Annotated in this window: 55 protein-coding genes (1 of these 55 only partly in view); 33 read left to right on the top strand and 22 right to left on the bottom strand. The window is 68.7% G+C overall.

Annotated elements, in window-relative coordinates; all coding sequences use genetic code 11:
* The 3 genes in view from ABZU72_RS21440 to ABZU72_RS21430 are tightly spaced (each overlapping or abutting the next) and all read left to right on the top strand, a layout consistent with a single transcriptional unit that may run on beyond the window.
* Positions 1-978: the 3' portion of an extracellular solute-binding protein gene (locus tag ABZU72_RS21440; RefSeq protein ID WP_355020831.1), read on the top strand. Its footprint begins 279 nt before the window's first position; 978 of the gene's 1257 nt are visible here — the last part of the coding sequence; the start codon falls outside the window, past its left edge; the stop codon is at positions 976-978.
* Positions 975-1973 carry a sugar ABC transporter permease gene (locus tag ABZU72_RS21435; RefSeq protein ID WP_355020830.1) on the top strand — a complete coding sequence of 333 codons (999 nt, stop codon included), beginning with the start codon at positions 975-977 and terminating at the stop codon, positions 1971-1973. Before ABZU72_RS21440 ends, ABZU72_RS21435 begins: the two co-directional genes overlap by 4 nt.
* On the top strand, positions 1970-2809 hold the full coding sequence (locus tag ABZU72_RS21430; protein WP_355020829.1) for a carbohydrate ABC transporter permease: 840 nt from the start codon (positions 1970-1972) through the stop codon (positions 2807-2809). The genes ABZU72_RS21435 and ABZU72_RS21430 overlap by 4 nt, the downstream gene beginning before the upstream one ends.
* 70 nt (positions 2810-2879) lie before the next feature.
* On the opposite strand, the gene ABZU72_RS21425 is transcribed toward ABZU72_RS21430, so the two are convergent.
* Positions 2880-4529, bottom strand: a complete 1650-nt coding sequence (locus ABZU72_RS21425) for an acyl-CoA dehydrogenase family protein (protein ID WP_355020828.1) — start codon at positions 4527-4529, stop codon at positions 2880-2882.
* A gap of 38 nt (positions 4530-4567) precedes the next feature.
* Here ABZU72_RS21425 and ABZU72_RS21420 point away from each other — a divergent pair, with 38 nt between their 5' ends.
* Together ABZU72_RS21420 and ABZU72_RS21415 are read left to right on the top strand one after the other, a co-directional pair.
* Positions 4568-5662: a potassium channel family protein gene (locus ABZU72_RS21420; protein ID WP_355020827.1), complete on the top strand. Its 1095-nt coding sequence runs from the start codon at positions 4568-4570 to the stop codon at positions 5660-5662.
* 201 nt (positions 5663-5863) lie between these two features.
* A complete protein-coding gene (locus tag ABZU72_RS21415) occupies positions 5864-6148 on the top strand; it encodes a DUF3263 domain-containing protein (protein WP_355020826.1) in 285 nt (94 codons plus the stop codon).
* 255 nt (positions 6149-6403) lie between these two features.
* Here the strand turns inward: ABZU72_RS21415 and map are convergent, their stop codons facing one another.
* The 3 genes from map to ABZU72_RS21400 are packed head-to-tail and all read right to left on the bottom strand — an operon-like array spanning position 6404 to position 8955.
* Positions 6404-7171 carry a type I methionyl aminopeptidase gene (gene map / locus ABZU72_RS21410; protein WP_350659017.1) on the bottom strand — a complete coding sequence of 256 codons (768 nt, stop codon included), beginning with the start codon at positions 7169-7171 and terminating at the stop codon, positions 6404-6406.
* A 48-nt stretch (positions 7172-7219) separates the two neighbouring features.
* A complete protein-coding gene (locus ABZU72_RS21405; protein WP_355020825.1) occupies positions 7220-8470 on the bottom strand; it encodes a sigma-70 family RNA polymerase sigma factor in 1251 nt (416 codons plus the stop codon).
* A complete protein-coding gene (locus ABZU72_RS21400; RefSeq protein WP_355020824.1) occupies positions 8467-8955 on the bottom strand; it encodes a YciI family protein in 489 nt (162 codons plus the stop codon). The genes ABZU72_RS21405 and ABZU72_RS21400 overlap by 4 nt, the downstream gene beginning before the upstream one ends.
* Before the next feature lie 69 nt (positions 8956-9024).
* On the opposite strand from ABZU72_RS21400, the gene ABZU72_RS21395 reads away from it, so the two are divergent.
* On the top strand, positions 9025-9813 hold the full coding sequence (locus tag ABZU72_RS21395; protein ID WP_355020823.1) for a GNAT family N-acetyltransferase: 789 nt from the start codon (positions 9025-9027) through the stop codon (positions 9811-9813).
* On the opposite strand, the gene ABZU72_RS21390 is transcribed toward ABZU72_RS21395, so the two are convergent.
* Positions 9799-10509, bottom strand: a complete 711-nt coding sequence (locus ABZU72_RS21390; RefSeq protein ID WP_355020822.1) for a transporter substrate-binding domain-containing protein — start codon at positions 10507-10509, stop codon at positions 9799-9801. The genes ABZU72_RS21395 and ABZU72_RS21390 overlap by 15 nt on opposite strands.
* Positions 10502-11452: a D-2-hydroxyacid dehydrogenase family protein gene (locus tag ABZU72_RS21385; protein ID WP_355020821.1), complete on the bottom strand. Its 951-nt coding sequence runs from the start codon at positions 11450-11452 to the stop codon at positions 10502-10504. Before ABZU72_RS21385 ends, ABZU72_RS21390 begins: the two co-directional genes overlap by 8 nt.
* Before the next feature lie 98 nt (positions 11453-11550).
* Here ABZU72_RS21385 and ABZU72_RS21380 point away from each other — a divergent pair, with 98 nt between their 5' ends.
* Together ABZU72_RS21380 and ABZU72_RS21375 are read left to right on the top strand one after the other, a co-directional pair.
* Positions 11551-12183: an ATP-dependent Clp protease proteolytic subunit gene (locus ABZU72_RS21380; RefSeq protein ID WP_355020820.1), complete on the top strand. Its 633-nt coding sequence runs from the start codon at positions 11551-11553 to the stop codon at positions 12181-12183.
* Positions 12180-12785, top strand: a complete 606-nt coding sequence (locus tag ABZU72_RS21375) for an ATP-dependent Clp protease proteolytic subunit (protein ID WP_355020819.1) — start codon at positions 12180-12182, stop codon at positions 12783-12785. Before ABZU72_RS21380 ends, ABZU72_RS21375 begins: the two co-directional genes overlap by 4 nt.
* A gap of 24 nt (positions 12786-12809) precedes the next feature.
* Here ABZU72_RS21375 and ABZU72_RS21370 read toward each other — a convergent pair whose 3' ends face one another.
* The 3 genes from ABZU72_RS21370 to ABZU72_RS21360 form a co-directional block, all read right to left on the bottom strand.
* Positions 12810-13130, bottom strand: a complete 321-nt coding sequence (locus tag ABZU72_RS21370; protein WP_355020818.1) for a helix-turn-helix transcriptional regulator — start codon at positions 13128-13130, stop codon at positions 12810-12812.
* Between the two features lie 328 nt (positions 13131-13458).
* Entirely contained in the window at positions 13459-13674 is a 216-nt protein-coding gene (locus ABZU72_RS21365) for a hypothetical protein (protein ID WP_355020817.1), read from the bottom strand.
* The gene (locus ABZU72_RS21360; RefSeq protein ID WP_355020816.1) at positions 13675-13917 is read right to left on the bottom strand and encodes a hypothetical protein; all 243 of its coding nucleotides are present in this window, start codon (positions 13915-13917) and stop codon (positions 13675-13677) included. It abuts the gene before it with no gap.
* Between the two features lie 54 nt (positions 13918-13971).
* On the opposite strand from ABZU72_RS21360, the gene ABZU72_RS21355 reads away from it, so the two are divergent.
* Entirely contained in the window at positions 13972-14448 is a 477-nt protein-coding gene (locus ABZU72_RS21355) for a hypothetical protein (RefSeq protein WP_355020815.1), read from the top strand.
* On the opposite strand, the gene ABZU72_RS21350 is transcribed toward ABZU72_RS21355, so the two are convergent.
* Positions 14449-15132, bottom strand: a complete 684-nt coding sequence (locus tag ABZU72_RS21350; protein WP_355020814.1) for an MBL fold metallo-hydrolase — start codon at positions 15130-15132, stop codon at positions 14449-14451.
* Positions 15133-15282: 150 nt separating this feature from the next.
* Between ABZU72_RS21350 and uvrA the strand changes: the two genes are divergently transcribed.
* Together uvrA and ABZU72_RS21340 are read left to right on the top strand one after the other, a co-directional pair.
* Positions 15283-18249: an excinuclease ABC subunit UvrA gene (gene uvrA, locus ABZU72_RS21345; protein WP_355020813.1), complete on the top strand. Its 2967-nt coding sequence runs from the start codon at positions 15283-15285 to the stop codon at positions 18247-18249.
* Between the two features lie 75 nt (positions 18250-18324).
* Positions 18325-18741 (top strand): Rieske (2Fe-2S) protein, encoded by a 417-nt coding sequence (locus ABZU72_RS21340; protein WP_355020812.1) that lies wholly within the window; start codon positions 18325-18327, stop codon positions 18739-18741.
* 131 nt (positions 18742-18872) lie between these two features.
* Here ABZU72_RS21340 and ABZU72_RS21335 read toward each other — a convergent pair whose 3' ends face one another.
* Positions 18873-20156 carry a pyridine nucleotide-disulfide oxidoreductase gene (locus ABZU72_RS21335; protein WP_355020811.1) on the bottom strand — a complete coding sequence of 428 codons (1284 nt, stop codon included), beginning with the start codon at positions 20154-20156 and terminating at the stop codon, positions 18873-18875.
* 60 nt (positions 20157-20216) lie between these two features.
* Positions 20217-21251 carry a LacI family DNA-binding transcriptional regulator gene (locus tag ABZU72_RS21330; protein WP_355020810.1) on the bottom strand — a complete coding sequence of 345 codons (1035 nt, stop codon included), beginning with the start codon at positions 21249-21251 and terminating at the stop codon, positions 20217-20219.
* A 232-nt stretch (positions 21252-21483) separates the two neighbouring features.
* Here ABZU72_RS21330 and ABZU72_RS21325 point away from each other — a divergent pair, with 232 nt between their 5' ends.
* The 4 genes from ABZU72_RS21325 to yvcK all read left to right on the top strand — a co-directional run bounded on the left by ABZU72_RS21325 (position 21484) and on the right by yvcK (position 29302).
* On the top strand, positions 21484-25410 hold the full coding sequence (locus tag ABZU72_RS21325) for a GH92 family glycosyl hydrolase (RefSeq protein WP_355020809.1): 3927 nt from the start codon (positions 21484-21486) through the stop codon (positions 25408-25410).
* Positions 25411-25472: 62 nt separating this feature from the next.
* The gene (uvrC, locus tag ABZU72_RS21320; protein ID WP_355020808.1) at positions 25473-27449 is read left to right on the top strand and encodes an excinuclease ABC subunit UvrC; all 1977 of its coding nucleotides are present in this window, start codon (positions 25473-25475) and stop codon (positions 27447-27449) included.
* Positions 27450-27452: 3 nt separating this feature from the next.
* Positions 27453-28319 carry an RNase adapter RapZ gene (gene rapZ, locus ABZU72_RS21315; protein WP_355020807.1) on the top strand — a complete coding sequence of 289 codons (867 nt, stop codon included), beginning with the start codon at positions 27453-27455 and terminating at the stop codon, positions 28317-28319.
* A 2-nt stretch (positions 28320-28321) separates the two neighbouring features.
* On the top strand, positions 28322-29302 hold the full coding sequence (yvcK, locus tag ABZU72_RS21310) for a uridine diphosphate-N-acetylglucosamine-binding protein YvcK (RefSeq protein ID WP_355020806.1): 981 nt from the start codon (positions 28322-28324) through the stop codon (positions 29300-29302).
* On the opposite strand, the gene ABZU72_RS21305 is transcribed toward yvcK, so the two are convergent.
* The gene (locus ABZU72_RS21305) at positions 29299-29673 is read right to left on the bottom strand and encodes a hypothetical protein (RefSeq protein WP_355020805.1); all 375 of its coding nucleotides are present in this window, start codon (positions 29671-29673) and stop codon (positions 29299-29301) included. The genes yvcK and ABZU72_RS21305 overlap by 4 nt on opposite strands.
* A gap of 260 nt (positions 29674-29933) precedes the next feature.
* On the opposite strand from ABZU72_RS21305, the gene whiA reads away from it, so the two are divergent.
* The 6 genes from whiA (at position 29934) to ABZU72_RS21275 (ending at position 34954) form a co-directional block, all read left to right on the top strand.
* On the top strand, positions 29934-30920 hold the full coding sequence (gene whiA, locus ABZU72_RS21300; RefSeq protein ID WP_045547796.1) for a DNA-binding protein WhiA: 987 nt from the start codon (positions 29934-29936) through the stop codon (positions 30918-30920).
* Between the two features lie 185 nt (positions 30921-31105).
* Positions 31106-32104: a type I glyceraldehyde-3-phosphate dehydrogenase gene (gap, locus tag ABZU72_RS21295; protein WP_355020804.1), complete on the top strand. Its 999-nt coding sequence runs from the start codon at positions 31106-31108 to the stop codon at positions 32102-32104.
* 38 nt (positions 32105-32142) lie between these two features.
* Entirely contained in the window at positions 32143-33366 is a 1224-nt protein-coding gene (locus ABZU72_RS21290; protein WP_355020803.1) for a phosphoglycerate kinase, read from the top strand.
* Entirely contained in the window at positions 33366-34175 is an 810-nt protein-coding gene (gene tpiA / locus ABZU72_RS21285) for a triose-phosphate isomerase (protein ID WP_355020802.1), read from the top strand. Before ABZU72_RS21290 ends, tpiA begins: the two co-directional genes overlap by 1 nt.
* A gap of 56 nt (positions 34176-34231) precedes the next feature.
* Positions 34232-34462, top strand: coding sequence for a preprotein translocase subunit SecG (secG, locus tag ABZU72_RS21280; RefSeq protein WP_008357155.1), 231 nt, complete (start codon positions 34232-34234; stop codon positions 34460-34462).
* A gap of 132 nt (positions 34463-34594) precedes the next feature.
* Positions 34595-34954 carry an RNA polymerase-binding protein RbpA gene (locus ABZU72_RS21275; RefSeq protein WP_160022595.1) on the top strand — a complete coding sequence of 120 codons (360 nt, stop codon included), beginning with the start codon at positions 34595-34597 and terminating at the stop codon, positions 34952-34954.
* A 110-nt stretch (positions 34955-35064) separates the two neighbouring features.
* Here the strand turns inward: ABZU72_RS21275 and ABZU72_RS21270 are convergent, their stop codons facing one another.
* The 5 genes from ABZU72_RS21270 to tkt all read right to left on the bottom strand — a co-directional run bounded on the left by ABZU72_RS21270 (position 35065) and on the right by tkt (position 42000).
* Entirely contained in the window at positions 35065-36249 is a 1185-nt protein-coding gene (locus tag ABZU72_RS21270; protein WP_355020801.1) for an endonuclease, read from the bottom strand.
* 116 nt (positions 36250-36365) lie between these two features.
* Positions 36366-37106 (bottom strand): 6-phosphogluconolactonase, encoded by a 741-nt coding sequence (pgl, locus tag ABZU72_RS21265; RefSeq protein ID WP_355020800.1) that lies wholly within the window; start codon positions 37104-37106, stop codon positions 36366-36368.
* Positions 37103-38782: a glucose-6-phosphate isomerase gene (gene pgi / locus ABZU72_RS21260; RefSeq protein WP_355020799.1), complete on the bottom strand. Its 1680-nt coding sequence runs from the start codon at positions 38780-38782 to the stop codon at positions 37103-37105. The genes pgl and pgi overlap by 4 nt, the downstream gene beginning before the upstream one ends.
* The gene (gene tal, locus ABZU72_RS21255; RefSeq protein ID WP_355020798.1) at positions 38779-39885 is read right to left on the bottom strand and encodes a transaldolase; all 1107 of its coding nucleotides are present in this window, start codon (positions 39883-39885) and stop codon (positions 38779-38781) included. Before tal ends, pgi begins: the two co-directional genes overlap by 4 nt.
* Before the next feature lie 3 nt (positions 39886-39888).
* Positions 39889-42000 (bottom strand): transketolase, encoded by a 2112-nt coding sequence (gene tkt / locus ABZU72_RS21250; protein ID WP_355020797.1) that lies wholly within the window; start codon positions 41998-42000, stop codon positions 39889-39891.
* 169 nt (positions 42001-42169) lie between these two features.
* Here tkt and ABZU72_RS21245 point away from each other — a divergent pair, with 169 nt between their 5' ends.
* On the top strand, positions 42170-43108 hold the full coding sequence (locus tag ABZU72_RS21245) for a heme o synthase (RefSeq protein ID WP_355020796.1): 939 nt from the start codon (positions 42170-42172) through the stop codon (positions 43106-43108).
* Positions 43109-43262: 154 nt separating this feature from the next.
* Here the strand turns inward: ABZU72_RS21245 and ABZU72_RS21240 are convergent, their stop codons facing one another.
* The 3 genes from ABZU72_RS21240 to ABZU72_RS21230 are packed head-to-tail and all read right to left on the bottom strand — an operon-like array spanning position 43263 to position 45860.
* A complete protein-coding gene (locus ABZU72_RS21240) occupies positions 43263-44165 on the bottom strand; it encodes a COX15/CtaA family protein (RefSeq protein ID WP_355020795.1) in 903 nt (300 codons plus the stop codon).
* Entirely contained in the window at positions 44162-44953 is a 792-nt protein-coding gene (locus ABZU72_RS21235) for an ABC transporter permease (protein ID WP_355020794.1), read from the bottom strand. The genes ABZU72_RS21240 and ABZU72_RS21235 overlap by 4 nt, the downstream gene beginning before the upstream one ends.
* Entirely contained in the window at positions 44946-45860 is a 915-nt protein-coding gene (locus ABZU72_RS21230; RefSeq protein ID WP_355020842.1) for an ABC transporter ATP-binding protein, read from the bottom strand. The genes ABZU72_RS21235 and ABZU72_RS21230 overlap by 8 nt, the downstream gene beginning before the upstream one ends.
* A gap of 295 nt (positions 45861-46155) precedes the next feature.
* Between ABZU72_RS21230 and ABZU72_RS21225 the strand changes: the two genes are divergently transcribed.
* The 3 genes from ABZU72_RS21225 to ABZU72_RS21215 all read left to right on the top strand — a co-directional run bounded on the left by ABZU72_RS21225 (position 46156) and on the right by ABZU72_RS21215 (position 48714).
* A complete protein-coding gene (locus ABZU72_RS21225; RefSeq protein ID WP_355020793.1) occupies positions 46156-46797 on the top strand; it encodes a glyoxalase in 642 nt (213 codons plus the stop codon).
* The gene (locus tag ABZU72_RS21220) at positions 46763-47233 is read left to right on the top strand and encodes a PPOX class F420-dependent oxidoreductase (RefSeq protein ID WP_355020792.1); all 471 of its coding nucleotides are present in this window, start codon (positions 46763-46765) and stop codon (positions 47231-47233) included. The genes ABZU72_RS21225 and ABZU72_RS21220 overlap by 35 nt, the downstream gene beginning before the upstream one ends.
* Positions 47234-47565: 332 nt before the next feature.
* Positions 47566-48714, top strand: a complete 1149-nt coding sequence (locus tag ABZU72_RS21215) for an RtcB family protein (RefSeq protein WP_355020841.1) — start codon at positions 47566-47568, stop codon at positions 48712-48714.
* Positions 48715-48754: 40 nt separating this feature from the next.
* On the opposite strand, the gene ABZU72_RS21210 is transcribed toward ABZU72_RS21215, so the two are convergent.
* On the bottom strand, positions 48755-49375 hold the full coding sequence (locus ABZU72_RS21210) for a methyltransferase domain-containing protein (RefSeq protein ID WP_355020791.1): 621 nt from the start codon (positions 49373-49375) through the stop codon (positions 48755-48757).
* Between the two features lie 81 nt (positions 49376-49456).
* Here ABZU72_RS21210 and ABZU72_RS21205 point away from each other — a divergent pair, with 81 nt between their 5' ends.
* From ABZU72_RS21205 to ABZU72_RS21170, 8 genes are all read left to right on the top strand, one after another.
* On the top strand, positions 49457-49840 hold the full coding sequence (locus tag ABZU72_RS21205; RefSeq protein ID WP_355020790.1) for a hypothetical protein: 384 nt from the start codon (positions 49457-49459) through the stop codon (positions 49838-49840).
* 119 nt (positions 49841-49959) lie between these two features.
* Positions 49960-50691 carry a metalloregulator ArsR/SmtB family transcription factor gene (locus ABZU72_RS21200; protein ID WP_355020789.1) on the top strand — a complete coding sequence of 244 codons (732 nt, stop codon included), beginning with the start codon at positions 49960-49962 and terminating at the stop codon, positions 50689-50691.
* On the top strand, positions 50688-52106 hold the full coding sequence (gene sufB, locus ABZU72_RS21195) for a Fe-S cluster assembly protein SufB (protein WP_091041037.1): 1419 nt from the start codon (positions 50688-50690) through the stop codon (positions 52104-52106). The genes ABZU72_RS21200 and sufB overlap by 4 nt, the downstream gene beginning before the upstream one ends.
* On the top strand, positions 52106-53287 hold the full coding sequence (sufD, locus tag ABZU72_RS21190) for a Fe-S cluster assembly protein SufD (protein WP_355020788.1): 1182 nt from the start codon (positions 52106-52108) through the stop codon (positions 53285-53287). Before sufB ends, sufD begins: the two co-directional genes overlap by 1 nt.
* Positions 53284-54042: a Fe-S cluster assembly ATPase SufC gene (gene sufC / locus ABZU72_RS21185; RefSeq protein ID WP_355020787.1), complete on the top strand. Its 759-nt coding sequence runs from the start codon at positions 53284-53286 to the stop codon at positions 54040-54042. The genes sufD and sufC overlap by 4 nt, the downstream gene beginning before the upstream one ends.
* A gap of 1 nt (position 54043) precedes the next feature.
* Complete coding sequence (locus tag ABZU72_RS21180; protein WP_355020786.1) at positions 54044-55297, top strand: cysteine desulfurase; 1254 nt, start codon at positions 54044-54046, stop codon at positions 55295-55297.
* A complete protein-coding gene (gene sufU / locus ABZU72_RS21175; RefSeq protein ID WP_160022635.1) occupies positions 55297-55749 on the top strand; it encodes a Fe-S cluster assembly sulfur transfer protein SufU in 453 nt (150 codons plus the stop codon). Before ABZU72_RS21180 ends, sufU begins: the two co-directional genes overlap by 1 nt.
* 125 nt (positions 55750-55874) lie before the next feature.
* Positions 55875-56210 carry a metal-sulfur cluster assembly factor gene (locus tag ABZU72_RS21170; RefSeq protein ID WP_160028798.1) on the top strand — a complete coding sequence of 112 codons (336 nt, stop codon included), beginning with the start codon at positions 55875-55877 and terminating at the stop codon, positions 56208-56210.
* Positions 56211-56313: the final 103 nt, after the last annotated feature.

The following is a 56313-nucleotide window of genomic DNA, read 5'->3' as shown; positions in this document are numbered from 1 at the left end:
GGTGACACGCTCCCGCTCGATGACCTCATCGACGTCGGCTCGCTCGACGACACCATGATCCCGGGCCTGATGGACTCGGTCGAGATCGACGACAAGACCTATGGCGTCCCGATCCGCGTCTCGATGAAGTCGCTGGTCTGGACCCCGAAGAGCTTCGAGCAGTCCGGCTACACGACGCCCACCACGTGGGACGAGCTGCGGAGCCTCGAGGACCAGATGATCGCCAAGGGCGAGACCCCGTGGTGCCTCGGCGCCGAGGCCGGTGCCGACACCGGCTGGGTCTACACCGACTGGGTCGAGGAGATCGTCCTGCGCCAGGAGGGCCCGGAGTTCTACGACGACTGGGTCTCCCACGAGGTCCCCTTCAACGACCCGAAGATCGTCGATGCGATCGAGACCATGGGCGACATCATCAACAAGCCGAAGAACGTACGCGGCGGGGCCGACGGCACCCTGAGCGAGCCCTTCGGCGACTCGCCGCTGCCGCTCTTCGACGCCAAGCCGGGCTGCGAGATGCACCGCCAGGCCAACTTCATCACCACCTTCTTCCCGAAGGACGTCCAGGCGGACCTGGCCGGCAACGTCGGCGTCTTCGCGCTCCCGGGCAGCATGGAGGGCGGCTTCGAGGGCAACCCGGTCCTCGGCGGCGGTGACATGGCGACCGCCTTCACCAACGACACCGACGTGGTGGAGCTGATGGAGTTCTTCGCGTCCCCCGACTTCGGTGCCGAGTGGGCCCAGGCCGGCGGCTGGCTCTCGCCGAGCACGGAGTTCGACAACTCGCAGTACGCCGACCCGATGTTCGGTGAGATCGCGACCCTGCTGCAGGACGCCGACACGTTCCGCTTCGACGGTTCGGACCTGATGCCCGCGCAGGTCGGCGCCGGCACGTTCTGGAGCGAGATGAACGCCTACGTCGGAGGTGAGAAGAGCGCTCAGGAGGCTGCCGACGCGATCGAGGAGAGCTGGCGAGGATGACCGATGATCCATATCTGAAGATCCTCAACGGCCTGGTAGCGATCGTCCTGGGAGTCGGTGGCACCGCTGCTCTCTACTGGGTGCTCAACTTCCTCTCAGGCCTCCTGCCGGGCAAGTGGGAACGGCGGGTCAAGCCGTACGTCTTCATCGGCCCGGCCATCTTGGTGGTGACCGTCTTCCTGGTCTACCCGGCCGTGATGACCGTGATCTACAGCTTCGCCGACGAAAACAGCATCAACTGGGTCGGGTTCGGCAACTACACGTCGCTCTTCCGGGACGATGAGTTCATCGGCACGTTGGTCAACAACCTGCTCTGGATCCTCATCGTCCCGGCAGGGAGCGTCATCGTCGGCCTGCTCGTGGCGGTGCTGGCGGACCAGCTCAAGGCGTTCCCGGAGCGGGTCGCGAAGTCGGTCATCTTCATGCCGATGGCGATCAGCTTCGTCGGGGCGAGCACGATCTGGGGCTTCGTCTACGCGACCAGGTTCGCGCAGGGCGACAAGCAGATCGGGCTCCTCTCGGCGATCTCGACGAGTCTCGGGTTCGAGCCGGTCGCCTGGCTGCGGATCTCCGACTACAACCTCAACGACCTGCTCCTGATCGTCATCATGATCTGGTTGCAGGCGGGGTTCGCGATGGTGCTGCTCTCCTCGGCGATCAAGGGCGTCCCCGAGGACACCGTGGAGGCGGCGCGCATCGACGGGGCCAGCGAGATCCAGATCTTCTTCAAGGTCGTCGTACCGCAGATCTGGCCGACGGTGATCGTGGTCTTCGTGACCGTCCTCATCCTGGTCCTGAAGGTCTTCGACATCGTCTACGTGATGACTGGAGGCGGCTCGGGCACCTCGGTGCTGGCCAACACCTTCTTCGTGGAGCTCTTCGAGTTCGGTGACGCCGGACGCGCGGCCGCGGTGGTCGTGGTCCTGATGATCGCCGTGATCCCGGTGATGATCTACCAGATGCGCCAGTTCAAGAAGCAGGAGGCCGGTCGATGAGGAGCTTCACCCTCGGCAGCGTTGCTGTTCGTGTGGGCATCGTCCTGCTGTGCGTCCTCTGGTTCATCCCGACGCTGGGTCTGCTGATCTCGTCGTTCCGCGACGAGGCCGACGTGAAGTCGTCGGGCTGGTGGACGGTCATCACTGACCCGTTCTCCCAGTGGACCCTCGACAGCTACACGCAGGTCCTCGAGAGCGGGATGGCGAACGCCTTCGTGAACTCGATCGTCGTCTCCGTCCCCGCGACGGTGCTGCCGATCATGATCGCTGCGTTCGCTGCGTACGCGTTCACGTTCATGCGGTTCCCGGGGCGCAACGTGCTGTTCATGCTGATCGTCGGGTTGCTGGTCGTCCCGCTGCAGGTGGCGTTCGTGCCGCTGCTCAGCTTGTTCAGCGACTACGACCTCAACGGCACCTTCCTCGCGGTGTGGCTGGCCCACACGGCGTTCGGGATGCCGTTGGCGGTCTTCATCCTGCGCAGCTACATGTCGAGCCTGCCGCAGGAGATCATCGAGTCGGCCGAGATCGACGGGGCCTCGCACTTCCAGACCTTCTGGAGGTTGATCGTGCCGATGTCGGTGCCCGCGCTGGCAGCGTTCGCGATCTTCCAGTTCCTCTGGGTCTGGAACGACCTTCTCGTCGCGCTCATCTTCCTCGGGGCTGGTGACAACGAGGTCGTCACGATCACGTTGCGCGACCTGATCGGCGATCGTGGTCAGGAATGGCACCTGCTCACCGCTGGTGCGTTCATCACGATGACGGTGCCGCTGATCGTGTTCTTCTCGCTGCAGCGCTACTTCGTCCGTGGGCTCACGGCCGGGTCCGTAAAGGGCTGAGGACCGGTCCGCACGCGGCGGGCGCCATGTCTCCTTCGAGGCATGGCGCCCGTTTCGCGTCCAGGCGCCTCTACAGGGCCGGCGTCGCCCGCTGCACGACCGCCCTCTGGTCGCCGCCGGCGAGCATGCCGTACGTCCCGCCGTGGCCAGGCAGGCGGCTGGCGCAGAAGATGTCGGCCACCTCGTCGGGGCCGTGCTGGACCAGGAGGCTCCCTTGGAGGAGGGTGGCCATGCTTCCGGCCAGACGCCGGGCTGAGCGCTCCAGCTCCTCGGGACTGGTCATCGACTCGCCCAGCAGGGAGAGGGTGGCGTCGACGGCGCGGTCGTAGCGCCGGTCGGCGCCCTTGGCCCTGCCTACCTCGGTGATCCATGCGTCGAGCACCCCGGGTTCGCGCTGGATGGCACGCAGGACGTCGAGGGCGTTGACGTTGCCGGAGCCCTCCCAGACCGAGTTGAGCGGGGACTCGCGGAAGAGCAGCGGCATCACCGACTCCTCCACGTAGCCGTTGCCGCCCAGGCACTCCAGCGCCTCCGCGACCATCGCCGGGGTGCGCTTGCAGACCCAGAACTTCGCCAGCGGCAGGCCGATGCGGCGCAGAGCCCGCTCGTGCTCGTCGTCGGGTCGGTCGACGGCGGCGGCCAGGCGCATCGCCAGGGTCGTGGCCGCCTCGGACTCGACGGCCAGGTCGGCGACCACGTTCTGCATCAGCGGCTTGCCGGCCAGGGCGCCGCCGAACGCGGAGCGGTGGGCGACGTGCCAGCTCGCCTCGGCCACGGCCCGGCGCATCAGCGAGGCTGAGCCCAGCACGCAGTCGAGGCGGGTGGCGGCGACCATCTCGATGATGGTGCGTACGCCGCGGCCCTCCTCGCCCAGCCGGTAGGCCGTGGTGCCGCGGAACTCGAGTTCGGAGCTGGCGTTGGAGCGGTTGCCGAGCTTGTCCTTGAGCCGCACCACGTCGAGGCGGTTTCGCTCTCCCGAGGGAAGGACACGGGGGAGGAGGAAGCAGGTGAGGCCACTCGGCGCCTGGGCGAGCACGAGGAAGACGTCGTTCATCGGGGCCGAGGTGAACCACTTGTGCCCGTGCAGCTCGTAGACGCCGTCGCCGACGGGATGTGCTTCGGTGATGTTCTGGCGTACGTCCGAGCCGCCCTGCTTCTCGGTCATCCCCATGCCCGCCAGGGCGCCGAGCTTCTCGGCGGGGTCGCGGAGACCGAAGTCGTAGGTCGTCGAGGCGAGCCTCGGCACCCACTCCTCGGCGAGGGACTCGTCGGCGCGGAGCGCGGGGACCGCGGCGTACGTCATGGAGATCGGGCACAGGTGGCCGGGCTCGGTCTGGGACCAGGCCAGGAACCCGGCGGCGCGGCGTACGTGGGCGTGCTCCTCGCCGTTGTCGGCCAAGGCCCAGGGCGCGGCGGCCAGGCCGTGGCCGACGGCCCTGTCCATCAGCCAGTGCCAGGAGGGGTGGAAGGCGACCTCGTCGATCCGGTTGCCGTAGCGGTCGTAGGGGACCAGCTCGGGGTGGAAGCGGTTGGCGAGACGGCCGTGCTCCTGCGCCTCGGCGGTGCCGGCCTCGGCGCCCAACGGGACGAGCGAGTCGAGGGTCTGCTCGCCCGCGTGACGCAGGACTGCCGCCGACAGCGCGGCATCCCCGGTGAGCACGTTGTGACCCGCGAGCGCGGGCGCCTGGTTGGTGACACGGCGGATGTCGGAGGCACTCATGCAACAGACGATAGAGCGCGGCGGATAGGGTCACAGATGTGTCCGAGACATCTGCATTCGCCCCGAAGTGGGCCGGTGTCGAGCAGGTCGCTCTTCCCGAGACGGTGCGGTCGCCGTGGTGGCAGCTCGGGCGGCGGCTGCTGGCGGCGCTGGCGATCCTGGTCGGGACGGTCCTGCTGGTCTATCTCGACCGCGACGCGTACGCCGACAACAACGATCCCACCGGCCAGATCAGCCTGATCGACGCGATCTACTACACGACGGTGACGCTGAGCACGACCGGCTACGGCGACATCGCCCCGGTCGAGGCGCACGCGCGGATGATCAACGCGTTCATCATCACGCCGGCCCGCATCGCCTTCCTGGTGCTGCTGATCGGCACCACTCTCGAGGTCCTCACCAAGCAGGGCCGTGACCTCATCCGAGTCGCTCGCTGGAGGAAGAAGATGTCCCAGCACATCGTCGTCGTCGGTTACGGCACGAAGGGCCGTAGCGCCGTGGAGACGCTGCTCAGCAGCGGAGCGGATCCCGAGGAGTTCGTCGTGGTCGACCCGGACCCGGTGGCTCGCTCGGATGCCCACTCCGACGGGATCGCGGTGGTCACCGGCGATGCGACCCGGCGCGAGGTGCTGATGCGGGCGGGCGTCAAGGACGCCGAGCAGGTCATCATCACCACCAACCGTGACGACTCCAACGTGCTCACGATCCTGACGGTGCGGCAGATCAATCCCGAGGCGTGGATCGTCGCTGCCGCCCGCGAGCGCGAGAACGCGCCGTTGATGAAGCAGTCGGGAGCCGACTCGGTGATCACCTCCGCCGACGCGGTCGGCCGGCTGATGGGTCTGTCCACCATCTCGCCGACCCTGGGGTCGGTCATGGAGGACCTGCTCAACTCCGGCACCGGCCTGGAGGTCTCCGAGCGCGACCTGCTGGTCAACGAGGTCGGCAAGCAGCCGCAGCAGCTGGCCGACCAGGTGATCGCGGTCGTACGCGACGAGAAGGTCTTCCGCTACTTCGACCCGGTCGTCGGCACCCTGTCACGTGGGGACCGGCTGGTCGTCGTGCGGGCCGCGAGGGAGCTGCCCTGGGCGCCGCGTCCGGGGACGCACGGTGAGGACACCGCGGAGGCGTAACACCCGCCGAAATAGAAGTCAGCCGCTGGCGTCTCGGGTCACCAGCGGCTGACATGGAAGAGATTAGCGGATGGTCCGGCGAGCTTCAAAGAGTTGATCTGCACTTTTATGAAGATGGCCCAGATGGGCTATCCCGGGTAGTTCGAGACGGTGGTGCGTGGCGGTTTCGAGGGTGCCCTTCACGCCTGGGATGATGTACGCATGACCGAGGCGCCCCACAGCCCCGGGTCTGCCGACGGGCAGCCGGGTCTTTCCGAGAACGAGAAGCGACTGCTGGACTTCGAGCGCTCGTGGTGGTCGGCCGGCACCGGCCGCGACGACGCGGTCCGGGAGCAGCTCGGGATGAGCGCGGCCGAATACCACCGAGCCGTCAACGACCTGATCGACAAGCCCGAGGCGCTCGCCTATGACGGCGTCCTGGTGCGCCGGCTGCGGCGGCAGCGCGACGCGCGGCGTACGCAGCGCTCGAAGAACCCGCGCTCATAGCCCTCTTGGGTGGTCCGAGTAGCCCAGTCGGGTCATTTGCAGTCTTATGCATTGCAAGTGCTTGCACGTGTTCGGGTTCGTCGGCTAACGTTCATCTTGTCAGCCGCTGGTGACCCGAGACGCCAGCGGCTGACTTCTATTTTGCCGCCCTGCGCCGAGACGTCAGCCGCGCAGGCCGAGACGGCACGCCGCTGCCCAGTCGGCCGACGGCGGTGACGCTTCGGCCGACTTACCTGACGCCTCGGCAGGGGGTGGTCAGTCGCGAGCGGTGAGGATGAGCGGGCCGTCCTCGGTGATCGCGACGGTGTGCTCCATGTGGGCGCCGCGGGAGCCGTCGGCGCTGCGCAGGGTCCAGCCGTCGGGGTCGGTGAAGATCTCGTCGGTGGTGTGCAGGAACCACGGCTCGATCGCGATGACGAGACCGGGCTGCAGCTTGAAGCCGCGGCCGGGGCGACCGTCGTTGGCGATGTGCGGGTCGCCGTGCATGGTGCGGCCGACGCCGTGGCCGCCGAACTGGGTGTTGATCTTGAGGCCCTTCGCGCGGGCGACGCCGGCGATGGCGTGGGAGATGTCGCCGACCTTGTTGCCGACGCGTGCGGCGTCGATGCCGGCGGCGAGCGCCTGGGTGGTGGTCTCGATCAGGTCGAGGTCCTCCTGGCGGGGCGTACCGACGACGACGGAGAGGGCCGAGTCGGAGACCCAGCCGTCGACGCTGGCCGCGAAGTCGACGCTGAGCAGGTCACCGTCCTGCAGCTTGTAGTCGAAGGGCAGGCCGTGCAGCACACCGTCGTTGACCGAGGTGCAGAGCACCTTCCCGAACGGCATCGCACCGAAGCTCGGGTGGTAGTCGATGTAGCAGGACTCCGCGCCGCGGTCCTTGATCATCTTGTGCGCCAGCTCGTCGAGCTCGAGCAGGTTGACACCCACGGCAGCGTGCTCGCGGAGTGCGGTCAGGACATCGGCCACGAATCGGCCGGCGGGCTTCATCTGCTCGATCTGGGTCGGGGTGCGCAGTTCGATCACAGGCACAGCGTATCCTGAGAACGGTTCTCACTAGAATTCAGCGGTGCCTCAGCAGCGAGCATCGCGCAGCGCGGCCGCCTTCGAGGTCAGGAAACGGCGCTCGGCGAGGTTGGTGGCCCGCATCGAGGCCAGATCGTACGCAGCGGCAGCACCGTCCAGGTCGCCGGCGAGCTCGAGCAGATGAGCGCGCACCGCGGGCACCCGCGGATGGTCCGCGAAGCCGTCGGCACCGTTCTGAGCACAGTCGCGCAGGAGCTCGTCGAGCAGCGCGAGCGCGGGACCCGGGCCGTCGGCGTACCCGACCGCGACAGCCTTGTTGAGCGTCACGATCGGACCGGGCGCGACCTTCTCCAACAACCCGTAGAGAGCCGTGATCTGCAGCCAGTCGGTCGCCTCCGCGGTGGGCGCGCGATTGTGGAGCGCGGCGATGGCGGCCTGGATCTGGTAGGTCCCCGGCCGGCCGGTGCCGATGACGGCGTCGACCAGTGCGACCCCCTCGCGGGTGGCCTCGTGGCGCCACAGACTCCGGTCCTGGTCGGCCAGCGGCACGACGGCGCCGTGCGCGTCGATCCGGGCGGGGCGGCGAGCATCGAGCAGCAGCATCAGTGCGAGCAGACCGCCGAGCTCGCCGTGCGCGCTCCCGGTCATCCTGGCGAGCGCGGAGCGGGCGAGGCGGGTCAACCGGATCGCCTCGGCACACAGGTCGACCCGCTGCAGCTGGTCGCCCTCGGTCGCGACGTACCCCTCGTTGAAGAGCAGGTAGAGCACCTTCATCATCGCCGGGATCCGCGCGGCGAGGTCGGCGGCGCCGTCGATCCCGAGCGAGCGCCCCTTGATCGTCGCCTTCGCCCGGGATATCCGCTGCGCCATCGTCTTCTCCGGGACCAGGTAGGCGCTCGCGATCTCCCGGGTGGTGAGCCCGCCGACCGCGCGCAGGGTCAGCGCCACCGCCGAGGCTGGAGTCAGGCTGGGATGGCAGCAGAGCAGGAGTACGTCGAGGGAGTCGTCCCCTCCGTACGTCTCCTGCCCCTCGGGCTCGGCGAGATGGTCAGCCTGCTCGCGGTCGCGTCGGCGCGACTCGCTGCGCTTGGCGTCGATGAGGCGATGCATCGCGGTGGCGATCAGCCAGCCGCGAGCGTTCTCCGGGACGCCGCGCTCCGGCCAGGTGCGTACCGCCTCGACGAGCGCCTCCTGGACGGCATCCTCCGCGGCGTCGAAGTCCCCGCAGCGCCGGGTGACCACGGCGACGACCTGCGGAGTGAGGTCGCGCAAGAGGTCACCCGGCAACGCCTCGGTCACTCGATGCTCGCCTCGCCGAAGGCGATCGTGTCGTCGACCGAGGAGCCGTCGGTGCCGTGGTACATCCGGCGCACCTGGATCGGCTGCTCGATCGGCCGCCCGCCCGGGCCGGGGGCAGCGGAGTAGAGCCCGGCGATCTCCAGGGCGCGTTCCCGGGTCTCGGCGTCGATGATCATGTAGCCGGCGACCCACTCCTTGAACTCCTGGAACGGCCCGTCGGTGACGGTCTTGTCGGTGCCGTCGGAGGTCACCACGAACGCCTGGTCGGGCGGCGTCAGGGCCTCGACGTGCACGAGTTCGCCGGACTCGGTCAGGGCCTTGTTGAGCGCTTCGTAGTAGCTCATGTGGCCTTGCACCTCCTCCGGCTTCCACCCGGCCATCCCGCCGGGAGTCTCGTCGGTGCCGCCTTGGTAGTCGAGGATCATCAGGTAGCGAGGCATGTCCTCACCCTTCCACTTCGGGCGCTCCTTGTAAGCGCCATTCACGAGGGGAACGGAGCCGGCGGCCCGATAACTACATGCTTCGGCGTACGACTTCGGCGTAGTTTTCTCGCCGTGCTGAAGGCCTATGACGAACAGCTGCGAACCGATGCCGAGACCTCCGGGGCGGTGTCGGTGACCCGGCACGGACCGCTGCGCCTGGCGACCTTCGGTGGTGGGCGCGGATTCATCTCCTACCAAGATCTCGGCGGGGCCGACGCAGCCGGCGTCGAGGAGCTGGTCGCCGCGGCGGTCGCGCACTTCGACGCCGACCCGGCGATCGAGGAGGTCGAGTGGAAGACCCGCGGCCACGACCACGCCCCGGGGCTGCACGACACGCTGCTGCGGCACGGCTTCGTGCCGGACGAGCCGGAGTCGATCATGGTCGGCGAGGCTGCGCTGCTGGCCGTCGAGGTGCCTCTGCCGGACGGGATCGGCCTGCGTGCCATCACCAGCGAGCAGGACGTACGCGCCGCCAGCATCGTGCAGGACGGCGTCTTCGGGTCGCCGCCCTCGGAGGCTCGGGTCGAGAGCCAGCTGCGTGGGATCGCGGCGGGGGAGAGCGAGATGTGGGTCGCCGAGGCGGACGGCGAGATCGTCAGTGCCGGCCGTATCGACATGGTGCCGGGAACGGAGTTCGCCGGCATCTGGGGTGGAGCGACGCTGGAGAAGTGGCGCGGCCGCGGCATCTACCGCGCCCTCACCGCCGCTCGAGCCCGGACCGCCATCGCGCGGGGCAAGCGCTACATCCACAGCGACTCCACCGAGTTCTCCCGGCCGATCCTGGAGCGCTCGGGGCTGGCGAAGGTCGGCACCACGACGCCCTACGTCAGGCGCAGCCCCCGGCGATCAGGGAGCGACTGACGCGTCCTGCCCCGAGCGGACCAGCGACTCGGCGATCCGTCCGCTCGACTTCAGGTCCTCGACCAGCTCGTGCACGAAGCTCAAGGTGGCAGGACGATGGTCGCGCGCGACCGCCACGGCCTGGCGGATCTCCATGAACCGCGGCTCGACCAGCCGCAGACCGGGGTCGGCGTCGACGTGCCGGGTGAGGGGCTGCCGGATCCCGGCGGCGACGTCGAGACCGTGCTCGCGGAAGGCGTCGATCCCGTCGGCGCCGCGTACGACCTCGGCGTTCTCCAGCGTGCGGGTCAGGAAGAGGTCGTAGGCCGAGCCCTCCTTCACGCCGACCCGGACGCCCGGGCGGTCGACGTCGTCCGCGGTCCGGATCGGGGAGTCGGCCGCGACGGCGTAGATCCCCTCGATGAGGACGTACGGCGCGGTGAACTCGACCTCGGCGGCCCGGGCGGGCTCGACCGCGAGGAAGGCGACGTCGGCAGCCCCGGTCCGCAGCGCCTTGAAGGACTTGCGGGCGGCGTCGAAGCACTGGAAGGAGACCGGTACGCCGAGCCGGCTCGCCAGCTCCCGGGCGATGTCCACGGTGACCCCGCTCGGCGCCTCGGGCGTGCCCTGGGCGAGGACCGGGTTGCCGAGGTTGATCGAGGCGCGCAGGGTTCCGGTCGGTGCCAGATCGGCGGCGAGCTGGATCGGGTCAGGCATCAGGGTCCTTCGGCAGGAGAGTACGGATCGGGTCACCGGCCAGCCAGGCGGCGATGTCCTCGACGGCGCCACCGTAGAACCGGCGGTAGTTGTCCTCGGTGACGTAGCCGAGGTGCGGCGTCGCGACCACGTTCGGGAGATGGCGCAGCACGTCGTCGGCGGGCAGCGGCTCGACGTCGAAGACGTCCAGACCCGCTCCGGCGATCGTGCCCGAGCCGAGGTGGGCGATGAGCGCCTCGGTGTCGACCAGCCCGGCGCGCGAGGTGTTGACCAGGTGGGCGGTCGGCTTCATCGAGGCCAGGTCGGCATGTCCGACGATGTGTCGCGTGGTCTCTGACAGCACCAGATGGAGCGAGACGATGTCGCTGGTCTCGAACAGGGTGGCCTTGTCGACCGCGCGCACCCCGAGCGGCTCGGCGCGTTCGGCGGTGAGGTGGGGGCTCCAGGCGATCACCTCCATCCCGAACGCCTGCCCGACGGCCGCGACCCGGGCCCCGATCTTGCCGAGCCCGAGCAGGCCGAGCGTCCGGCCGTGCAGGTCGCTCCCGACGGTCCGCTGCCAGCCGTGACCGGTCGCCTCGGTCACGACGTGGCGGGTCAGCGCGTGGATCAGTGCCCAGGTCAGCTCGACCGGCGGATGCGGGCTCGACGGAGTGCCGCACACCGTGACCCCGAGCCGAGCCGCCGCGGCGAGATCGATCGAGGCGTTGCGCATCCCGGTCGTGACCAGCAGCTTCAGGTCCGTCAGCCGCTCCAGGACGGCCGCCGGGAGCGGCGTACGCTCCCGCATCGCCACCACGATCTCGGCGCCGTCGAGCGCCCGGACCAGCGCGTCCGGCCCGAGGTGCTCGGTCAGCGAGGTCACCTCGACCCCGTCGAGAGAGTCCCACGCGGCGTACGTCCTCGCCACGTCCTGATAGTCGTCGAGAATCACACAGCGCACGATCGCAACCTATCGGGTAGCTGGTGTTCTGCTGTGGGCAGATCTGCCTGCGGCAGATTCGCTGGAATCCGGCGTACGCCTGGATCAGGCTCGACAGCATGACCCAGACACCCATCACGGCCGGGCCGCTCGACGAGCAGCTCACGGCGCGACTGCAGAACCAGAGGATCATCGTGCTCGGCCAGGAGGTGGACGACGCGATCGCCAACCGGATCTGCGCGCAGCTGCTCCTGCTCAGCGCCGAGGACCCGCACCGCGACATCTCTCTCTACATCAACTCACCCGGCGGCTCGGTGACGGCCGGGATGGCGATCTACGACGTGATGCACCTGATCCCCAACGACGTCTCCACGCTGGGGATGGGGATGGCGGCGAGCATGGGGCAGTTCCTGCTCACCGCGGGCACGCCGGGCAAGCGCTACGTCCTGCCGCACACCGAGGTGCTTCTGCACAAGGGGTCCGCGGGGATCGGCGGCTCGGCGGCCGACATCGAGGTGCAGGCCGCGCGGCTGGCACGGATGACCGAGCAGATGCTCCGGATCACCGCCGCCCACACCGGTCAGAGCGTCGAGCAGATCGACCAGGACTCGCTGCGCGACCGGTGGTTCACCGCCGAGGAGGCGCGCGAGTACGGGTTCGTGGACGAGGTGCTCAACGACGTGCAGTCAGTGACGCCGGTGCAGCAGCGCAGCGCCGCGTTCGGTCTCACCTCGGCGGGGGGTGCCCGATGAGCTCGTACACGATCCCCTCGGTGATCGAGAAGACCCCACGTGGCGAGCGGGCGCTCGATGTCTACAGTCGCCTGCTCTCGGACCGGATCGTCTATCTCGGTACGCCGATCGACGACGGCGTCGCCAACGTGGTCATCGCGCAGCTGATCCACCTGGAGTCGGACGCGCCCGACACGCAGATCGAGCTCTATCTCAACTCTCCAGGCGGCGACCCGACCGCGATGCTGGGCATCTACGACACGATGCAGTTCCTGCGTTCTCCGGTGGCGACCACCTGCGTGGGCCAGGCGGCGGGCTCCGCGGCCGTGCTGCTGGCCGCGGGGGAGCCGGGGCGGCGTACGGTCCTCCCGCACGCGCGGGTCGTGCTGCAGCAGCCGGGCCAGGACGGTCAGCGGGGCGATGTCACCGACCTGCAGGTCGCGGCGAAGGAGATCGGCCGGGTGCGAGCCGAGATGGACGCGCTGCTGGCGCGCCACACCGGCCACAGCACCGACCAGATCCACGCCGACACCGAGCGCGACCTCGTCCTCGGGGCCGAGGAGGCGGTGGCGTACGGACTGGCGGACGCGGTGCTGGAGAGCCGCAAGCTCGCTGCGGTGTGACCTGGGTTGACCCGGCCGGCCGGGTCAGGCGGCGAGAGCCATGGGGCCGGAAGGGCGGGCGCCCGCGCGCAGCGTGCGGGTGACCCGCTCGGTGAGGTCGACGAGGCCGAGGCCCAGCGCGCCCCCGACCGCCTCGAGCACCTCGGAGCTCGGCTCCTTGCGGCCGCGCTCGATCTCGGAGAGATACTGCGTCGAGACACCGGCGTCGCCGGCGACGTCGGCAAGCGTACGCTCCTGGCGGGACCGCTCCTCGCGGATCACCTGTCCGGCGGCCTCACGCCACAGCGGCGCCGGCTTGTCGTAGTCCGGCAACGGATGGCCGGGAAACCTGATCACTTCGCCCATGCCAACACACTAGCGCTGCACACGAGGGCGGAACGGGGCGTTCGCGCCGGGCGAACAGAGGTCCTACCAGGGGTTATATCGGTCGAACGATAGATGACGAGGACTTGCCAAGGAGGTTCGACACTCCGATAGTGGTCGCACAGTTTCGATCTTTGTAGGTCTACTGTGCACGACCAGAGAACTTGTCGAGTCGTTGGTATCACGGGGGAATCGTGTTGCATCGCAAGCAGATCGCCTTGGCTGGAATGGCAACGGGGTTGGCCATGACGAGCATCGGGATTGGTGGCCTGATCGTCGGCAACGCCGGAGCGGAAGAGCCAGGACACAGTTACGCCACGGACGAGTCCGGGGTCAGCCTGATCTCGCCGGTCTCGCCGGTCGGGCCGCTGGAGAAGTCGTCCTCGACGCCGTCGCAGGCTGGTCCACCCAGCCAGATGGGCCCGGGGAGCGAGGTTCCTGAGGTTGCTGAATCGGTCCCGGCGAGCCCGCGGTCGGTCGAGGAGTCGGCCGATGGGTCGATGTCCCCGGTCCCGGCGCGACCCACTCAGGTGCCGTCGGACTCGAGGCCGACGGGCAGGCCGACCGAGTCGCCGAGCGACCCCAGCGAGTCGCCGAGCGAAAGCCCGAGTGAGCCCAGCGAGTCGCCGAGCGAGCCCAGCGAGTCGCCGAGCGAGCCGACCGAGTCGCCGAGCGAGCCCAGCGAGTCGCCGAGCGAGAGCCCGACCGACTGACCCGGGCTCCCGGGCGCGGTGCCGCGATGCCCCGGGGTGGATAACGCTCGAGGCATCGCTGCCCTACGCTGTGCGCCACACCAGGCGCGGGGCGGGCACAGGGAGTCGAGTTGCAGAGCAAGCAGGTCGCCGTGGCGGGCATCCTGACCGGCGCGGTCGTGACCGGTCTCGGGGTGGTCGTCCTACTCGCCGGCCTGGCGGAGGCCGAGCGACCCGATCGTGACCCGGTCCCGGGTTTCGAGGACGTCGGGAACGCCTATCCCGATGTGGATCCGTTGCCGCCGCCCGGCTCGAAGCCGTCGGAGGAGCCCTCCGCCGGCTATTCGGCGCGTCCGCATGGCGCGGGGGCCGATCGTGACGGCCTGACGTACGGACCGGGGGAGGCCGACCCCTCCACGGCCGGCGCCCCGGACCGGCCGACGGCGTCGCGTGAGCCGGACGAGCCCGCCGAGACCGGTGGCTCGACGCCCACCTCCAGGCCCACGCTCACGACGGAACCGGAGCCGACCGCCGAGCCGACCGAGTCGGCCGATCCGACCACGGATCCGACGCCGACGGAGACCGTGACCCCGACTACGGAGCCGTAGTCACCATCCTCGCTCGCGCCATTCGGCGAGGTGCGGACGCTCGGCGCCGAGCGTGGAGTCGTCGCCGTGGCCCGGGTAGAACCAGGTCTCGTCGGGGAGGGTGCCGAAGATGCGCTCCTCGACATCGTCGAGCAGCTGGGTGAAACGTACGGGATCCTGCTGCGTGTTTCCCACGCCGCCCGGGAAGAGGCTGTCGCCGGTCCACAGATGAGGCGTGCCCTCGGGGTCGCGGTAGACGAGAGCGACCGACCCTGGAGTGTGCCCGCGCAGCGCGATGACCTCGAGCGTGCAGTCGCCGACGGCGACCGTGTCTCCGTGGGAGAGCGTGCGAGCGATCGGTACGCCGGTGGCCTCCGTGATCGCGGCGGCATCAGGCTCTCCGGCGAGCGTGGCGGCGCCGGTCGCGGCGGTCACATCGGCCAGGGCTCGGTGGTGGTCCCAGTGCTGGTGGGTGGTGACGACGGTGGCCAGCTCGCCGCCGATGAGGGGGAGCAGTGTCTCCGGCTCGGCCGCGGCGTCGATGAGAAGCTGCTCGCCGGTCGTTCGGCAGCGCAGCAGGTAGCAGTTGTTGGACATCTGCGCGTCGACGGCGACCTTCGTGATTGTCAGCCTGCCGAGCTCGCGTACGTCGGCCAGGCCGCCCGGTTTCACCGCGCCTGTATAAGTGGTAGGGGCATCGCTCATACGTCTATGCAAGCACGTCGGACACGACCAGAAGTAAAATGTCGGTGCTCCGTGAGAGGGTGCCGTCTGGGAGTCTTCCCGGCGTCGTATGATGCGAACATCTGTTCGACGCAGTAGCGTGATGCGATAAGCACTGGACGAGGAAAGAACGTGGCGGAGCAGCAGCTGATCATCCGGGGAGCCCGGGAGCACAACCTGAAGGATGTCTCCCTCGACCTGCCTCGGGACTCGATGATCGTGTTCACCGGCCTGTCCGGAAGCGGGAAGTCGAGCCTCGCGTTCGACACCATCTTCGCGGAGGGCCAGCGTCGCTACGTCGAGTCGCTGTCGGCCTACGCTCGGCAGTTCCTCGGTCAGATGGACAAGCCCGACGTCGACTTCATCGAGGGGCTCTCCCCGGCGGTGTCGATCGACCAGAAGTCGACCTCGAAGAACCCGCGCTCGACGGTCGGCACCATCACCGAGGTCTACGACTACCTGCGTCTGCTCTACGCGCGCGCGGGCCGTCCGCACTGCCCGACCTGTGGTGCGCCGATCGAGCGGCAGACGCCGCAGCAGATCGTCGACCACGTGCTCACGCTGGAGGAGGGGCGCCGCTTCCAGGTGCTGAGCCCGGTGATCCGGGCCCGCAAGGGGGAGTACGTCGAGCTCTTCAGCCAGCTGCAGCAGCAGGGCTACTCCCGGGTGCGGGTCGACGGCGAGACCCACCAGCTCGACGCTCCGCCCAAGCTGGAGAAGCAGAAGAAGCACACCATCGAGGTGGTCATCGACCGGCTCGCGGTCAAGGAGTCCTCCAAGCGGCGGCTGACCGACTCGGTCGAGACCGCGCTGGAGCTGGCCGGCGGTCTGGTCGTCTTCGACTTCGTCGACACTGGCGAGCAGATGAAGTTCTCCGAGCGGATGTCGTGTCCCAACGACCATCTGCTCGACACCGACGAGCTCGAGCCGCGCTCGTTCTCGTTCAACTCGCCCTTCGGCGCCTGCCCGGCCTGCACCGGCCTCGGCACCCGGATGGAGGTCGACCCCGAGCTGGTCGTCCCCAACCCGGCAGCCACCCTCGCCGAAGGCGCGCTGCAGCCCTGGTCCCAGGCCCACGTCGCCGAATACTTCCTGCGCCTCCTGGAGGCTCTCGGCGGTGAGCTCGGCTTCGACCTGGACACCCCCTGGGACGACATCCCGGCCGCCGGGCAGAAGGCGATCCTCGACGGTCACGGACGCAAGGTGCACGTCGTCTCGGTCAACCGCTACGGCCGCCGCCGCTCCTACGACGCCGAGTTCGAGGGCGTACGCCGCTGGGTGGAGCGCCGCCACAAGGAGGCCGAGTCCGACACCACCCGGGAGCGCTTCGAGGGCTACATGCGCCAGGTGCCGTGCCCGACCTGCAAGGGCACCCGGCTCAAGCCCGTCTCGACCTCGGTGACACTGGGCGAGCGGAGCGAGGGCGGTCTCAACATCGCCGAGCTCTGCGCGCTGCCGATCAACGAGGCCGCGGACTGGCTCGACCAGGTCGAGCTCAGCGGCCGCGAGCGGCAGATCGCCGAGCAGGTCCTCAAGGAGATCCAGGCGCGGCTGCGCTTCCTCCTCGACGTCGGCCTCGACTACCTCTCCCTGGAGCGGCCCTCGGGTTCGCTCTCCGGCGGTGAGGCCCAGCGGATCCGGCTGGCGACCCAGATCGGGTCCGGTCTGGTCGGCGTCCTCTACGTGCTGGACGAGCCCTCCATCGGCCTCCACCAGCGCGACAACCACCGGCTGATCGAAACCCTCGAGCGGCTCAAGCGGCTCGGCAACACCCTGATCGTCGTCGAGCACGACGAGGACACCATCAAGGTCGCCGACTGGGTCGTCGACATCGGCCCCGGCGCCGGTGAGCACGGCGGCCAGGTGATCCACTCCGGCACGGTCGAGGAGCTGCTCGCCAACGAGCAGTCGGTGACCGGTCAGTATCTGGCGGGCCGTCGCGAGATCGCCGTCCCGGCCGTACGCCGCCCCCGCACCGCCGGACGCGAGCTGACCGTCCACGGCGCCAAGGAGAACAACCTCAAGGACATCGACGTCACCTTCCCGCTGGGGCTCTTCCTCGCGGTCACCGGCGTCTCCGGCTCGGGCAAGTCGACGCTCGTCAACGACATCCTCTACACCGCCCTGGCCAAGGAGTTCTACCGCGCCCGCACCGTTCCGGGCCGGCACACCAAGATCTCCGGCCTGGACAACGTCGACAAGGTGATCCACGTCGACCAGTCCCCGATCGGGCGTACGCCGCGGTCAAACCCGGCCACCTACACCGGCGTCTTCGACCACATCCGCAAGCTCTTCGCCTCCACTCCGGAGGCCAAGATGCGGGGCTACCTGCAGGGCCGGTTCTCGTTCAACGTCAAGGGTGGCCGCTGCGAGGCCTGCTCGGGTGACGGCACGATCAAGATCGAGATGAACTTCCTCCCCGATGTGTACGTCCCGTGCGAGGTCTGCCACGGCGCGCGCTACAACCGCGAGACGCTCGAGGTGCACTACAAGGGCAAGTCGATCGCCGAGGTGCTCGACATGCCGATCGAGGAGGCGGTGGAGTTCTTCGCCGCCGTGCCTGCGATCGCGCGCCACATGAAGACCCTGGTCGAGGTCGGCCTGGGCTACGTGCGCCTGGGGCAGCCCGCGACCACCCTGTCGGGTGGTGAGGCACAGCGGGTCAAGCTCTCCGCCGAGCTGCAGAAGCGCTCGACCGGCAAGACGCTCTACGTCCTCGACGAGCCCACCACCGGCCTCCACTTCGAGGACATCCGCAAGCTCATCGGCGTGCTCTCCTCGCTGGTCGACAAGGGCAACACGGTGCTGGTGATCGAGCACAACCTCGACGTGATCAAGACCGCCGACTGGATCATCGACATGGGTCCGGAAGGCGGCAACCGTGGCGGCACGGTGATCGCCGAGGGCACTCCCGAGACCGTCGCCGCGACCCCTAGCAGCCACACCGGCGGCTTCCTCGCCCCGCTGCTCGACGGCAAGGCCGCCGAGCAGCCGCCGGACAAGCCGGTGAAGGCGAAGGCGGAGCCGGCCAAGACGGCAGCCAAGAAGACGGCGGCCAAGAAGAAGCCGGCGACGCGGAAGAGGGTCAGCGCGTCCTGACCCGAGTTCGAGATTTGCCCGAGGGTTTGCGCTCAGCGGGGGACGTCCGTTGCCGACGCGCCTATTCTGGGCGGCATGAGTGAATCTCGAATCACCCGGCGGAAGGTCGTCACCGGCACCGCGATGACGGCGGTCGGCGTCCCTCTCCTGGCAGCATGCGGCAGTGGCGACACCGGCTCCTCGGGTGACAGCGGGTCGGGTGGCAGCGGCCCGCTGGTCGCGACCAGCGAGGTCCCGGTCGGCGGGGGAGTGATCGTCGCCGACCGCAACCTGGTGGCCACCCAGCCGACCGAGGGCACGTTCAAGGTCTTCTCCTCGATCTGTACCCATCGGAGCTGCCCGGTCACGAAGGTCGCCGGCGGCACCATCGACTGCCCATGCCACGGCAGCCGGTTCTCGATCGAGGACGGCTCGGTGACGCAGGGCCCGGCGACGAGTGCCCTGGAGGAGGTCGCCTTCGAGGTCACCGACGGCGAGATCGTCCCCAGCTGAGCCACCCCCGTCGAGGCGTCGCCCCCGCAGGCCGAGGCGTCACGCGCACAGATCGAGGCGTCAGCTCTGCAGGCCGACACGTCACACGCTGCCCACTCGACCTGCAGAAGTGACGTTTCGGCGGGATTGGCTCAGGCGCGTGCGAGGGCCTGTGCCCGCCACAGCTCGTCGCGCGGGGAGCGGCGGCGGTCGAGACGGGCATCGAGCAGCACCCGGGCCTCGTCCCAGCGGTCGGCGCGGAGCAGGGCGGCGATGCGGGCCTCCTCGATGATCTCCCGCTGCGCGTCGGAGCCGCCGAGGCGGCGGATCGACGGCGCTAGCGCGGCGAGCCGGTCGGCGGCAGCCGCGTTCTCGTCGCGGGCCATCATCCCCAGCGCCTCGGCGAGAGGGGAGACGACCGTGGCCATGGTCGGATGTACGTGTCCGGCGGCCCACGACCTCAGCTCGTCGAGCGCACCGGCGTCACCGGTGGCGAGGTGCGTGACCGCGGTGTGCATGGCCAGGAACGGGGTGGCGGGCCGGATCATGGTCTCGCGGCCGGTGACGCGTACGACCTCGGCGATGTCGGGCACGTCGTGAGCCCCCGGCGTGAGCGCCCACCGGAAGAGCAGCGAGCCGGAGTCGACCAGCGCCCGGCAGCCCAGCGCGTGGCCGGGCTGGAGCTGGGTCTCGTAGCGGCGGCGTACGGCTTCCAGGTCGCCCAGCGAGAGCTCGTGCAGCGCGGCGTGCCAGGAGAAGTGGGACAGTGAGTCGATCTGGGCGCCGTCGCCGAGCACCCACGAGGACATCCAGGTGAGACCGGCCTCGTGGTCGCCGGTCTCGTAGTGGGCGTGTGCGCGGGCGTGAGCGGAGTGGCCGGCGCCGGGCTCCACCGCCAGCGAGGCACAGGAGAGCGACATCGCGTCGTCGAAGCGGCGCTGCTCCTGGCGTACGAAAGCGAGCAGGCCGGCGAACCACCAGTCGTCACCGTAGGCGGGCCTGGCGCGTTCGACGATCGCCCACGCCTCCTCAGGCACCTCGGTGGCCCCGGCGAAGGCGATGGTCGGCACCGCGGTCGAGAGCAACAGCGCGTCTCGTGGGAAGGCCGCCAGGTGGTCGATCAGTGGCCGCGGGTTGCCGCCGATGTGAGCCTCGACCGCGTGGACGTGGCTGCGCTCGCGCTCGGTCCCCCGACGGGCGTGCAGCCGAGCCTGCTTCAGGCGAGCGCCGACGTCGACCGGCGCGCACATCTCGTGGCCGAGCAGTGCCAGCGCGGCGTGCCCGAGCGCGAACGTCGGGTCGAGGACGATCGAGGCCGCGAAGGAGGCGAGGGCGCCGTCCCGTAGACGAAGCACGTCGAGCAGCCCCTGGGAGTAGGCCAGGGCAGCTTCGTCGCTGGTGGTCAGCGCGTATTCGTAGCGGTCACGACAAGGCACGTAACCATACTAGGCCACTAGACTTTAAAACCCAGGCCCGCGCGGCAGATTTCCCCAGACTCAGGGAACCGGGAGCTCTCCGGAGCCCCGGGGAATCAGTCTGGCGCCGATGGTGACCGTCTGGGGCGGACCTGCGGTGTCGCCGGCGATTCGCTGGAAGAGGAGCCGCGCGGCGGCCGCGCCCATGGCTCCGGGATCCTGGGCGACGACGGTGAGTCCCGGCTGGAGGAGATCGCCGAGCTCGACGTCGTCGAACCCGACCAGGGCCAGTCGCGTCGAGCGCCGGGCGAGCTCGCGGAGCACGCTGACGGTGGTGCGGCTGTTGCCGCACAGCAGTGCCGTCGCCGGTGACGGTCCGCCGAGCAGCCGGTCCAGTGCGTCGGCGGTCGACGCGGGTGACGGGGGTGCCTGCGTGACGAGATCGTCGGCGAAGGGGACTCCGGCGGACTCGAGCGCGTCGCGATAGCCGCGCAGGCGCTCGCCGGCGGTGTAGATCTCCGGCGCGTCGCCGATGAAGCCGATGCGGCGATGTCCGTGGGAGAGCAGATGCTCCACGCCGCGCCGACTGCCGCCGCGGTTGTCGGTGAGGATCATGTCGGCCTCGATGTCCCCGGGAGGTCGGTCGACGAACACGACCGGGATGCCGGCCCGCATCTCGGGGAGGAGGTAGGAGTGGCTGGTGCCGGCCGGTACGACGATCAGCCCGTCGACGCGCCGCTCGCAGAACGCGAGAGCGAGCTCGCGCTCCCGGTCGGCGTCCTCGGCCGAGGATCCGGCGAAGACCATCGTCCCGTGATCGCGCGCGATCTCCTCGACCGCGCGGGACAGGATCGAGTAGAACGGGTCTGCGACGTCCTCGAGCAGCAGCCCGACGGTGCCCGACCGTCCCTGCCGGAGCTCGCGAGCGCTGGCGTTGCGCCGGAACCCGAGCGCGGCGATCGCCTCGAGCACGGCCGCGCGTAGGTCGTCGTTGACGTTCGACTCGCCGTTGACCACCCGCGAGACGGTCTTCAGGCTCACTCCGGCCGATGCCGCGACGTCCTTCATGGTCGGGCGGCGCTGCTGACGGGTCTGCTCGGACGAGGGTGATGCCACGTGCTCAGCGTAGACGTCGATCCGAGCGCGACAACGATGTCTCGATTCTTCCCGTGTGTCGGCACAAATCACCCGTCCTCCTCAGCGGGCCCGCGTAAATCCTTCGCAAACGTCGTTGACAACGTTGTCATCTCACGGTTCCATCTGGGGTGGCCCCCATGTGAAGGAGATCACACCGATGCATCGTTGGGACGTACCACGCAGAACGAGAGGCCGGGCCCGCCTGGCCGCGATGATCGCCGCGACGGCGGCGCTGATGGTCGCGATGAGCGGCACCGCACCTGCGCTCGCGACGCCGGAGGCACCTGAGCCCTCGGCCCCGAAGAGCGACACCGCCGACCCTCAGCAGGCCGCTGAGGGCGGTGACTGGGCGACCTCCTTCGAGGAGGGCGACCCGCAACCCAGCTGGGCCGACCTCGTCGACACCGATGACGACGGCAACCCCCGCAGCGCGGGCGTCACCGGACCTGACCCCTTCGGCATCCCCGGCGACATCTCCGAGCACATCACCGGCGCCACCGCCAGCGGAGAGAACACCGGCTCGGGCGAGGGGGCCGCGGAGCTCGTGGACGGGGACATCAACACCAAGTGGCTCACATTCGCGACCACCGGCTGGGTGCAGATCGAGCTCGACCAGCCCGTCAACGTTGTCAGGTACGCCCTCACCTCGGCCAACGACGCCGCCGAGCGTGACCCGAGGAACTGGGTGATCCAGGGCTCCACCGACGGCCAGACCTGGACGACCGTCGACACCCGCACCGGCCAGTCCTGGGACGAGCGCTTCCAGACCCGAGAGTTCGAGATCGCCTCACCGCAGGCGTACTCCCACTACCGCATCGACATCTCCGCCAACCAGAGCGGCGGCATCATCCAGCTCGCCGAGTGGCAGCTCTCCGACGGCTCCGAGCCCCCGCCGCCGCTGAAGAACATGACGAGCCACCCCGACGACGGCCCCGCCACCGCGTACGCCGCGAAGTCGAAGGTCGGCTTCACCGGAGTGCACGCCTTCGAGTACGCCGGCAAGATCACCGCAGACAAGGGCCACTCCTACAACCGCGTCTTCGACGTCGACATCCCGGTCGGCGCCGAGACCGAGCTGTCCTACCTGGTCTTCCCGGAGTTCATCGAGGGCGACCTGAGCTACCCGAGCACCTACACGGCCGTCGACCTGGCCTTCACCGACGGCACCCTGCTCTCGGAGCTTGGCGCGCTCGACGCGCAGGGCTACGTACTGTCGCCGGAGGGCCAGGGTGAGTCGAAGTCGCTCTACACCAACCAGTGGAACAAGAAGACCTCCGTCATCGGCGAGGTCGCCGCGGGCAGGACGATCGACCGGATCCTGGTCGCCGTCGACGCCCCGAGCGGCCCGACGAAGTTCCGTGGCTGGTACGACGACATCGAGATCACAGCCTCCCCGGACGAACCCCAGATCACCAGCCGCGTCGACTACGCCGTCACCACCCGTGGCACCCAGTCCAGCGGCAGCTTCTCGCGGGGCAACAACATCCCCGCGACCGCGGTCCCGCACGGCTTCAACTTCTGGGCGCCGATGACCAACGCCGGCTCGCTGTCGTGGTTCTACCGCTACCACCAGGACAACGACGCGCAGAACCGGACCAGCCTGCAGGCGCTGACGCTGAGCCACGAGACCAGCCCGTGGATGGGCGACCGGCAGACCTTCCAGGTGATGCCGTCGGCCGCCGAGGGCATCCCCGACCCGGGCCGCAACGCGCGTGAGCTCACCTTCGAGCACGAGAACGAGACCGCGCGGCCCCACTACTACAAGGTCGGCTTCGACAACGGGCAGAGCGCCGAGATCGCACCGACCGACCATGCGGCCGTGTTCCGGTTCACCTATCCCGGCGACTCCGCACGGCTGGTGTTCGACAACGTCAACAACGACGGCGGGCTGACCCTCGACCCGGCGGCCGGGACGCTGACCGGCTTCACCGACACCCGCAGCGGCCTGTCCAACGGCGCCACCCGGATGTACGTCTATGCGACCTTCGACCAGCCCGTCACCGGCGGTGGAAAGTACGCCACCGGCGAGCGCCCGAACGTACAGGGCCATCTGGAGTTCGACGCCGGCGCGGACAGGACCGTGACGATGCGCATCGCCACCAGCCTGATCGGCATCGACCAGGCCAAGCGCAACCTCGAGCTCGAGGTCGGCGACGACTCCTTCGACACGGTCAAGGAGAAGGCGAAGGCACTGTGGCAGGACAAGCTCGACGTGCTCGACATCCAGGGTGCGACCAAGGACCAGAAGACGACCGTCTACTCCAACCTCGCCCGGCTCTTCCTCTACCCGAACTCCGGCCACGAGAACACCGGCACCGAGGACGAGCCGGTCTGGAAGCACGCCGTGCAGTCCACCTCCGGTGACACCATCCCGCCGGGCACCACGCCCACCCACACCGGGGCCGACATCGTGGACGGCAAGGTCTATGTGAACAACGGCTTCTGGGACACCTACCGCACCACCTGGGCGGCCTACTCGCTCCTGGAGCCGAGCCAGGCGGCCGAGATGGTCAACGGCTTCGTTCAGCAGTACAAGGACAACGGCTGGATCTCACGCTGGTCCTCGCCGGGCTACGCCAACCTGATGACCGGCACCAGCTCGGACGTCTCCTTCGCCGACGCGTACGTCAAGGGCGTGAAGGGGATCGACGCCGAGGCCGCCTATGCGGCCGCGGTGAAGAACGCCACCGTCCGGCCTCCGGGCTCCGCGACCAACTCCAACGTCGGCCGCAAGGGCATGCAGACCTCGGTGTTCCTCGGCTACACGCCCGCGGCTGTGAGCGAGGGCGTCTCCTGGGGGCTCGAGGGCTACATCAACGACTACGGCATCGGGAACATGGCCGCGAAGCTCGCCAAGCGCGACGGGATCTCCCGCGCCGAGAGGAAACGGCTGAAGGAGGAGTCGGAGTACTTCCTCGGCCGGGCCCGCAACTACGTCAACACCTTCGACACCAAGGTGGGCTTCTTCCAGGGCCGCAACGCCGACGGCACCTTCAAGAAGTCACCGGCCGACTACAACCCGCTCGTGTGGGGCAGCGACCACGACTACACCGAGACCAACGGGTGGAACTTCGCGTTCCACACCCCGCAGGACGGCCAAGGCCTGGCCAACCTCTACGGCGGTCGCGGCGGGCTCGCGAAGAAGCTGGACACGTTCTTCGCGACCCCGGAGACGGGGGAGTACCCGGGCTCCTACGGCGGCATCATCCACGAGATCCGTGAGGCCCGTGACGTACGCATGGGGCAGTGGGGTTTCTCCAACCAGGTCAGCCACCACATCCCGTGGATGTACAGCTACACCGGCCAGCCCTGGAAGACGCAGGAGGTCGTCCGCGAGACCCTGCGCCGGATGTACACCGGCTCCGAGATTGGGCAGGGCTACGCCGGTGACGAGGACAACGGCGAGACCTCGGCGTGGTACCTCTTCGCCTCCCTGGGCCTCTACCCGCTGCAGATGGGCAGCGAGAACCTCGTGCTCGGCTCGCCGCAGTTCACCAAGGCCACCCTCCACCTCGAGGGCGGCAAGGACCTGGTGATCAAGGCACCGAAGAACAGCAACAAGAACATCTACGTCCAGGGCGTCAAGATCGACGGCAAGCGGTGGGACAAGACGTACGTCTCCCACAAGGAGCTCGCCGACGGCGGCACCATCGAGTTCGACATGGGCTCGAAGCCGTCGCGCTGGGGCACCTCGCCCAGCGCCGTCCCGCCGTCGCTGACCACCGGCTCGGAGCCGGCCACGCCGATCGCCGACAGGTCTGGCCCGGGCAAGGGCACGGTCTCCGCCAGCGGCAACGACGGCGAGACGCTCGTCGACAACGACTCCGGGACGCAGACGACCGTGGCCGGTGACGGCTGGGTGGAGTACCGGTTCTCCGGAACCAAGGTGCCGGTCTCCTTCTACACCCTCACCAACGGCGCCGACGGTGACTCGCCGAACGGCTGGGTCGTCAAGGGGTCCAACGACGGCACCGACTGGAAGGTCCTCGACCGGCGCTCGGGTGAGGAGTTCGCCTGGCAGCAGGCCACCAGGCCGTTCAAGCTCGAGTCGGAGTCGAGGTTCAACCGGATCCGGATCGAGTTCACCGATCCGGCCGCGGAGCAGATCACGCTCTCGGAGGTGGAGCTCCTCGGCTAGCCGATCCGGGCACCCCCCTGCGTACCGCCAGCCTGTCGGTCCTCGCCGATAGGCTGGCGGACGTGCCCGATCCGCAGAGCTATCGCCCCAAAGCTGGAGACATCCCCACCCAGCCCGGGGTCTACCGGTTCCGCGACCCCAAGGGGCGGGTGATCTACGTCGGCAAGGCGATCAACCTGCGTCAACGGCTCGCGAACTACTTCCAGCCGATCCCCAGCCTCCACCCGCGCACGGCCACGATGGTGACCACCGCGGCCAGCGTCGAGTGGACGACGGTCAACAACGACATCGAGGCGCTCCAGCTCGAATACACCTGGATCAAGGAGTTCGACCCGCGGTTCAACGTCAAGTACCGCGACGACAAGTCCTACCCCTGGCTCGCGGTCACCGTCGGCGAGGAGTTCCCGCGGGTCATGGTCGGTCGCGGGGCCAAGCGCAAGGGCACCAGATACTTCGGCCCCTACGGCCACGCCTGGGCGATCCGCGAGACCGTCGACATCCTGCTGCGGGTCTTCCCGATGCGCTCGTGCAGCAACGGCGTCTTCAAGCGCTCGCAGCAGATCGGCCGCCCGTGCCTGCTCGGCTACATCGACAAGTGCACCGCCCCGTGCGTCGGCAACATCTCCGCCGAGGAGCACCGGGAGATCGTCGACGACTTCTGCGACTTCATGGCCGGTCACACCACGAACTTCACCAAGCGGATCGAGAAGGAGATGTACGCCGCGTCCGAGGCCCTCGACTTCGAGAAGGCCGCGCGGCTGCGCGACGACCTCGCCGCGATGCACCGTGCCCTCGAGAAGCAGGCGGTGGTGCTCGGCGACGGTGCCGACGCCGACGTGATCGCCCTCGCCGAGGACCCGCTCGAGGTCGGCGTGCAGATCTTCTACGTACGCGGCGGCCGCATCAAGGGCCAGCGCGGCTGGGTCGCGGACCGGATGGACGACGCCGACACCGCCGGCCTGGTCGAGCACTTCCTGCTCCAGCTCTACGCCGGCGAGGACGCTGAGGCGATCCCGCGCGAGATCCTCGTCCCGGCGCTGCCGCCCGATCACGAGACCTTCGAGGAGCTGCTCTCGGACGTACGGAAGGCGAAGGTCAGGATCCGGATCCCGCTGCGCGGCGACAAGAAGACGCTCCAGGAGACCGTCGCCAACAACGCCAAGCAGGCGCTCGCGCTCCACAAGACCAAGCGCGCCAGCGATCTGACCATCCGCAACCGGGCGCTCGAGGAGATCCAGGAGGCGCTCGAGCTCGACGAGGTGCCGCTCCGGATCGAGTGCTACGACATCTCCCACCTGCAGGGCACCGAGATCGTGGCGAGCATGGTGGTCTTCGAGGACGGCCTCGCCCGCAAGTCCGAGTACCGCCGGTTCATCATCAAGGGCCAGGACGGCTCCGACGACGTCAAGGCGATGCACGAGGTGATCACCCGGCGGTTCAAGCGGCTTCTCGACGAGCAGTCGACGTCGATCGTCTCGACTGAAGTCGAGGGGGCCAGCGGGCCGATGCTGGTCGACCCGGAGACCGGCAGGCCCCGCAAGTTCGCCTACGCCCCGGGCCTGGTCGTCGTCGACGGCGGCGCGCCCCAGGTGGCGGCCGCGCAGCGCGCCCTGACCGAGCTCGGCATCAATGACATCCCGGTTGTCGGCTTGGCCAAGCGGCTGGAGGAGGTCTGGGTCCCGGACGAGGAGGACCCGGTGATCCTGCCGCGCAGCTCCGAGGGGCTCTACCTGCTCCAGCGCGTCCGCGACGAGGCCCACCGGTTCGCGATCACCCACCACCGCGGCCGCCGGTCGAAGTCCATGGTGGAGAGCCTGCTCGACGACGTACCCGGCCTCGGCGAGGTGCGCCGCAAGACGCTGATGAAGCACTTCGGCTCGCTCAAGAAGCTCAAGGCGGCGACCGTCGAGGAGATCGCTCAGGTGCCCGGCATCGGCCCCGGCACCGCGACAGCGATCAAGACCGCTGTGGAGCAGACCGCGAAGAATGGCAAGGTTAGCGCCATCAACGTCACCACCGGCGAGATCATCGAGGAGTAGGTCATGCACAAGGGGGAGGTCGTCGTCATCACCGGCATGACCGGTGCCGGGCGGAGCACCGCCGCCAAGGAGCTGGAGGATCTCGGCTACTACGTCGTCGACAACCTGCCGCCGAGCCTGCTTCCGCAGGTGGTCGAGCGGGTCGACGCGGCCCGTGGCCCGGAGCAGCCGGTGGCGGTCGTGACCGACGTACGTTCCGGGTCCTTCTTCGCCGAACTCGAGGAGATCGTGGCGAAGGGAGCCACCGGGCGGCGTACGACCCTGGTCTTCCTCGACGCCGCCGACGATACGCTGGTCCGCCGTCAGGAGGCCGCGCGGCGGCCCCACCCGATGCAGCGGGGCAACGAGCGACTGCTGGACGCGCTCGAGCGGGAGCGGGTGGTGCTGGCCACCCTGCGTGGCGCCGCCGACCTGGTCATCGACACGACCCAGCTCAACGTGCACCAGCTCACCGCGAGGATCGCGGAGGCGTTCGGCACCCCGGAGCGCACCACCCTGAAGGTGTCGGTGGTGAGCTTCGGGTTCAAGTACGGGATCCCGGTCGACGCCGACTTCATGGCCGACATGCGTTTCCTGCCCAACCCGCACTGGGTGCCCGAGCTGAAGGACGGCAACGGACGTGACAACCCCGACGTCGCCGCCTACGTCTACTCGCGCCCTGGTGCGGAGGAGTTCCTGAGCGGGTATGTTCCGGTGCTCATCGGAGTGACCAAGGGCTACCTCCACGAAGGAAAGAGGTTCATGCGCGTGGCGATCGGGTGCACGGGCGGCAAGCACCGCAGCGTGGCGATGGCGGAGGAGATCTCCAGGCGGCTGCGAGATGCCGGCCTGGATGCGAAGGCGATCCACCGAGACCTCGGGCGGGAGTGAGAGTGGCCGGGGCCGACCGGCCCGGGGCAGATGCCCAGGCCGTCGTCGCCCTGGGGGGAGGGCACGGACTGCATGCGTCGCTGAGCGCGCTGCGGTTGCTGGTCGACGACCTGACCGTCGACCAGCTCACCGCGATCGTGACGGTCGCCGACAACGGCGGCTCCAGCGGTCGGCTCCGACGGGAGTTCGGCGTGCTCCCGCCCGGCGACCTGCGGATGGCGCTCGCCGCGCTGTGCGGCGCGGACCGCTGGGACGACACCTGGGCGCAGGTGCTGCAGCACCGCTTCGCCGGCGAGGGCGAGATGCGCGGCCACAACCTCGGCAACCTGCTGATCGTGGGCCTGTGGGAGCAGCTCGGCGACCACGTCGAGGCCCTCGACTGGGTCGGCCGTCTGCTGGGCGCCAAGGGCAGGGTCCTACCGATGGCGCTGGTGCCGATGGACATCGTCGCCGACGTACGCGGTCTGGTTCCCGGGTCTCCTTCGGCGCTCACCTCGGTACGGGGTCAGGTCGAGGTCGCGAGCACCGACGGGATCATCGAGTCGATCCGGTTGATCCCCGACAACCCGCCTGCCGCGCCTGACGCGGTCACGGCGATCCATGAGGCGGAGTGGGTGTTCCTGGGGCCCGGGTCCTGGTTCACCTCCGTCCTGCCGCACCTGATGGTCCGCGCCCTGCGCGAGGCCCTGGTCGCGACCTCCGCGAAGATCGTCGTCGTGCTCAACCTCGGCGAGCAGCCGGGGGAGACGACCGGCTTCGGCCCCGCCGAGCACCTCTCCGTCCTCCTCGAGCACGCCCCCGACCTCCGTATCCACACCGTCCTCGTCGACTCCTCCCTCGACGGCCTCGACGAGCTGTCGCGGGTGGCGGAGAAGTGCGGTGCGCAGGTCGAGGTCGCCGATGTCGCCGTCGGCGACGGGACCCCTCGCCACGACCCGGAGCGGCTCGCTGCTGCGTACGCGAGGGTGATCGGGGCGGGTTAGGCGGCGGTTTCGGGTGCGTCGGCGGGCCTCGTCTGACGATGCCGAAGGCGTACGACCTCACGGATGAAGAGGCCTGCGGCGACGAGTCCGAGGACGACGAAGACGGCGCCATCGACCCGATAACCCCAATCTGGGGTCCCGAGACGTTGTTCGAACAGCGGGGCGCCGCGGACGAACCTCATCATGCCGTTCGTGCCTTGCAGAAGGCCGAGGATGAGGAGTGCGATGGCGTTCCACCAGGTCGGGTCGGGGCCGGAGTCCCGGACCAGACGGAAGAACAGCCAGACGATGGCACCGAGGAGGCCCAGCTCGATCCCGAAAACGAGAAGCAGGAACGGCCACGACTCGTTCCTGTACTCCGCTGATGTCAACGTCCCGAAGGGACTGGGGCTACAGCAGAAGAAGAGAACGAAGGCTGGCCCGGTGATGGACGGGGACGACCGTTGCTGCTCGGGCGGATTCGGCACAGCCGCGGACAGTAGCCCATACCCGCCCTCCTATTCTCGAGAGTGCGTCATAGGGCGGCCCGGGCGCCGTCCCACCCTGCGTAAGCCTCGCTCTGGCCCCACACGGAGTGCTCTGACGTGGAACCGATTCGAGGGTCGTTGACATCAATGAAAGACTCACCGACATGGCGATGACGGGACAGGTGAAGGCCGAGCTGGCCTCCACTCAGATCACCAAGACATGCTGCCGGAAGGCAGAGGTTGCCTCGACGTTGAGGTTCGCTGGGGGGATCCACATCGTGGCAGGCAGGATCGTGGTCGAGGCTGAGCTCGACACCGGTCTGGCCGCCAGGAGATTGAAGCGAGACATCGCCGACGTCTTCGGTCACGAGGCAGAGGTGGCTCTCATCCAGGCGAGCGGGCTTCGTAAGGGCAGCCGCTACATCGTGCGCGTGGTCAAGGACGGTGAGGCGCTGGCGCGTCAGACCGGCCTTCTCGACCAGCGTGGCCGGCCGGTGCGGGGTCTTCCGCCTGCCGTCGTCTCGGGCGGAGCCTGCGACGCGGTGGCTGCCTGGCGCGGTGCCTTCCTGGCCCACGGCTCGCTCACCGAGCCGGGCCGCTCCTCCTCGATGGAGGTGACCTGCCCGGGCTCGGAGTCGGCTCTCGCCCTCGTCGGCGTCGCCCGTCGTATCGGCATCTCGGCGAAGCCGAGGGAGGTACGCGGAGTCGACCGTGTCGTCATCCGCGACGGTGACGCGATCGGCCAGCTGCTGACCCGCCTGGGGGCCCACGAGTCGCTGATGGCCTGGGAGGAGCGCCGGATGCGCCGCGAGGTCCGCGCCACCGCCAACCGGCTGGCCAACTTCGACGACGCCAACCTGCGCCGTTCGGCCCGTGCGGCCGTCGCCGCCGGTGCTCGCGTCGAGCGCGCCCTGGAGATCCTCGGCGAGGACATCCCCGACCATCTGCGTCAGGCCGGCAAGCTCCGCCTGGAGCACAAGCAGGCCTCGCTCGAGGAGCTCGGTCAGCTCCACGACCCTGTGCTGACCAAGGACGCGATCGCCGGCCGCATCCGCCGCCTGCTGGCGATGGCCGACAAGCGGGCCGAGGAGCTCGGCATCCCCGACACCGAGGCGTCGCTGACCGCGGAGATGCTCGCCGAGGACGCCTGAGAGCAACATCCACGACCTGAAACCGGCCCGAGCCCCTCGACTGATCGAGGGGCTCGGGCCGTTTGCTACTCGTCCGTCTTTTGGAACGATCCAACCCAGTCTCCCGCTGTTCAGAGGCGCTGGGTAGTGTCGGCGTCAGCGGGTGATCCCGCGCACAATCTTTTCGACGCGAACCAGGAGTCCACGTGACAGTTCGAGTAGGCATCAACGGATTCGGCCGGATCGGCCGCAACTTCTTCCGCGCGGTGCGCGCCTCCGACCTCGACATCGAGATCGTCGGGGTGAACGACCTCAGCGACAACGCGACCCTCGCGACGCTGCTGAAGTTCGACTCGATCCTCGGCCCGCTCGGCGCCGACGTGTCCGCCACCGAGGACGCGATCGTCGTCGACGGCAAGGAGATCAAGGCGTACGCAGAGCGCGACCCGGCAAACATCCCCTGGAAGGACCTCGATGTCGACGTCGTGATCGAGTCGACCGGCTTCTTCACCGACGCGACCAAGGCACGCGCCCACATCGACTCCGGCGGGGCGAAGAAGGTGATCATCTCCGCGCCGGCGAAGAACGAGGACGCCACCATCGTGATGGGCGTCAACGAGTCGATCTACGACCCCGAGGCCCACACGGTGATCTCCAACGCCTCGTGCACGACCAACTGCCTGGCGCCGCTGGCGAAGGCGCTGAACGACGGCGTCGGCATCAACCAGGGCCTGATGACGACCATCCACGCCTACACCGCCGACCAGAACCTTCAGGACAACATCCACAAGGACATGCGCCGCGCCCGTGCGGCCGCGCTCAACGTCGTGCCCACCTCGACCGGCGCCGCCAAGGCGATCGGTCTGGTGCTGCCCGAGCTGAAGGGCAAGCTCGACGGCTACGCCCTGCGGGTGCCGGTGCCGACCGGCTCGATCGTCGACCTCTCCTTCGAAGCCTCGCGCGAGACCTCGGTCCAGGAGATCAACTCGATCATGGAGAAGGCCGCCGACGGGAAGTACCTCGTCTACTCGACCGACCCGATCGTCTCCTCCGACATCGTCACCAACCCGGCGTCCTCGATCTTCGACGCCCCGCTGACCAAGGTGATCGGCAACCAGGTCAAGGTCGCGGCGTGGTACGACAACGAGTGGGGCTACTCCAACCGGCTCGGTGACCTGGTGGCGTACGTTGGCGCGAGCCTGTGACCCAGCGACCTGCCTCACAGGTTAGGGTCTAGCCCGTTATGTCTCTGAATCTCACGCAGCTCATCGAGCAGGGTGTCGCGGGCAAGCGAGTACTCGTGCGCTCCGACCTCAACGTCCCGTTGGAAGGCACCACGATCACCGACGACGGTCGCATCCGTGCCTCGGTGCCCACGATCAAGGCGCTGGCCGACGCTGGCGCCAAGGTCGTAGTGGTCGCCCACCTCGGTCGGCCGAAGGGAGAGCCGGACCCGGCCTACTCGCTGGCCCCCGTGGCGACCCGCCTCGGTGAGCTGCTCGGTGCCGAGGTCGCCTTCGCGACCGACACCGTCGGCGACTCCGCCAGCTCGGTCGTCGGCGGACTCGCCGACGGCCAGGTCGCGCTGCTGGAGAACGTACGCTTCAACGCCGGTGAGACGAGCAAGGACGACATCGAGCGGGCCACCTTCGCCGCCGAGCTCGCCGCCCTGGCCGACGCCTTCGTCTCCGACGGCTTCGGCGTGGTCCACCGCAAGCAGGCCTCCGTCTACGACGTCGCCAAGCTGCTCCCGAGCGCGCAGGGCGGCCTGGTGGCCACCGAGATCGAGGTGCTCAAGCGGCTCACCGAGACCCCCGAGCGGCCCTACGTGGTCGTCCTCGGCGGCTCGAAGGTCTCCGACAAGCTCGGCGTGATCGACAACCTGCTCGGCAAGGCGGACAAGCTGCTCATCGGGGGCGGCATGGTCTTCACCTTCCTCAAGGCCCAGGGCTACGAGGTCGGCCAGTCGCTGCTCGAGGAGGACCAGATCCTCACCGTGCTCGGCTACCTCGAGCGTGCCGAGGAGATCGGCGTCGAGATCCTGCTACCGACCGACATCGTGGTCGCCGACTCCTTCGGCGACGAGGCCTCGGCCCGCGTGGTCGCGGCCAACGCGATCCCGCCCGACTCGCTCGGGCTCGACATCGGTCCGGAGTCGGGCCAGACGTACGCCGCCGCGCTCGAGGGCGCCAAGACGGTCTTCTGGAACGGCCCGATGGGCGTCTTCGAGCAGGCTGCCTTCGCCGAGGGCACCCGTGCGGTCGCCCAGGCTCTCACCACGATCGACGGCCTCTCGGTCGTCGGCGGTGGCGACTCCGCCGCGGCGATCCGCCAGCTCGGGTTCGCCGATGACCAGTTCGGTCACATCTCGACCGGCGGGGGTGCCTCGCTCGAATACCTGGAGGGCAAGACCCTTCCGGGCGTCGCCGTGCTGGACGAGGCGACCGTGGTCGGGGGACTGGGCTGATGGCCGCCAAGAAGCCGGCCACGGGGCGCACCCCGCTCATCGCCGGCAACTGGAAGATGAACCTCAACCACCAAGAAGCGGTGGTCCTGGTCCAGAAGCTCGCCTGGACGCTCTCCGACAAGCGCCACGACTTCGCTGCCGTGGAGGTGGCGGTCTTCCCGCCGTTCACCGACATCCGTTCGGTGCAGACGCTGGTCGACGGCGACAAGATGCGCATCACCTACGGCGCCCAGAACGTCTCCACCCAGGAGTCCGGCGCCTACACCGGCGAGGTCTCGGCCGCGATGCTGGCCAAGCTCGGCTGCTCCTATGTGATCGTGGGTCACTCCGAGCGTCGTGAGCACTATGGCGAGACTGACGAGATCGTCGCGCTCAAGGCCAAGGTCGCGCTCAAGCACAACATGATCCCGATCGTCTGCGTCGGCGAGGGCCTCGAGGTCCGCCAAGCCGGCAACCACCTCGACCACTGCACCGCCCAGGTCGAGGGCTCGCTGGCCGGGCTCACCGACGCCGAGGTCGGCCAGGTCGTGATCGCCTACGAGCCGGTCTGGGCAATCGGCACGGGGGAGACCGCCACCGCGCAGGACGCTCAGGAGGTCTGCGCCGGCATCCGGGACCAGCTCGAGAAGAGCTACGGCGCGGAGATCGCCGATGGCGTACGCATCCTCTACGGCGGCTCGGTGAAGCCCAACAACGTGGCTGCGCTGATGCAGGAGGCAGACGTCGACGGGGCGCTGGTCGGCGGGGCGAGCCTCTCGGTCGAGGACTTCGCGGCCATCTCGCGCTACTACGACCTGCCAGTCCTCTAAGCCGGTCCTCTAGGCCAGTGCTGTAGGTTTCGGGCTCTCCAGATAGGATTTCAGACGTGGAACTTCTCTTCACCATCATCCTGGTCATCGCGAGTGCGCTGATGATCCTGCTCGTGCTGCTTCACAAGGGCCGCGGTGGCGGACTCTCCGACATGTTCGGCGGCGGTGTCTCGAGCTCGCTGGGTGGATCCTCAGTCGTCGAGCGCAACCTCGACCGGCTCACCATCGGCATCGGTGTCATCTGGTTCGCCTGTGTGATCGCGCTCGGCCTGCTGATGGCCTACTGAAACATTCCCCTTCAGCGCACGCGCGATAGCGTCTAAACTCATCGACGCTGGACGGAGATTTTGCCGTCCGATTCCCCCAAAGTGGCCTCTCGGGGCTGCGAACTTTAAGTTGAGAGAGGACACCGCAGCACCATGGCAGGTGGAGGGAACGCGATTCGGGGCTCCCGAGTCGGTGCTGGGCCGATGGGTGAGGCGGAGCGCGGCGAAGCTGCGCCACGGAAGGCCGTCACCTACTTCTGCACCAACGCACATCGCTCGGTCATCACCTTCGCCGTCGAGGCGACGCCCCCGGATTCCTGGGACTGCCCGAAGTGTGGGCTCCCAGCTGGTCTGGACGAGGAGAACGCGCCCCCGGCGCCGAAGATCGAGCCTTACAAGACCCACCTCGCCTACGTGAAGGAGCGCCGCTCTGACGCCGAGGCCGAGGACATCCTGGAGGAGGCAATCGCCCTTCTCCGCTCTCGCCGTAAATCCGGCGAGATCATCTTCTGAAACACCCGCCGAGTCGGCGCATCTGCTCCAAGCAGAGGCGCCGACTCGGCGCATTCTGACCACAACCCGCGCCGAGTCGGCCCGTCATGGCGAGCCGACTCGGCGGGGAGTCAGCAGGTTGCGCCGAAGATGGACTCGGCGTACTCCGGGTGGTCGATGAAGGGGTTCCGGTTGCGCTGGTAGGTCGAGTAGATGGCGTTGTTGCGGGTGCGTTCGGCTGCGGTGACGGGGTCGGCGTTGTGCCAGCCGAGCAGTACGCAGACCTTGCCGAGGTAGTTGGTCGAGCCGTTGACGGAGTTGTTGACCTCGAGGTCGGCGAAGCTGTCATCGCCGTTGTAGCGCACGGCCATGTAGAGGATGCCGCGGGCGAGGTCGCCCTTGACGCTGTCGCGCGGCTCGAAGGAGTCGGCGTCGGTCCAGCAGTCGCCGCACTCCGAGACTGCGGACCCGCCCAGGTCGAAGTCCTTGTTGCCGCGGGTGGAGTTGACGGTGACGTCCTCGGGCCGCAGGTGGTGCACGTCGGTGCCGGGGCCGTTGCCGGTGCCGAAGTCGCCGTGGCTCTGCGGCCAGGTGTGCTCGCGGTTCCAGTTGTTGGCGTCGCCGCCGTTGTTGGTCTTCGGTGTGGAGAGCCCGGAGTAGAACTCGATCACGTTCGCGGAGTTGTTCGGGTCCTGATCGAGGACCTTCAGCGCCTCCCAGACCGCGCTGTAGGACAGCGTGGTGTGGCCGTCGATGATGTTGTGCAGCGCCGACTTCAGCGACGATCCGGACAGGCCGGCGGCCGAGTCGTAGTAACCCGCCGGAATGGTCGGGTCCGCGGTCGGGGTGGCTGTCGGAGTCGGGGTCGGGGTCGGCGTGGAGCCGGCGAACGCGAAGGCGGTGGCGTTCTTGTGGCCGGGATGGGAGAAGTACGCCGTCAGGGTGCCGGTCACGTCGATCTGACGCCCCTTGAGGCCGGGGTTGGACCGGAGGCCCCAAGCGCTGCGGAACGCGTCGGGGATCTGCACGTAGAGCATCTTGGACGTGCTGGTCTCCGAGGCCGAGTCAGCGATCGCGAGAGCGTAGTCGTTGGGGTAGTTGCTGGTCACGACCGTGCTGGTCGCTGTGGGCTGGCCGACGACGTAGCCGCGTACGGTGGCCGTCGAGCCGTTCTGAGTGGCGATCGCCGTGGTGACGTTGATCGTGGCCGCCTGGGCCGGGGCGGTCGTGATCACGACCGCCATGAAGCTCGCCAGGGCGAGGGCAACGAGGCTGGCCAGGGTCAGGCCGAGCCGCCGAGAGGCGCTGAAGGACATGCTCGGATGGTGGCAGGTCCGCAGGGGTGCGCGGCACCCGATGCGGGAAAGATTTACCCGGCGTTAGCATGCTGGGTAACTGAATTCCCGAGACGTTCGCGCCGACTCGGCGTCGGTCAGAGCTTCGAGGCGGCGGCCCGATCCAGGAACCAGGTGGTCTCGGTGGTGCCGGTCACGCCGGTGGCGGGGATCTCGGTGATCGGAGCGCCGGCATGTGCCTTGGCCACGGCTTCGGCCTTGCCCTCGCCGCTGACCAGGAACCAGACGGTCGTGGACCGGCGCAGCGCCTCGAAGGTGAAGGTGATGCGCTCGGGCGGGGGCTTGGGGGATCCGGTGACGCCGACGGCGATCGCGTCCTTCGCCTCGAGCTGTGGGAAGCCGGGGAAGAGGGAGGCGATGTGGCCGTCGGGGCCGACGCCGAGCATCAGGATGTCGAAGCCGCCGGAGCCGTGGCTGCGTACGTCCTCGGAGAACTGTGCCGCGGCCTCGTCGACGCTCAGGCCGGAGTCGGTGGCCGGCATCTCGTGGATGCGGTGGTCCGGGACGCCGACCTCGGTCAGGAAGGCGGCGCGGGCCTGGCCGGCGTTGCGGTCGGGGGAGTCGGCGGCGACATAGCGCTCGTCGCCGAAGAAGAACTCGACCGCACCCCAGTCGACACCCGACTCGGGCGAGAGGCGGGCGATCTCGCGATGGATCGCCTCGGCGATCGTGCCACCGGTCAGGCCGATGGTGGGGACGTCGCCGGCCGCCTGCAGGTCGGCAAGGCGGCTGAGGAACTCTCCGGCGACCGCCGAGGCCAGGGCCTCGGCGGTGTCGTGGACCTCGATGAGTGACTCGGGATGACCGTCGCTGGTCACGTGCGCTTCTCTCTGTAGTAGGCGATGAGGGATTGGGTGGAGGTGTCCTGCTGCTTGGCGGTGTCCGCGTCACCGGAGACCGCCGGGCTGATCTGGACGGCGAGCTGCTTGCCGAGCTCGACGCCCCATTGGTCGAAGGAGTCGATGCCCCACACCACGCCCTGGGTGAAGGTGATGTGCTCGTAGAGGGCGATCAGCTGGCCCAGTACGCCGGGGGTCAGCGACGGCGCCATGATCGAGGTGGTCGGCCGGTTGCCGGAGAAGACCCGGGCGTTGACGATGTCCTCCGCGGTGCCCTCGGCGCGCACCTGCTCGGCGGTCTTGCCGAAGGCGAGCGCCTGGGTCTGGGCGAAGAAGTTGGCCAGGAACAGCTCGTGCACGTCGATGCTCTGCCCATCGCTGGCGTCCACGAGCGGATAGGCGGGGTTGGCGAACGCGATGAAGTCGGCCGGGATCACCCGGGTGCCCTGGTGGATCAGCTGGTAGAACGCGTGCTGTCCGTTGGTGCCGGGCTCGCCCCAGAACACCTCGCCGGTGTCGGTGGTGACCGCGGTGCCGTCCCAGCGCACCGACTTGCCGTTGGACTCCATCGTCAGCTGCTGGAGGTACGCAGGGAACCGGTGCAGCAGCTGGGAGTAGGGCAGCACGGCGTGGGTCTGAGCGTCGAGGAAGTTGACGTACCAGACGTTCAGGAGACCCATCAGCGCCGGCACGTTCTGCGCGAGCGGCGTCTTCGCGAAGTGCTCGTCGATCGCCTGGAACCCGCCGAGGAACTCGGCGAACCCCTCCGGCCCGATGGCGATCGCCAGGGAGGTGCCGATCGCGGAGTCGACGGAGTAGCGGCCGCCGACCCAGTCCCAGAAGCCGAAGGCGTTCTCCGGGTCGATCCCGAAGTCGGCGACCTTGTCCAGAGCGGTGGATACCGCGACGAAGTGCTTCTTCACGGCATCGGCGGAGTCGACCTCGCTGTGCCCGTTCTCGGCAAGCGCGTCGAGCAGCCAGGTGCGCGCGAGGCGGGCGTTGGTCAGCGTCTCCAGCGTCGAGAAGGTCTTCGAGGAGACGACGAACAGCGTGGTGGCGGGGTCGAGCCCCTTCAGCTTCTGGCCGGCGTCGGTGGGATCGATGTTGGAGATGAACCGGCACTCGATCTCCGGGTGACGGAACGGCTCGAGCGCTTCGTACGCCATCACCGGGCCCAGGTCGGAGCCGCCGATGCCGATGTTGACGACGGTGCGGATCCGTTCGTCGGTGACGCCCCTCCACTCACCGGAGCGGACTCGGTCGGCGAAGGCGTACATCTTCGCCAGGGTCTCGTGGACGGCGGGCACGACGTCGGTGCCGTCGACCTCGAGGGAGGCGTCGGCGGGAAGCCGCAGGGCGGTGTGGAGTACCGCGCGGTCCTCGGTGACGTTGATGTGCTCGCCGGCGAGCATCGCGTCCCGCCGCGCCTCCAGGCCGACCTGCTCGGCGAGAGCGAGCAGGCTGGCCAGGAGGTCGTCGGTGATGAGGTCCTTGGAGAGGTCGACGTGGAGGTCGGCCGCCTCGAAGGTGAAGCGTGAGGCCCGGCCGGGATCATCGGCGAACCACGAGCGCAGGTCGGGCTCGAAGCCGGCCCGCAGCTCGGTGAGTGCCTTCCAAGCGTCCGTCGTCGTTGCGTCGACCGGGCCTTGGCTCACTTCTTGACCGCCTCGATCTGGGCGACGACGGTGTCGACGAGCTCGGTCCAGGAGACCTTGAACTTGTCGACGCCCTCGGTCTCGAGCACCAGGAAGACGTCATCGAGGTCGACCCCGACCGAGCGGAGCGACTCGAAGACCGTTGCGGCCTCGGCGCCCTTGCCGGTGACGACGTCGCCCTTGACCTCACCGTGGTCGGCGAAGGCCTCCATCGTCTTCTCCGGCATGGTGTTGACCGTGTCGGCCACGACCAGGTCGGTGACGTAGAGGGTGTCGGGGTAGGCCGGGTTCTTGACCCCGGTCGAGGCCCACAGCGGCCGCTGGGCGTTGGCGCCGGCACCGGCCAGGGCGGTCCAGCGCTCGCCGGCGTGGACCTCCTCGAAGGCGGCGTAGGCGGCGATCGCGTTGGCCACCGCGGCCTTGCCGAGCAGCGCGCTGGCCTCGGGGGTGCCGATCGCCTCGAGCCGCTTGTCGATCTCGGAGTCGACGCGGGAGACGAAGAACGACGCCACGCTGCGGATCGTGGACAGGTCCTTGCCGGCCGCCTTGGCCTGCTCCAGACCGGTCAGGTAGGCGTCCATCACGGCCCGGTAGCGCTCGACCGAGAAGATCAGGGTCACGTTGACCGAGATGCCCTCGGCGATCGCGGCGGTGATCGCCGGGAGCCCCTCGAGGGTCGCCGGGATCTTGATCAGCGCGTTGGGGCGGTCGACCGCGGCCCACAGCGCCTTCGCGGAGGCGATGGTCGCCTCGGTGTCGTTGGCCAGGGTAGGCTCGACCTCGATCGAGACCCGGCCGTCGTCCTTGGTGGACTCGGCGACCGGCGCGAGGATGTCGCAGGCGTTGCGTACGTCCTCGGTGGTGAGGCCGAAGATGACCTCGTCGACGGACTTGCCGTCGGCCACCAGCGAGCGCAGCTGCTCGTCGTAGCGCTCGCCGTTGGCGATCGCGGCGGCGAAGATGGTCGGGTTGGTGGTCACCCCGACGACGGACTTCTCCTTGACGAGATCGGCGAGGTTGCCGGTCTCGATCCGCTCGCGGGAGAGGTCATCGAGCCAGATGGATACGCCGGCCTCGGCCAGCGCCTTGAGACGGTCAGACATATTTCATGCTCCCTTGTTGATGGCGGCGAGGCTCTCCTTGGCGGCCGTGACGACCGCCTCGGGGGTGAAGCCGTACTCCTTGAACAGCAGCGCACCGGACGCCGAGGCGCCGAAGTGCTCGAGCGAGACGATCCGGCCGGCGTCGCCGACGTACTCCCGCCAGCCCTGCTTCACGCCGGCCTCGACGCTGACGCGCGCCTTGACGTTGGGCGGGATCACCGAGTCCCGGTAGTCCTGCTCCTGGGCCTCGAACCACTCCAGGCAGGGCAGCGAGACGACGCGGGCGCCGATGCCCTCCTTCGCCAGCTCCTCGCGGGCGGCGACTGCGTACTGCACCTCGGAGCCGGTGCCGAGCAGCACGACGTCGACGGTGCCGGTGGGGGAGTCGAGGAGTACGTAGCCGCCCTTCGCCACGCCGCTGGTGTCGGCGTAGCCGTCGACCCCGCGCGGGAAGGTCGGCAGCGCCTGACGGGTCAGGATGAGCGCCGAGGGGCGGTCGTGGTGCTTGAGCACCTCGAGCCACGCGGCGGCGGTCTCGTTGGCGTCGGCAGGACGGACCACGTCGAGGCCCGGGATGGCCCGGACCGCGGCGAGGTGCTCGACCGGCTGGTGGGTCGGGCCGTCCTCGCCCAGACCGACGGAGTCGTGGGTCCAGACGTGGATCACCGGCAGCTTGGACAGTGCCCCGACGCGTACGGCGCCTCGCATGTAGTCGGAGAACTGGAAGAACGTGCCGCCGAAGGCCTTCGTGGGCGAGTGGGCCACGATGCCGTTGAGGATCGCGCCCATGGCGTGCTCGCGGATGCCGAAGTGGAGCACGCGGCCGGCGTAGGGGTCGCCCTTCCACTCATCTGTGGAGCGGTCCTCCGGGACGAAGCTGGGCGCACCGGCGATCGTGGTGTTGTTGGAGCCGGCGAGGTCGGCCGAACCGCCCCACAGCTCGGGCAGCACCGGCGCCAGCGCGTTGATCACCTTGCCGGAGGCGGCACGCGTGGCGATGCCCTTGGCGTCGGCCTCGAAGAACGGCAGCGCGTCGGCGATGTCGGCGGGGAGTTCCCCGGCCTGCAGCCGCTCGAGCAGCTTGGCGCCCTCCGGGTTGGCCTTGGCCCAGGCGGCCTCCTCGGCGCGCCAGGCCGCCTCGGCCTTCTCGCCGCGCTCGATGAGCTGGCGGGTGTGGGCGAGCACCTCGGGGTCGACGTCGAAGGACTTCGCCGGGTCGAAGCCCAGGATCTCCTTCGTCGCGGCGACCTCCTCGGCGCCGAGCGCCGAACCGTGGGCGGCCTCGGTGTTCTGCGCGTTGGGTGCGGGCCAGGCGATGACGGTGCGCAGCACGATCAGCGACGGCTGGTCGGTGACCTCGCCGGCGGCGTTGATCGCGTCGAACAGCGCCGGGACGTCCTCGGAGTAGCCGGTGCCGTCGTGGGTCCAGTCGACCTCCTGGACGTGCCAGCCGTAGGCCCGGTAGCGAGCCGCGACGTCCTCGGTGAACGCGACGTTGGTGTCACCCTCGATCGAGATCCGGTTGGCGTCGTAGATCATCGTGAGGTTGCCGAGCTTCTGGGTGCCGGCGATCGAGCTCGCCTCGCTGCTGACGCCCTCCTGCAGGTCGCCGTCGCCAGCCAGGACGTACGTCTTGTGGTCGAACGGGCTCGGCTGGTCGACCGGGGTGTCCGGGTCGAGCAGGCCGCGCAACCGGCGCTGGGCCATCGCGATGCCGACGGCGTTGGCGACACCCTGGCCGAGCGGGCCGGTGGTCACCTCCACGCCGCGGGTGTGGCCGCGCTCGGGGTGACCCGGGGTCAGTGAGCCCCAGGTGCGCAGGCTCTCCAGGTCGCCGAGCTCGAGACCGAAGCCGCCGAGGTAGAGCTGGATGTAGAGGGTGACGCTCGAGTGGCCGACGGAGAGCACGAACCGGTCGCGACCGAGCCAGTCGGTGTCGGCCGGGTTGTGCTTCATCACCTTCTGGAAGAGCAGATAGGCAGCCGGGGCCAGGCTCATCGCGGTGCCAGGGTGGCCGTTGCCGACCTTCTGCACGGAGTCCATGGCGAGTACGCGGACGGTGTCCACGGCCTTGCTGTCCAGATCGGTCCACTCGAGTACAGGTTTGGTGCTCACGAGGTGCCTTTTCAAATCGTAGAGTCCACTTGGGAAGTTCTTGGGCTGGCCGTGGGGGCTGCCGAATCCGAGCCTACTCACGCCCCGGGTTAGACTGCGAGCCGCATGCTGTGAACTGCCTGTATGAGCCGCATGTGAAGCCTCAACCCGATCGAGAAGGATCTTCTCAGTGACGCACGTCGAACAGCCGGTCCCCGACCTCGACCAGCGTAGCGACCGCGCGTCAATGCGCGATGTCATCTCGGCGTACGTCTCTTTGACGAAGCCCCGCGTGATCGAGCTGCTGCTGCTCACGACCGTGCCGGTGATGTTCTTCGCCGCCCAGGGTGTGCCGGGCGTCGGTCTGGTCGCGGCCACGGTCGTCGGCGGGATCTTCTCGGCCGGCTCGGCCTCGGTCTTCAACTGCGTCTACGACCGCGACATCGACGAGCAGATGAGGCGTACGCGGCGCCGGGCGCTGCCGCGGCACGTGGTCACCCCGCGCGCGGCCCTGATCTTCGGGTCGGTGCTCGCCGTGCTGTCGGTGCTGGTGCTCGGGTTCTTCGTGAACTGGCTCTCCGCGGGCCTGTCGCTGGCTGCCAACGCCTTCTACGTCTTCGTCTACACGATGCTGCTCAAGCGGCGCACCACGCAGAACATCGTCTGGGGCGGCATCGCAGGCTGCTTCCCGACCCTGATCGGCTGGACTGCGGTCACCAACTCGGTGAACTGGGAGCCGCTGATCCTGTTCATGGTCGTCTTCTTCTGGACCCCGCCGCACACCTGGGCCCTGGCGCTGCGCTACCGCGAGGACTACGCGCAGGTCGACGTGCCGATGCTGCCGGTGGTCAAGTCCGCCCGTCACGTGGGCGCTCAGATCGTGGCGTACTCCTGGGTCATGGTCGCCACCTCGCTGCTGATGTGGCCCCTCGCCTCCACCGGCTGGCTCTACCCGGTCGCAGCCATCGGCCTCGGCGCCGTCTTCCTCGTCCAGGCCCACCAGCTGCACGCTCGTGCCAAGGGCACCGAGGATCTCACCAAGATCCGCCCGATGCAGCTCTTCCACTCGAGCAACCTCTACCTGAGCCTGCTCTTCGTCGCCCTCGCGGTCGACCCGCTCATCGGCTGACCCCCTCCCCGCCGAGGCGTCAGCTACGTCGGCCCAAGCGTCAGTGGCGTCGGTCGAGTCGGCAGAACACTGCCCGTTCGGCCGACGCGCCTGACGCCTCGGCCTGTAGGAGTGACTTCTCGGCCGACCGGGGTGACGCCTCGGCGAGGGTGAGTCAGGCGGTGTGGGCGCGGGTGGAGACGAGGACGCGGGCGAGGCCGGCGGAGATCAGGGCGGCGCCGAGCATGTGGAAGCCGACGAGAAGGACGGGGAGGTCGGTGAGGTACTGGACCCAGCCGATCAGGCCCTGAGCGAGCTCGATGACCAGCAGGACGATCGTGACCCGGCGGACGTACACGTTCTTGCGGCCGAGCCACAGCGTGACCAGGGTCGCGGCGATGAGCGCGTAGACGGCGTAGGCGTGGATGTGGGACATCAGGGCCGGATCGAGGCCGGTGCGGCGGGACTCGAGGTCGCCGGAGTGGGGGCCGGAGCCGGTCACGACCGTGCCGAGCCAGAGCGAGAGCCAGCCGACGACGAAGGTGACCACGGCTGCGACGCGTACGTTGCGCGGCGCGGCTTCGCGCCCGGGGGAGCGGATCTCGTCGAGCAGCCAGACGCACAGACCGACCATCGCCATCGAGGCGAGCAGGTGGAGCGCGACGACGTAGGGGTTGAGCTGGCTGAGGACGGTGAATCCGCCGAGGATTGCCTGGAGCGGGACGCCGAAGGCGATGATGATCGCCAGGTTGCGGATGACACCTCGACGGTTCCAGGCAGCGACGACGACCGTGATGGCGATCGCGGCCACGACGTAGGTCAGCAGCCGGTTGCCGAACTCGATGACGCCGTTGATCCCGAGCGCCTCGTGAGCCACGTAGGACTCCTCGGTGCACTTGGGCCAGGTCGGGCAGCCGAGTCCGGAGCCCGTCAACCGGACCACTCCGCCGGTGACCACGATCCCGATATTGGCGATCAGGTTGGCCACCGCCAGCCCGAACAGGTGCGCGTGGAGCCAGCCGAGAACCTTGTCCTTGGCCGAGGGAGTCGGGCCGGTTGCGGGTTCGGTGGACGTCATTCCCACTTGAAGGTCCTAGCTGTGAGGGTGGAGCCGAGAACGGCCCAGATCAGGAGTACGCCGAGGTCTCGCCAGGCCGGGACGCCGTCGAGGAAGGCGGTGCGTACGGCCTCTCCGAGCGCGCCCGAGGGGAGCCAACGGGCGACGTCGCCGTAGGCGCCGTACGCCGTCAGCGGCAGCACCACGGCACCGCCGGCCAGGAGAAGCAGGTAGATGAGGTTGGCCGCGGCCAGGGTCGCCTCGGCGCGCAGCACGCCGGCGACGAAGAGCCCGAGGGAGGCGAAGGCCAGCGTGCCCATCGCGATCGCGAGGAAGAAGGCGAGCACGGTGCCGAACCCTGCGGCGGGGGTCCAGCCGAGGATCTGGCCGACGGCGCCGATGACGAAGAGCTGTACGAGCTGTACGCAGCCGAGCGCGAGCACCTTGCCGGCGAGCAGGCCGATCCGGGGGAGCGGTGAGGCACCCAGGCGCTTGATCACGCCGTAGCGCCGCTCGAACCCGGTCGCGATCGCGAGGCTCGTGAATGAGGTCGACATGATCGCCAGGGCGAGGACGCCCGGGGTGAGGAGGTCGACCAGGGCCCGGTCGGTGCCGAGGTCGAGGTCGATCGCGTTGCCGGCGGTGACGCCGCCGACCAGCACCATCACCGGGATCACGACGGCGAGGAGGAGTTGCTCGCCGTTGCGGAGCATCAGCTTGGCCTCCATCAGCGCCTGGGCGACCACCTGCCGGGTGATCGGGGCGCCGCCGGGCTTCGGGGTGAAGGTCCCCGTGGCCACCTCAGACATGCTCGACCCCCTCGCTGAGATGGACCCCTCCGGTGAGATCGAGGAAGACGTCCTCGAGGCTCCTGCGACCCAGGGTCAGCGACTCCGGGAGGACGTCGTTCTCCTCGCACCAGCGGCTCACCTTGGAGAGCGTGGTCGGGTCGGCCTTCCCGGTGACCCGCATCGAGCGCTCGTCGAGCAGGGTGACCTCGGTGTCCTCGCCGAGCGCCTTGCGCAGCGACTCGCGGGCACCGGGCGGGAACGGCTTGGTCACCACCAGTCTCACGGTGGCGGTCGCGCCACCTCTGGTGAGCTCGAGCGGAGTGCCCGAGGCGATCATCCGGCCGCGGTCGATGATGTGCACCTGGTCGGCCAGCTCCTCGGCCTCCTCCAGGTAGTGGGTGGTCAGCACGACGGTGACGCCGTCGGCGCGCAGCTCGCGCAGCAGCTCCCAGGTCGTACGCCGCCCCTGCGGGTCCATGCCTGCCGTCGGTTCGTCCACGAACACCAGCTCCGGACGGCCCACCAGCGCCATCGCCAGCCCGAGCCGCTGCTGCTGCCCGCCGGAGAGTCGTCGGTAGGGGGTGCGGCCGCACTCGCCCAGGCCGAGCCGCTCGGCCAGGTAGTCGACGTCGAGCGGGTGCGCGTGCAGCCGGGCGATGTGCTTGAGCATCTCCATGGCGCGTACGCCGCTCCAGGCGCCCTGCCCCTGCAGCATCACCCCGATCCGGGGGAGCAGCTGCTTGCGGTCGGCGATGGGGTCGAGCCCGAGGACGCGCACCGTCCCCTGCTGGGGCTTCCGGTAGCCCTCGCAGGTCTCCAGGGTCGTCGTCTTGCCGGCACCGTTGGGCCCGAGAACGGCCGTGATCGAGCCCTCCGCGACGCTCAGCGTGAGTCCGTCGACGGCCGTCTTGTCGCCATAGGTCATGCGCAGGTCGCGTACCTCGACAGCAGGCCTGGCGACGGAAGAGTCCACGGCGGCAGTCTAAGAAGGCGTACGCCACCGACCCAATCGCCTAGGTGCGATCCTGTGGATTCTTAGGTGCCTGTAAGGACGTTGGCCGCCCAACTCCCACCGAAGGACGGCCAACGCGGGGATGAGACGGGATGCCCCTAGGCCTATGACGCGGTGTCTCAGACACAATTTCTGCTCAGAAGATCAACAGGCAAGGCGGTCAGGAATCGAGAAGCCTCGCAGGCCCCGGGATTCCTAAGGTCAAGACATGTTCACACTTGAGACCATCACCATCGACGCAACCGACGCCACGGACGCCCGGGCGTTCTACGAGAAGGCCTTCGGGCTCACCGACCAGATCTCTGTACGCCAGGGCCCGGGCACCGGCACCGGCCGCCCGTTCACGATCTCCCTGGTCGTCAGCCAGCCCTCGACGGTCGACAGCCTCGTTGACTCCGCGCTCACAGCCGGCGCCACCTCGCTCAAGCCGGTCGAGAAGTCGTTCTGGGGCTACGGCGGCATCGTCCAGGCCCCCGACGGCTCGATCTGGAAGATCGCCACCTCGGCGAAGAAGGACAACGGCCCCGCCACCCGCGAGATCGACGACATCGTCCTGCTCCTCGGCGTCGCCGACGTCAAGGCGACCAAGCGGTTCTACGCCGAGCGCGGGCTCGGCGTGAAGCGGAGCTTCGGAGGCAAGTACGCCGAGTTCGAGGCCGCTCCCGGTGCCGTCCAGCTCGCGATCTACCCCCGGCGCGCCCTGGAGAAGGAGACCGGTGTCGCGCTCGACCCGGCCGCTGCGTACGGAATCGTGCTGGGTGGCGGCAGCGAGGCCTTCACCGACCCCGACGGGTTCACCTGGCAGGCTGGGGACCATGGCACGCACGATCGCGACGAACACGACCGTTGATCTCGAGGGGCTCCTGGAGTTCGTACGTCCCCGCCACCAGATGATCCTGGTGACCAGCCGAGCCGACGGGTCACCGCAGCTCTCGCCGGTCACCGGGGGCGTCGACGACGACGGGCGGATCGTGATCGCGACCTACCCCGAACGAGCCAAGACCCGCAACGCCCGCATCCGTCCGCAGGTGAGCGTGATGGTCCTCTCCGAGGAGTGGAACGGCGCCTGGGTGCAGGTCGACGGCGAGGCCGAGGTGCTCGACGCGACCGCGGGGGAGGAGGCCCTGGACGCCTTCGTCACCTACTTCCGCAACATCTCCGGCGAGCACTCCGACTGGGACGAGTACCGCCAGGCCATGGTCGACCAGGGCAAGTCCCTCCTCCGGATCACCCCGAAGCGCTGGGGCCCGGTCGCCACCGGCGGTTTCCCCGCCCGCCTCACGTAAACCAGTGGCACCAGACGTACGCCGCTGACTACCGTTTCCACCACAGCAACACACGACGAGGAGATGAGCATGCGCAGGTCGGTCGAGATCCGCACCGCCGCCGGGAACCCCGGTCAGGCGAGCGAAGCCTGCCTGCCGTCCGACCTCCGCTCGGACCGCATCTGCCAGGAGCCGCCGACGCGCTGAGCCACAGCGCATCCCGTTGAAGGGCCGCTCCCACCGAGAAAAACCCCGGCCGGAGCGGCCCTTCCGCATGCCCGGCCACGACGCGAGGAAAGAAGATGACGAACGAGTTCCCTATCGCCCTGCCCGGCGTCACGGCAGAGACCCTGATGTGGGCGCGCCCGCATGAGATCGAGCACGCCGCCCAGGACCAGCTGCGCAACATCTCCAAGCTGCCCTGGGTGCACGGCGTACGTGTCATGCCGGACGTGCATCTCGGCAAGGGCGCCACGGTCGGCTCCGTGGTCGCGATGAAGGACGCGGTCTCGCCGAGTGCGGTCGGCGTCGACATCGGCTGCGGGATGATGGCGGTCAAGACCTCGGTCAGGACCAGCGACCTGCCCGACGACCTCGGCCCGTTGCGCTCGGCCATCGAGGAGGCGGTCCCGGTCGGGTTCCAGGCGAACGACGGCCAGGCCGGCGTCGTCCGCAAGGACCTGAAGCTGAGGGTCGCCTTCGACAAGCTCTTCGGCGGCTTCGAGGAGCTGCGGGCGCCGAAGCTCGACGACCGGCACAAGCGGGCGGTCGCGCAGTGCGGCTCGCTCGGCGGCGGCAATCACTTCATCGAGGTGACGTCGGACGACGACGGCGTGATCTGGCTGATGCTGCACTCCGGAAGCCGCAACATCGGCAAGGAGATCGCCGAGCGGCACATCTACGCGGCCAAGGGGCTCGAGCACAACCTCGGTCTGCCGGACCGCGACCTGGCGGTCTTCCTGGCCGGCACCGCGGAGATGGACGCCTACCTGCACGACCTCTACTGGGCGCAGGACTACGCCAAGCTCAACCGGCAGATCATGATGGCCACGGTGAAGAGCGTCTTCGCGCGCTTCTTCCCCGAGGTCGTGTGGGGCCAGGAGGTCAACGCCCACCACAACTACGTCGCTCGGGAGACGTACGACGGCGTCGACCTGGTGGTCACCCGCAAGGGTGCGATCTCGGCCAAGTCCGACGAGTTCGGGCTGATCCCCGGGTCGATGGGCACCGGTTCGTACGTCGTGCGCGGGCTCGGCAACGAGGCGTCCTACTGCTCCGCCTCCCACGGCGCGGGGCGGAAGATGTCGCGTACGAAGGCGAAGAGGATGTTCAGCGTCGCTGACCTCGCCGCTCAGACCGAGGGCGTCGAGTGCCGCAAGGACGCCGGCGTCGTCGACGAGATCCCCGGCGCGTACAAGTCGCTGGAGAGCGTCATCGAGGCCCAGACCGATCTGGTCTCGGTCGAGGCCCGCCTCCGCACGCTCCTCTGCGTGAAGGGCTGAGGTTGTGAAGCTGAGGGTGGCCTATAGGTCACTCTCAGCTTCACAACCCTCGGGCGGGGGCGGGTCGGCGGCGCTGCCAGATCCCGAGGCGGTGGCTCCACGGCAGCCGCGGGTTCAGTTGGCGCGGCTCGGAGAGGTGGACCAGGTCGAAGTCGGGGCCGAGCGCGCGGGTCATGTCCTCGGGGACGTACGTCCATGGCGGGCCCGGCTCCTCGCTCGGCCGGTCGATCGGGAAGATCCCCGACGCGACCCGCCCGCCGGGGCGTACGACCGCGCGGGCCAGGTCACCGACGCGGCCGCGCCAGGCGGGCGGCAGCGCGCAGAAGAAGGTGTGGTCCCACATCAGGTCGACCGGTCCGCCGGTCGCGGCCAGGACGGCGTCGACGTCGAATGCGTCGCCGACGACGTAGGTGAGGTCCGGGTAATGCTTCGCTGCGTGGGCGGCCGCCGTGGGCGAGACGTCGACAACCGTCGTACGCCATCCGGCAGCCGCCAACCCCGCCGCGTCGTGTCCCCGGCCGGCACCTGGCGCGAAGGCGGTGCCGGGCTCCCCGAACAGCGCCGCGTCCTCCTCGATGTACGCCAGGGGAGCGCCGAGGTCCCAGCCGGTCGTGCCGCGGACGTACGCGGTTTCCCAGTCCGTGGGGTCATTGACGGTCATGGGCCACAGTCTCTCGGACCGGCGCAGGGGTGGAAAGCAGGGCGGTTCCGTGCGCCGTCGTCGACAGGTACGCTTTCGAACATGAGATCGACTGGCGGCGCGTCCCCGCGCGACGTACCGCTGCCGTTCGACATCGCTCCCGACGCGTTGCCCGCGCCCGTCAAGCGATCATCGGCGCCTGCGCCGGAAGAGGGGACGCAGGTCTACCGTCTCGTCGGCGCCCACCTCACCTCTCGCGGCCTCCCGCCGGGCTCCGACCTGATGATCAACCCCCGCCGACCCAAGCGCGGCGAGGTGGCGGTCGTACGCTTCGGCGGCCGCACCAGGGTCGGTGTCTTCGACCTCGAACGCGGTCGCGCGGTCCTGCGTTCAGACCGCGGCGCCCGCTGGCTGCCGCCCGACGCCGTCTACATCGGCGTCGCCGCCCTCGCCTCCCCGACCCTTGACGGGATGCCGACAGGCTGACCAGTGATTCGCTGCTGAGCGGGATGCGATGGTGACGTACGACACGTTGCCGCTGCCCAATGAGCAAGTAAGGGTTGCCTTCGTTGAATCGCCTGGGGGAATAACGTCACAATGGTGTTGTGAAATTCGACGAGAGCACTCTGCAGCCCGCAGAGACCAGCGAGGAGAGCACCCGCCAGCGGGTCGCTCGGTCGCTGCTTGTCGACGGTCCGCAGACCGCTGCGACGCTGGCCAAGCGGCTCGATCTCACCCCGGCCGCGGTCAGGCGCCACCTGGACGCCCTGGCTGAGGAGGAGGCGGTGGAGCAGCGCGAGCCGCGCACCGCGTCCACGCGTGGGCGAGGCCGCCCGGCCAAGGTCTTCGCGCTCACCGACCAGGGTAGGGACGGCTTCGAGAAGAAGTACGACGACCTGGCGGTCGAGGCGCTGCGGTTCCTCTCCGAGGTGGCCGGCGAAGAGGCCGTGCGGGAATTCGCGGAGCGCCGCGCGGCGTTCATCAAGCAGGGACTGGACCGGATCGCCGCCAGCGAGACGGACCTCAGCCCCGCGCAGGTGCTCGCGAACGTGTTCACGGCCAACGGCTATGCGGCCTCCGTCAGGGAGCTGCCGCTGATCAACGGCCATGACGCAGGTGAGCAGCTGTGCCAGCAGCACTGCCCGGTCGCCCACGTCGCCCAGGAGTTCCCCGAGCTCTGCGAGGCGGAGACAGAGGCGATCGCGAAGCTGCTCGGCACCCACGTACAACGCTTGGCCACCATCGCCCACGGCGACGGAGTCTGCACGACGCACATCCCTCCTGGATCCTCCGGTCCCGGCGAAGTTTCGAAGAAGAAGGAGCAGGTCACGACATGACCTCCATCGAGGAGCTCAACCCCGAGCTGAAGGGCATCGGCAAGTACGAGTTCGGCTGGTCCGACTCGGACGTCGCCGGTGCCGCGGCACAGCGCGGTCTCAACGACGCCATCGTCCGCGACATCTCCGGCAAGAAGTCTGAGCCGCAGTGGATGCTCGACCTGCGCCTGAAGGGCCTCAAGCTCTTCGGCCGCAAGCCGATGCCCACCTGGGGCTCCGACCTCTCGGACATCGACTTCGACAACATCAAGTACTTCGTGCGCTCGTCGGAGAAGCAGGCCACCTCGTGGGAGGACCTGCCCGAGGACATCAAGAACACCTACGACCGGCTCGGCATCCCGGAGGCGGAGAAGCAGCGCCTGGTCGCCGGTGTCGCCGCGCAGTACGAGTCGGAGGTCGTCTACCACTCGATCCGCGAGGACCTCGAGGCCCAGGGCGTGCTCTTCCTCGACACCGACACCGCGCTCAAGGAGCACCCGGAGATCTTCCAGGAGTACTTCGGCACGGTGATCCCGGTCGGGGACAACAAGTTCGCCGCACTGAACACCGCGGTGTGGTCGGGTGGCTCCTTCATCTACGTGCCCAAGGGTGTCCACGTCGACATCCCGCTGCAGGCCTACTTCCGGATCAACACCGAGAACATGGGCCAGTTCGAGCGCACCCTGATCATCGCCGACGAGGGCTCCTACGTTCACTACGTCGAGGGCTGCACCGCGCCGATCTACCAGTCCGACTCGCTGCACTCCGCGGTCGTCGAGATCATCGTGAAGAAGAACGCCCGCGTTCGCTACACGACCATCCAGAACTGGTCGAACAACGTCTACAACCTGGTCACCAAGCGCGCCGTCTGCGAAGAGGGCGCGACCATGGAGTGGGTCGACGGCAACATCGGCTCCAAGGTGACCATGAAGTACCCGGCGGTCTACCTGATGGGTGAGCACGCCAAGGGCGAGACGCTCTCCATCGCCTTCGCGGGCGAGGGCCAGCACCAGGACGCGGGCGCCAAGATGGTGCACGCCGCCCCGAACACCTCCTCGTCCATCCTGTCGAAGAGCGTTGCGCGTGGCGGTGGCCGCACGTCCTACCGTGGCCTGATCCAGATCAACGAGGGCGCGCACGGCTCGAAGTCCAACGTGCTCTGCGACGCGCTCCTGGTCGACCAGATCTCCCGCTCGGACACCTACCCCTACGTCGACATCCGCGAGGACGACGTCTCGATGGGTCACGAGGCCTCGGTCTCGAAGGTCTCCGACGACCAGCTGTTCTACCTGATGTCTCGCGGCATGGCCGAGGACGAGGCGATGGCGATGATCGTGCGCGGCTTCGTCGAGCCGATCGCCAAGGAGCTCCCGATGGAGTACGCCCTCGAGCTCAACCGCCTGATCGAACTGCAGATGGAAGGAGCGGTCGGCTGATGACCGCAGCTGTTCAGGAGGCCCTGGAGCTCGACAAGGTCGAGTCCCACCTCCACCCGGAAGGCTCTTTCGACGTCGAGGCGCACGAGGTGCCGAAGGGTCGCGAGGAGATCTGGCGGTTCACCCCGCTCAAGCGCCTCAAGGGCATCCACAACGACGCCCCGTTCGCGGACGGTGCGACCAAGGTGGAGGTCGAGGCGGCCGCGGGTGTGACCGTCGAGACCGTGGCGGCCGACGATGCCGTACGCGGCAGCTCGGGTCTGGTTCCGACCGACCGCGTCTCGGCGCGGGCCTGGGCGGCCAGCACCGGTGCGACCGTCGTGCGGATCCCGACCGACACCGTCGTCGAGGGCGCGACCGTGATCCGCCACCACGGCACCGGCTCGGAGATCGCCGGCGCCGGTCACGCGGTGATCGTGGCGGAGAAGTTCGCCAAGGCGACCGTCGTGCTGGTCTTCGAGGGCTCTGCCGTCGTGGCCGACAACATCGAGATCGTCGTCGAGGACGGCGCCGACCTCACCGTCGTCTCCGTCCAGGACTGGGCCGACGACGCCGTCCACCTCTCCACCCAGCACGCCAAGGTCGGCCGCGACGCCAACCTCAAGCACGTCTCGGTGAGCTTCGGCGGCGACGTGGTGCGCCACGACTTCTCGGCGGAGTACTCCGGCCCCGGCGGCTCCGTGGAGTCGCTCGGCCTCTACTTCGCCGACGCCGGTCAGCACATCGAGCACCGTCTCTTCGTCGACCACACCGCCCCGAAGACCAAGTCCCACGTGGTCTACAAGGGCGCGCTGCAGGGCGAGAAGGCCCACGCGGTCTGGATCGGCAACGTGCTGATCCGCAAGGAGGCCGAGGGCATCGAGACGTACGAGGAGAACCGCAACCTCATCCTCACCGACGGTGCCTGGGCCGACTCCGTGCCCAACCTGGAGATCGAGACCGGCGAGATCGAGGGCGCGGGTCACGCGTCGGCGATCGGCCGTTTCGACGACGAGCAGCTCTTCTACCTGCAGAGCCGCGGCATCTCCGAGACCGAGGCCAAGCGCCTGGTCGTGCACGGCTTCTTCAACGACCTGATCCGTCAGATCGGTGTCCCCGAGCTCGAGGAGAAGCTGACCAGCACGGTCGAGGCCGAGCTCGCCAAGAACATCAACACTCTGATCACGAAGGACAACGCATGAGCACGCTTGAGATCAAGGACCTCACGGTCTCGGTGGAGACCGAGGACGGCCCGAAGGAGATCCTCAAGGGCGTCACGCTGACCATCAACTCCGGCGAGACCCACGCGATCATGGGCCCCAACGGCTCGGGCAAGTCGACGCTTGCCTACTCGATCGCCGGCCACCCGAAGTACACCATCACCGGCGGCACCGTCACCCTCGACGGTGAGGACGTCCTGGAGATGTCGGTCGACGAGCGCGCCAAGGCCGGACTGTTCCTGGCGATGCAGTACCCCGTCGAGGTTCCCGGCGTGAGCGTGGCCAACTTCCTCCGCACCGCGAAGACGGCGCTGGACGGCGAGGCCCCCAAGCTGCGTACGTGGGTCAAGGACGTCAACGGTGCGATGAACAAGATGCACCTGGACCCGACCTTCTCGCAGCGCTCGGTCAACGAGGGCTTCTCCGGTGGCGAGAAGAAGCGCCACGAGATCGCTCAGCTCGACATCCTCGACCCGGCCTTCGCGCTGCTCGACGAGATCGACTCCGGCCTCGACATCGACGCGCTCAAGGTCGTCTCCGAGGGGATCAACGACTTCCGCGCCCGCGATGGCAAGTCGGTCCTGCTGATCACCCACTACACCCGCATCCTGCGCTACATCAAGCCTGACCACGTGCACGTCTTCGTGGCCGGCCGGATCGCGGAGTCGGGTGGCCCGGACCTGGCCGAGGAGCTGGAGGCCAACGGCTACGAGAAGTACGTCGCGGCAGGGGTCTGACATGAAGGGTCTGCTGCCCGACCTGGATCTGGTCCGCAAGGACTTCCCGATCCTGGAGCGCACCTTCGACGGCGGCGAGACCCCGCTGGTCTACCTCGACAGCGCCAACACCTCGCAGAAGCCGCAGATCGTGATCGACACCATGGTCGACCACCTGGAGCGGCACAACGCCAACATCGCCCGGGCGATGCACCACCTGGGTGCCGAGGCGACCGAGGCGTTCGAGGGAGCGCGCGACACCGTCGCGCGCTTCCTCGGCGCGCCCGAACGCGACGAGGTGATCTTCACCAAGAACGCCTCCGAGGCGCTCAACCTGGTCGCCAACACCGTGCCCCTGGCCGCGGGCGACGTGGTCGTGACCACCGAGATGGAGCACCACTCCAACATCGTTCCGTGGCAGCTCGCCACGCAGCGCGCGGGTGCGACGTTGAAGTGGTTTGGGCTCACCGACTCCGGTGACCTCGACCTGTCGAACATCGACGAGCTGATCACGCCGGCGACCAAGATCGTCGCGCTGACCTGGGTCTCCAACATGCTCGGCACGATCAACCCGATCGCCGAGATCGCCCGCAAGGCTCACGAGGTCGGTGCGCTGGTCGTCGTCGACGCCGCGCAGGCCGCCCCGGTGCTGCCGATCGACCTGGCCGGCATGGCCGAGGAGGAGCGTCCCGACTTCCTCGCCTTCACCGGCCACAAGGTCGTCGGCCCGACCGGCATCGGCGTCCTGTGGGGCCGGCGTGCCGCGCTCGAGGCGCTGCCGCCGTTCCTCGGCGGTGGCGAGATGATCGCCACGGTGACGATGGAGAAGTCGACCTACGCGCCGATCCCGCACAAGTTCGAGGCCGGAACTCCGCCGATCGCCGAGGCCGTGGGTCTCGGTGCGGCGCTGGAATACCTCATGCACGTCGGCATGGAGAACGTCCACGCCCACGAGCAGGCGATCACGGCCTACGCGCTCGAGCGCCTCGCGACCGTCCCGGGCGTGACCGTGCTCGGCCCGGCCGACGCCGCCAAGCGCGGCGGAGCGATCTCCTTCGAGCTCGACGGCGTGCACCCGCACGACGTGGCCCAGGTCCTCGACTCCAAGGGCGTCGCCATCCGTGCCGGGCACCACTGCGCCAAGCCCGCCCACCAGCGGTTCGGCGTACAGGCCTCCAACCGGATGTCGTCCTACCTCTACACCACGCCCGCCGAGATCGACGCGCTGGTCGAGGGGTTGGAATACGTACGTAGCTTCTTCAAGTTGGATGAGTGATGACTGCCGCGAACCTCGAGAGCATGTACCAGGAGATCATCCTGGACCATTACAAGAACCCGCACGGGAAGGGTCTTCGCGACCCCTTCGAGGCGGAGGTTCACCACGTCAACCCGACCTGCGGTGACGAGATCACCTTGCGGCTCCACGTCGACGGCGGCAAGATCGAGGACATCTCCTACGACGCCCTCGGCTGCTCCATCTCGCAGGCCTCGGCCTCCGTTCTCAACGACCTGGTCGTGGGCAAGACGGTGGATGAGGCGATGGTGATCCACGAGGAGTTCCTGCGGCTGATGCAGGGCAAGGGCCAGGTGGAGCCCGACGAGGACATTCTGGAGGACGGCATCGCCTTCGCCGGCGTCGCCAAGTTCCCCGCCCGGATCAAGTGCGCGCTGCTGTCGTGGATGGCCTGGAAAGACGCCGCCGCGAAGACTGTCGCCGAGGAGAACTGATGACTGAGACCGACCACGCTGAGCACAATCACGCGGGACACGACCACACGGGTCACGACCACTCCGGTCATGACCACTCGGGCCACGGCCATGGCCACGGTCACGAGGCGCCTGAGTGGCAGGGGATGCGTACGTCCACGGTCGAGGGCGCGAGCCTGAAGATCGAGGACGTCGAGGAGGCGATGAAGGACGTCGTCGACCCCGAGCTCGGCATCAACGTCGTCGACCTGGGCCTGATCTACGGCCTGCACATCGAGGACCACTCCAACGTGGTCATCGACATGACGTTGACCTCGGCGGCCTGCCCGCTGACCGACGTCATCCAGGACCAGACCTCGCAGGCCTTGGAGGGCATGGTCAACGACGTACACATCAACTGGGTCTGGATGCCGCCGTGGGGCCCGGACAAGATCACCCCCGACGGCCGCGAGATGCTGCGCGCTCTCGGGTTCAACGTCTGAGGGTTCGCGGAACCCTGAGGCGCCGCCGATAACTGTATGAGACAGGTCATCTGCCAGCCGACGGCCCTGAGCTGCTCCTGTGGCAACTCGAAATGGACCACTC

Origin of the sequence: Nocardioides sp. NPDC004968 (assembly GCF_040608935.1) — a bacterium.
Classification (GTDB): domain Bacteria; phylum Actinomycetota; class Actinomycetes; order Propionibacteriales; family Nocardioidaceae; genus Nocardioides.
This window is presented reverse-complemented; position numbering and strand designations above follow the sequence as displayed.

Bases quoted from the DNA above. Each gene is read 5' to 3' on its own strand.
- ABZU72_RS21435 (WP_355020830.1), top strand. From the start codon at position 975: ATGACCGATGATCCATATCTGAAGATCCTCAACGGCCTGGTAGCGATC.
- ABZU72_RS21430 (WP_355020829.1), top strand. From the start codon at position 1,970: ATGAGGAGCTTCACCCTCGGCAGCGTTGCTGTTCGTGTGGGCATCGTC.
- ABZU72_RS21425 (WP_355020828.1), bottom strand. From the start codon at position 4,529: ATGAGTGCCTCCGACATCCGCCGTGTCACCAACCAGGCGCCCGCGCTC.
- ABZU72_RS21415 (WP_355020826.1), top strand. From the start codon at position 5,864: ATGACCGAGGCGCCCCACAGCCCCGGGTCTGCCGACGGGCAGCCGGGT.
- ABZU72_RS21390 (WP_355020822.1), bottom strand. From the start codon at position 10,509: ATGCCTGACCCGATCCAGCTCGCCGCCGATCTGGCACCGACCGGAACC.
- ABZU72_RS21380 (WP_355020820.1), top strand. From the start codon at position 11,551: ATGACCCAGACACCCATCACGGCCGGGCCGCTCGACGAGCAGCTCACG.
- ABZU72_RS21375 (WP_355020819.1), top strand. From the start codon at position 12,180: ATGAGCTCGTACACGATCCCCTCGGTGATCGAGAAGACCCCACGTGGC.
- ABZU72_RS21370 (WP_355020818.1), bottom strand. From the start codon at position 13,130: ATGGGCGAAGTGATCAGGTTTCCCGGCCATCCGTTGCCGGACTACGAC.
- ABZU72_RS21360 (WP_355020816.1), bottom strand. From the start codon at position 13,917: ATGCCTCGAGCGTTATCCACCCCGGGGCATCGCGGCACCGCGCCCGGG.
- ABZU72_RS21350 (WP_355020814.1), bottom strand. From the start codon at position 15,132: ATGAGCGATGCCCCTACCACTTATACAGGCGCGGTGAAACCGGGCGGC.
- ABZU72_RS21340 (WP_355020812.1), top strand. From the start codon at position 18,325: ATGAGTGAATCTCGAATCACCCGGCGGAAGGTCGTCACCGGCACCGCG.
- ABZU72_RS21325 (WP_355020809.1), top strand. From the start codon at position 21,484: ATGATCGCCGCGACGGCGGCGCTGATGGTCGCGATGAGCGGCACCGCA.
- rapZ (WP_355020807.1), top strand. From the start codon at position 27,453: ATGCACAAGGGGGAGGTCGTCGTCATCACCGGCATGACCGGTGCCGGG.
- whiA (WP_045547796.1), top strand. From the start codon at position 29,934: ATGGCGATGACGGGACAGGTGAAGGCCGAGCTGGCCTCCACTCAGATC.
- ABZU72_RS21290 (WP_355020803.1), top strand. From the start codon at position 32,143: ATGTCTCTGAATCTCACGCAGCTCATCGAGCAGGGTGTCGCGGGCAAG.
- tpiA (WP_355020802.1), top strand. From the start codon at position 33,366: ATGGCCGCCAAGAAGCCGGCCACGGGGCGCACCCCGCTCATCGCCGGC.
- ABZU72_RS21275 (WP_160022595.1), top strand. From the start codon at position 34,595: ATGGCAGGTGGAGGGAACGCGATTCGGGGCTCCCGAGTCGGTGCTGGG.
- ABZU72_RS21270 (WP_355020801.1), bottom strand. From the start codon at position 36,249: ATGTCCTTCAGCGCCTCTCGGCGGCTCGGCCTGACCCTGGCCAGCCTC.
- tal (WP_355020798.1), bottom strand. From the start codon at position 39,885: ATGTCTGACCGTCTCAAGGCGCTGGCCGAGGCCGGCGTATCCATCTGG.
- ABZU72_RS21240 (WP_355020795.1), bottom strand. From the start codon at position 44,165: ATGACGTCCACCGAACCCGCAACCGGCCCGACTCCCTCGGCCAAGGAC.
- ABZU72_RS21235 (WP_355020794.1), bottom strand. From the start codon at position 44,953: ATGTCTGAGGTGGCCACGGGGACCTTCACCCCGAAGCCCGGCGGCGCC.
- ABZU72_RS21230 (WP_355020842.1), bottom strand. From the start codon at position 45,860: ATGACCTATGGCGACAAGACGGCCGTCGACGGACTCACGCTGAGCGTC.
- ABZU72_RS21225 (WP_355020793.1), top strand. From the start codon at position 46,156: ATGTTCACACTTGAGACCATCACCATCGACGCAACCGACGCCACGGAC.
- ABZU72_RS21220 (WP_355020792.1), top strand. From the start codon at position 46,763: ATGGCACGCACGATCGCGACGAACACGACCGTTGATCTCGAGGGGCTC.
- ABZU72_RS21215 (WP_355020841.1), top strand. From the start codon at position 47,566: ATGTGGGCGCGCCCGCATGAGATCGAGCACGCCGCCCAGGACCAGCTG.
- ABZU72_RS21210 (WP_355020791.1), bottom strand. From the start codon at position 49,375: ATGACCGTCAATGACCCCACGGACTGGGAAACCGCGTACGTCCGCGGC.
- ABZU72_RS21205 (WP_355020790.1), top strand. From the start codon at position 49,457: ATGAGATCGACTGGCGGCGCGTCCCCGCGCGACGTACCGCTGCCGTTC.
- sufB (WP_091041037.1), top strand. From the start codon at position 50,688: ATGACCTCCATCGAGGAGCTCAACCCCGAGCTGAAGGGCATCGGCAAG.
- sufD (WP_355020788.1), top strand. From the start codon at position 52,106: ATGACCGCAGCTGTTCAGGAGGCCCTGGAGCTCGACAAGGTCGAGTCC.
- sufC (WP_355020787.1), top strand. From the start codon at position 53,284: ATGAGCACGCTTGAGATCAAGGACCTCACGGTCTCGGTGGAGACCGAG.
- ABZU72_RS21180 (WP_355020786.1), top strand. From the start codon at position 54,044: ATGAAGGGTCTGCTGCCCGACCTGGATCTGGTCCGCAAGGACTTCCCG.
- sufU (WP_160022635.1), top strand. From the start codon at position 55,297: ATGACTGCCGCGAACCTCGAGAGCATGTACCAGGAGATCATCCTGGAC.
- ABZU72_RS21170 (WP_160028798.1), top strand. From the start codon at position 55,875: ATGCGTACGTCCACGGTCGAGGGCGCGAGCCTGAAGATCGAGGACGTC.